Raw genomic sequence first — 56441 nt, forward strand, 5'->3', positions numbered from 1 at the left:
GACGGCACGGCAGCCGGCAGCAACCGCCCGGCGGCCGGCGCCGACGCGCCGCCCCGCGCGGTCACGGCGCGGCGCGGGACCGGGCCCGCCACCGCGGCTGGACGCGCCGCACAGGACGAGGCGCGGTTGTTCTAGGCGGCGGCCGGCTCGGCCGTCATGTCGACGACGAGCTCTTCGACGCCGGTCGAGCCGACGACGCGGACCGTCGGGGAGTCCGGGTCCTCGAGGGAGACGTGGGAGACGACACCGGCGCGGCCGTCGGGCAGGACGATCTCGTGACCGACCGGGTACGGCATGACGACGGCGCGGAAGTGGGCGACGACGCTCGGGCAGAACTGCGTCCCCGAACCCTCGCGGATCACCCGCACGCCGACGTGCGGGGGCGCGGCGGGCTTGTAGACGCGCTCGCTGGTGACGGCGTCGTAGACGTCGGCGATGGCCGCGATGCGCGGGAACTCCTGGACCTGCGCGCCGAAGATGCCGTCCGGGTAGCCGGAGCCGTCGATGCGCTCGTGGTGGTCGCGGACGACGCTCAACGACAGCGGCGACAGGTCGGCCGGGCGCAGCAGCTCGACGCCGGTCGCCGTGTGCGTCCTCATGATGTCCATCTCGGCGTCGGTCAACCGGCCGGGCTTGTTGAGGATCTCGGGCGGGACGGCGAGCTTGCCGACGTCGTGCACCAGCAGGCCGACGCCCAGCTTGCGCAGGCGTTCCTCGAGCCGGTCGTAGCGGCGGCGGCCGCGGAAGTCGGTCCAGCCGTCGGTCTGCCACGCGCGGCGCGCGATCAGCAGCCCGAGCAGCGTGACCTGGACGCTGTGCTTGTGCGTGTAGTCGTCGAAGGCGTTCAGGTCGTCCAGCGCGAGCGCGGCCTCGGGGCAGTCCAGCAGGTCGTTGACCATCGAGTCGGCGACCTCGCCGAGCGACTCGACGACCTCTCGCGGCATCCCCGAGCCGGACCGCAAGGCCGTGTTGGCGGCGCTCAACGCACCCGCGGTGGCCTTGTGGACCTTCGCGCGCGTCTCGGGCGTCAGCGGCTCGGCGATGTCGATGTCGGCGCCCAGCTCGTCCTCGATCCACACGCTCCCGACGCCGGCCTTGGGCAGCAGGTCGGCGTAGCGCGAGGACAGCGTCACCCCCGCCCGCAGCAGGGGCGCGGTGCCGGGCGGCCCGGCGATGACGTCGCGGGCGAGCTCGACACCGTCGCGGATCTTGCGTGAGGGGATCAACCGCACGACCCGGTTGATCGACCGATCAAGTCCGGTCTTGATCGCACAACTCCTCCCACGAACAGCGAGCACGGTCGACAACGCCCGCCGGTCGCGCCGGTAGCCTGGCTGGTCATGGCCGCCGAGGACACGCTGACCTACGAGACCGCGAGCACCCGCCTGGAGGCGATCATCGCCCGCTTGGACTCGGGCGAGGCGGGGCTGCGCGAGACGCTGGATCTGTGCCGCGAAGGGCGCGGGCTCGTCGAGTTCTGCGCCGCCGAGCTCGACGCCGTAGGCCAGGGCCTCGAGGAGCTGCGCCTCGACGAGCTCGTCGCCCGCCTGGAAGCCGCCTAGCCGACCTTCACGATCGTCCGGCCCTGGAGCTCGCCCTTCAGGACGGCGTCGAGGGCCGTCTCGAGCTCGTCCAAGGCGATCTCGCGGGTGATCGTGTCGTCCAGGTGCGGCGGGCGCAGGTCCGTGGCCAGCCGCGCCCACGTCTCCCGGCGCGCCTCGATCGGGGTCTGCACGGAGTCGACGCCGAGCAGCGAGACGCCGCGCAGGATGAACGGCAGCACGGTCGTGTCAAGCTTGATGCCGCCCGTGTTGCCGCACGCGGTCACGGCCGCGCCGTACTGGAGCGAGCGCACGACGCCCGCCAGGGTCGCGCCCCCGACGCAGTCCACCGCGCCCGCCCAGCGCGACTTCTCCATCGGCCGTGACGCGTCGCCGGCGGCCTCCTCGCGCGAGATCACCTCCGCGGCGCCCAGGGACCGCAGCCAGTCCGGGTCCTTGCCCGAGGACGCCACGACCTCGTAGCCGCGCGCGGCGAGGATGTCGACCGCCGTGGAGCCGACGCCGCCGCTCGCACCCGTCACGAGCACGGGGCCGTCCCCCGGCTTCAGGCCCGCAGCCTCGAGCGCGATCACGCAGCGTGCGGCGGTGTAGCCGGCCGTGCCCAGCGCCATCGCCTGGCGCGCGCTCAGACCTTCTGGCAGCGGCACGAGCCACTGCGACGGCACCCGCGCCTGCTCGGCGTACCCGCCGTGGTGGGAGACGCCGAGGTCGTAGCCGTGCGCGAGCACCGCCCGGCCGTCCGCGGTCACGCCCGCGAGATCGATCCCCGGCACCAGCGGCGAGATGCGCGCCACCTGGCCCTTGGCGATCGTCGCCAGCCCGTCCTTGTAGTTCACGCTCGAGTACTCGACGTCGACGACCACGTCGCCTTCGCCGTCGAGCTCGAAGTCCTCGCGCAGGCCGCGCGTGACTCCGTCTTCCGTCTTCTCCGCAACGAATGCCCGCATCACGCGAGCAGGTTACGCCTGTGTGCCGCCGCCCTCGTCAGCGCCCACCAGGCCGGAGCGGACGGCCAGCAGCGCGACCTCGGCCCGGCGCTCCAGGCGGGGCATGTCCTCGAGCCCGAACAGGCGCGCCAGCAGGTCGAGCTCCTGGGTGACGACCTCGACCTCGATCCCGGTCTGCTCGGCCACTTCGAGGTCCGAGTTGGGGTTGAAGCCGTCGCCGTCGGCGAACAGCGGCCGGCAGAGCGCGCGCAGGATGCGCTGCTGCTGCTCGGAGAAGCGCGGCGTGGAGGACAGCTCGGCCTCGACCATCGTCGGACCGGGGCCGCCGATGCCGGGCTGGTGGAAGCCCATGATCGTGCGCCCGATCTTCACCAGGTCGCCGTCGGCGAGCCGGCGCCGGCCCGCGAGCCGCAGGCCGTTGACCCACGTGCCGTTCTGGGACCAGCCGTCGTCGACGATCGTCCACTCGCCCGCGCGATACGCGAGCTCGGCGTGCAGACGCGACGCCTCCGGGTCCCACGGCAGCGAGATGTCGGCCTCGTAGCGGCGCCCGACCGTGATCGAGTCCGAGGAGGCCTCAAGGTTGAAGATCCGCTGCCGGCCGTCACCATCGCGGAAGACCAGGAACGGCACCCCGCGTTCCACCGCAGCCTGACGCTGCTCTCGCTCTTCAGGTGTCTTGCTTCCGAGCGTCAAGGGCTCCATCTGTGCGCCTGACCCTACGCCGTACCGCCCCGTCCGGCAAGTGCGTGCGGTCTGTCACACGACGGGACCGAGACGGAAGTTACGTTTCGCACTTACTGGCGGAGCGACCTTCCAAGGGAGTGCCATGTCGGAGCGCCTGGCCATCGCGGGAACCGGAGCCATCGCATGCGGCCTGGCGGCCGTCGCCGCCACGCGGGGCGAGGTAACCGTGCTCGCGCGCTCCGAGGCGTCCTGCGACGAGGCGAGCGCCAAGGTCGGAGCGCTGTGCGACAAGCTCGGCTTGAGCGTGAACGGCAACGTGCGCGTGAGCCGCGACCCGGACGTCCTGCGCGACGCGACGTTCGTCGTGGAGGCGATCGTCGAGGACCCCGAGACCAAGGCCGCGTTCTGGCGGGACCTCAACGGCCACGTGCCGGCCGAAGCGGTCCTGGCCACCACGACCTCGAGCCTCCCCGTGAGCGACCTCGCGCGCGCAAGCGGGCACCCGGAGCGCTTCGTCGGCCTGCACGTGTTCAATCCCGTGCCCAGGATGGACCTGGTCGAGCTCGCGTTCCCCGAGGAGGCGAGCGACGCCACCCGCCGGCGCGCCCGCGCGCTGTGCGAGGCGTTGGGCAAGACGGCGGTCGAGGTTCCGGACACGCCCGGCTTCGTGGTCAACCGCCTGCTGTTCCCACTGCTGTTCGAGGCCGTCCGCCTGATGGAGCGCACCGGCCTGCAAGCGGAGGCGATCGACACCTGCATGCGGCTCGGCGCCGGCCACCCGATGGGCCCGCTCGCCCTGCTGGACCTCGTCGGCCTCGACGTCAGCGCCGCGATCGGCCGCACCATCGACGTCGAGATCCCCGCCACCGTGGACCGCCTGATCGCCGAGGGTCGGCTCGGACGCAAAGCGGGTCACGGATTCCACACGTATTGATTTACATCGGGGGAATGTTTAGCTAGGATTGAGATCGCGTTGGGAGCATCAGCTTCGCGACGATCTTCTCATCGCACCCCTCCTCCAGAACCACTTCCCGGCCGCCTCGCTCCCCTGAGGCGGCCGGAGGTGTTTAAGGGGTGAGTTCGAAGTCGGGACATCCCTCCGCCCCACCCCGATCATCCGACCCTCCAAGAGGTGCAGGGCCCTTAAACACGTCGCGCCCGGGTCTCGCTCCCCTGAGCCCGGGCGCTGCGTGCTTACTCGGTCGATCCTCCCCAGGATCTCCCTCTCTCTCCTCCTCAACCGCCGGAGCGGCAAGTTGGCTGGCGGCAAGGTAGCGCGTTAAGCGCGAAAGTGCAATTCGTCACGCAGTTTCATTTCAGGACTGGACGTTCGGCTCGGCCTTCGGAACGGACCGATTGCGGATGCGAACGGCCTCGATCCGGTTCTCGCGGACGCTCTCCACGCGGATGGAATAGCCGTTGTGCACGACCGTGTCGCCCCGCTTGGGAAGCCGCCCCAGCTCGCCGAAGACGAAGCCGCCGACGCTGTTGTAGGCGTCGGAGTCCACCGGCAGCTCGAGGCCGTAGTCGATCAGGTCGGTGATGGCGACGTGGCCGCGCACGAACCAGTCGCCGTTCGCGAGCCTGCGAACTTCGCCGCCCTGAGGGTCGGTTTCGTCGTCGATCTCGCCGACGACCTCCTCGATGATGTCCTCGACCGTGACGATCCCCGCGGTCCGTCCGTACTCGTCGATCACGACGGCCAACGAGGACCGCGCGCGTTGCAGGTCGGCCAGCAGGTCGTCGAGCGGCTTGGTCTCCGGGACGATCGGGATCTCGCGCACGAGTCCCTCGACCTTCGCCTCCGGGCCCTCGGTGAGCAGCAGCTGCGCGAGCTGGTTGGAGTGCACGATGCCCTTGACGCGGTCGCGGTTCTCGTCCTCGGTCACGACCAGCCGCGTGTGCCCGCTCGACACGCACCGCCGCAGCGCGGTCTCGACGTCCTCGGACGTGTCCACCGTGATCACGGCCGGCGCCGGCGTCATCACCTGGCGCGCCTGCTGCTCGTGCAGGTGGAAGACGCCCGTGAGCATCCCCGCCTCGCCGGGATCGAGCTTGCCGCCCGTCACGGACTCCTGGATCAGCACCCGCAGCTCCTCCGGCGACTCGCCCTCGTCCAGCTGTCCCGCCGTCTTGACGCCGACGAGGCGCAGGATGCCGTTGGAGGTCGCGTTCAGCGCGCTGATGAAGGGCGAGAAGACCCGGGTGAAGATCAGCAGCGGCCGCGCGCACCAGCGGGCGACGACCTCGGCCTTCTGGATCGCGTAGATCTTCGGGACCTGCTCGCCGAGCGTGATGTGGAACGAGGTCGTGATCAGGTACGCGAGCCCGACCGAGATCACCGTCGAGAGCCAGTGTGGGACCTCCTCGCCCACGATGTCCTCGATCAGCTGGCCGATCGCCGGCTCGCCCAGGAAGCCGAGCCCGAGCGACGTCAGCGTGATGCCGACCTGCGCCGCGCTGAGGTAGCGCGAGAGGTCGTCCATCATGTTCACCGCGGTCGCGGCACCGCGCTTGCCCTCGTCCGCGTCGGTCTGCAGGTGGGCCTTGCGCGAGCGCACCAAGGCGAACTCGGCGGCCACGAAGAACGCGTTCAGCAGGATGAGGACGAAGACCGCCAGCAGCAGCAGGGCGATCATGCGTCCCTCCGACTTCGAGGGGTCTCGTCGTCAGGCATCAAGGGGCGACGGGGCGAATGCTACCCGAGCGCGTCGATCCGCTTCGCCATCGCGTGATCGTTGTCGGTCAGCGCGCCTTCGGAGTGGGTGGTGAGCGTCAGGCGCACCTTGTTCCATTCGTGGACGAGGATGTCGGGATGGTGGTTGGCCTCCTCGGCGGCGTCGGCGACCCGGTTGACGAACGCCATCGCGGCCTTGAAGTCCTCGAACGCATAGTCGCGGACGAGCGACTCGCCGTCCTGGCGCCATACTGCGTCTGAGGCCATGCGCATCGTCTCCCTCGTCCCCTCGGCCACCGAGACGCTCTTCGCCCTGGGACTCGGGGAGGAGGTCACCGCCGTGACGCACGAATGCGACCATCCGGCGGACGCGCTGAATCTACCCAAGGTCACGCGGGACGTAATCGGTCAGGGCCTCTCGCCCGCCGAGATCGACCGTGCCGTCCGCGAGCTCACCGAGCAGGGCCGCTCGATCTACGAGCTCGACGAGCCGACGCTCACGCGCCTGAAGCCGGACCTGATCGTCACGCAGGCCCTGTGCAGCGTCTGCGCCGTGTCCGTGGACGACGTGCGCGCGATCGCCGCCCGGATGGACCCGGTGCCGGAGATCGTCAGCCTGGACCCGCACACGCTCGGCGAGGTGCTCGGCGACGTCCGCACGCTCGCCCAGGCCACCGACCGCAAGGACGCGGGCGTGGACCTCGTCAACGACGCCGCGGCCCGCATCGACCGCGTCAAGCTGGCGGTGCGCGGTGCCGAGCCGATCCGGGTCGCGATGCTCGAGTGGCTCGATCCTGTCTTTGTGGGCGGCCACTGGGTCCCGCAGCTGATCGAGTACGCGGGCGGTGTCGACCTGCTCGGCCTCCCGGGCGAGCCGTCCGAGCAGCGCACGTGGGAGGAGGTCGCCGCGGCGGCGCCGCAGGTCGTGGTGGTGGCCCCGTGCGGCTACGACGTCGAGCGCGGCGTGCAGGAGGCGCGGCAGTACCGCGCCCAGCTCGACGCGCTCGGCGCCGACCGGATCGTGGTCGCCGACGCCTCCGCCTGGTTCTCACGCCCCGGCCCGCGGCTCGTGGACGGCCTGGAGTGGCTCGGCCACGCGCTGCACCCGGACCGGGTCCCGCCGCCCCTGGGCGGCGTCAGAGCACTGGATTAGACGCGAGCGCCACCGAGGCCGCGATCGCCACCGCGCCGGCCGCGACGCTGAACCCGACGGCGAGCGGCAGCGAGTTGCGCCGCCGCCGCGACAGCTCCTCGATCACGAACGTGGTGAGCAGGCCGCCCACGAGCCCGCCGAGGTGGCCGCCGATCGAGATGTTCGGAATCAGGAACGTGATGCCGAGGTTGAGCGCGAGGATCGGCAGCAGGCCGGAGTCCATCAGCGGGATGTTGCGGTTGCGGGCCATCACGATCGCCGCGCCGAGCAGGCCGTAGACGGCGCCGGACGCGCCGAGCGTCGAGGCATCCCAGGACAGCAGCATCACGCCCACCGACCCGGCCAGCAGGGACACGAGGTAGATCGCGACGAAGCGCGCGTGCCCGAGCGCCGGCTCGATCATCCGGCCGAGCCAGAACAACGCCAGCCCGTTCATCAACAGGTGGAAGATGCTCGTGTGCAAGAAGCCCGACGTGAGCAGCCGCCAGTAGTCGCCGTCGGCCACGCCCGGCCCCCACAGCACCATCTCGTTGACGGCGTTCTGGCTGCTGGACGCGCCGAGGAAGATGGCGACGTTGATGCCGAGCAGGATGTAGGTGGCGATCGGATCGACCGCCATCGAGCGCAGGTTGCGCACCTGCGTCTTCTGCTGCGAGCACTCGGGGCAGCGCATGCCGACCGGGGTCGGGGTCATGCAGTCGGGGCAGATCGGGCGCCCGCAGTTCGAGCACGAGACGCCCGTCTCACGGTCAGGGTGGCGGTAACAGGTGGCCATCGTTGACGGCGAAGCTAGCACCGCTTTCTTTAGATTTTCATAGCGACCGCTGGTAGACCGCGAACGCGCGCGTCGCGAACCAGGCGGAGAGGACGGTGAGTGCCGCCAGCAGGCCGATCCTGAGCGGTTCCGGGTCGCGTGCGGCGACCGCAGCCCAGTCGACCGGGTTGAACCTGGCGACGGTCTCGATCCAGCCCGGCGCGAGGCTGAGCTGCATCAGCGCGCTCGAGAGAAACGTCAGCGGGAGCAGCAGCAGCGACACCGCGCCGATCAGCGACTCCCGCTGGCGCGTGAGCACGCCCAGCCCGTTGGAGAGCGAGGCGAAGCTCGCCGCCAGCAGCGCGGCCACCAGCAGCAGCGCGCCGGCGTGCGCGACCTCGGCGCCCATCAGCAGCGCCAGGCCGATGATCAGCAGCGTCTGCAGCAGCACGGACACCACGCACTGCGCGACGCTGCCGACGTTGAACGCGCCGCGCCAGGCGGGGGTGACGAGCATCCGGTCCATCACGCCGCTGTTGATGTCCTCGATGAAGCCCATGCCGGTCCAGCCGGCGCTGGAGACCGCGAGCATGACCACGATCCCGGGCGTCAGGTAGTCGAGGTAGTCGCCGCTGCCGCCGAAGCCCGGGATCTGCGTGACGGCCTTGAACAGCGCGCCGAACAGCAGCAGCCAGATCAGCGGCTGGACGATCGTGATCAGCAGGAACGCGGGCTGCCGGGCGAGGACGCGGAAGTAGCGCAGCGAGACCTGCCAGCTCTGCCGGATCTCCGTCATGCCGCCACCGCCCGTCCGGCGTGCCGCAGATAGACGTCGTTGAGCGACGGCGGCGTGTCGCTCTCGGTGGCCGCCTGCATCTCGGCCTTGAGCTCGTCGCGCGTACCGCGCGCGACGATCCGCCCCTGATCGACGATCGCCAGCTGCGAGGCCAGCCGGTCGGCCTCCTCGAGGTAGTGCGTGGTGAGCAGGATCGTCATCCGCTCCTCCCCCGCCAGCCGCTCGATCTCGGCCCACATGGCGGTGCGGGCCTCCGGGTCCAGCCCGGTCGTCGGCTCGTCCAGGAAGAGCACGCGCGGGGTGTGGATGAGTCCGATGGCGACGTCGAGCCGGCGCATCATGCCGCCTGAGTACGTCTTGGCCTGCCGGTCGGCCGCGTCGGCGAGGCCGAAGCGCTCGAGCAGCTCCTCCACGCGCCGGCGGTCGCGCAGGCCGTAGAGCTCGGCCTGCAGGACCAGGTTCTCGCGCCCGGTGGCGTCGGGGTCGGTGCCGTGCTTCTGGCCGACGACGCCGATCGCCCGGCGCACGCCGACCGGGTCCTTCAGCGCGTCGATCCCCGCCACGCGCACCGTGCCGGCGTCGGGCCGGGTGAGCGTCGTGAGGATGCGAACCGTCGTCGACTTGCCGGCCCCGTTGGGACCCAGCAGGCCGAACACGGTCCCGGCCTCGACGTGGAGGTCGACCCCGTCGAGGGCCTGCACCTCCCCGTAGCGCTTGACGAGGCCCCCGGCCTCGATCGCGTTCTCGAACACTGTACGAGTCATCTCGAACAGTGTTCTAGCCGAGTACGCTGGCTACGTCAAATGGCCCTGACCCGGGAGAAGATCGTCGACGCCGCGCTGGTCCTGCTCGAACGCGAAGGACTGCAGGGGATCTCCATGCGCAAGCTCGCCCAGGAGCTCGACGCCGGCGCGGCGACGCTCTACTGGCACGTCGGCGACAAGGAGCGGCTGCTCGGCCTCATGCTCGACCGGATCGTCGGCGAGTCCAAGGTCGTCGACCCCGATCCCGAGAACTGGCAGGAGCAGGTCAAGCAGCTCGGCCGCAACGCCCGCGAGCTGCTAAAGAGCCGCCGCGGCGCCGCGCAGCTCTCGATGGGCCGCATTCCGACCGGCCCGAACTCGATGCCGGTCCTGGAGCGCTACCTGGCCGTGCTCCACGCCGCCGCGCTGCCGGCGCAGGTGATCGCCTACGCGGCGGACATGTTCAGCCTCTACGTGGGCGCGTTCGCCTACGAGGAGTCGCTGGAGCAGCCCGTCGACAGCGAGCAGCTGGGCGCGTACTTCAGCTCGTTGCCGCCCGACGAGTTCCCGATCACGACCAGCCTCGCCGCCGAGCTCGTGGCCGGGGACGCCGACGAGCGCTTCGAGTGGGCGCTCGAGCTGCTCGTGCGCGGGCTGGAGTCGCTACGACGCGAGGCTGGCGACGAGCACGGGCTGTGAGGTCGGCGTCGTCGAGCCGCCCAGCGGCTCCTGATTGACGAGCACCGTCGCGACGCCCTCCATGTCGCCGGTCACCGACGCCGTCGCCGAGCCGTCGCGGCGCGGCGTGAACAGCGCCGACGTCGGCTCCGGGGCCCGGCCCGGACGCTGGATCCAGACCATGTAGACCTTGCCCGCCTCGGGCATCGGCAGCTTGTTGGCGACGATGATCGCGCCGTCCTCGGTGACGTCGAGCTCGGCGGACGCCTGCGGGAGCGTCGAGTCCATGTCGTAGCGGCGGCCGTCCGAGCCGCCGCCGAACAGGACTCCGCCCGCCACCACGCCGGCCAACAGGGCCGCGCACGCGAGCGCGACGGCCGGCATCGGCACCCGCCAGCTCCAGCGCCGGCGCGGGCGCTCCCGCTCGGGGCCGGGCGTGTCGCGGGCCCCCGCCAGCAGCTCCGCCTCGCGCTCGACCTCGGCCATGATCCGCGCCTTCAGCGCGGGCGGCGGCAGCACCGGTGGCCCCGACAGCGGCAGCGCCTGCGCCGCCACGCGCAGCTCCTCGGCCTCGGCGCGACAGGCCGCGCACGTGGCCAGGTGCTCCTCGAAGGCCGCGCGCTCGTCGTCCGGCAACGCGCCGAGCACGTACGCGCCCGTGGCGTCCTCCCAGCGCTCGTGATCGCCGTTCATGTCTCCACCGCCCCGTGCGAGAGTGCCTCGCGCATCTTCTTCAGACCGAGCCGCATCCGGCCCTTGACCGTGCCGACCGGCGAGTCCAGCAGCTCGGAGATCTCGACGTGCGTGTAGCCGCCGAAGTACGCCAGCTCGATGACCTTGAGCTGGTCGGACGGCAGGACGTCCATCGCGTTGCGGACGATCGCCGCCTCGTCCCGGCGCGCCACGTCGTCCTCGACCTTGTCCGGGGCCTCCAGCCGCTCCGCCGCCGTCTCGTCGTCCGAGCGCCGCTTGGCGTGCACGGCGTTGCGGCGCAGCGCGTCGATCGCGCGGTGATGGACGATCCCGAGGATCCACGAGCGCACCGAGCCCCGCACGCGGTCGTAATGCGCGCCCGAGCGCCACAGGTTCAGGAACGCCTCCTGCGTGACGTCCTCGGCCACCGCCCGCGCGCCGACCATCCGGTAGGCGAGTGAGTAGGCGGCTCCGGAGTGGCGTTCATAGAGGGCTTCGAACGCCCGCGCGTCACCCCGCGCCATCAGCGGGATGAGGTCTTCGTCGGCGAGCGCGCGAACGTCCATCACCACCATCTGCGCGCGAGCCGCCGTTTCGGATCAGCGTCGGTCGGGCGTGAGCTCGTCGAAGACCTTCAGCGCCTCGCGACCCGCGTCGCGGAGCGTACGCGCCACGAGGTCGCGCGCGCCGCGCGCGGCGGCCCGGCGCTTGTGGCGCTTGCGCTGGGTGCGCAGCAGGACGAGCCCGACCGCCGCACCACCACCGACCACGACCGCGGCCGCCGGCCCGACCGCCGCGCGCGGCCAGTTGCGCGGGTCCTTGATCGCCTCCAGCTCCCACGCGTCCAGCTCGTCGGCGGCGAGCTCGACGATCGAGTCGAGCGTCGTCTCCAGGCGCGCCTGCAGATGGATCGGCGGGTCGACGGGCGCGAGCGCGTCGCGCAGGCGGGCTTCGATGTCGGGGAAGGGGGTGCTCACGTCAATTCGGAGTGTCGCCGTTGGCGTCGGCCTGGACGATGTCCTCGAGCTGCCGGATGGCACGATGGATCAACACCTTGGTCGCGCCGTCGGTGCGGTCGAGCGCCCGCGCGATCTCGCGGTTGTCCATCCCGAGCGCGAAGCGCATGATCAGCGCCTCGCGCCGGTCGTCCGGCAGCTGCTGGACGCCGCGCAGGATGCGCGCCAGGTCGTCGCGGTCCTGCACCAGGCCCTCGGTCGTGTGCGGGGTGCTGATCGCGCCCGCGTCGTCGATGTTGGTCTGGGGCCGCCGGGAGCGGTCCCGGTAGTAGTTGGCCGCCAGGTTGTGGGCGATGCGGATCAGCCACGGCCGCAGCGGCCGGCCCTTGGACTCCTGCTGGGCGCGCGCGAAGTGCCGGTAGGCCTGCAGGAACGTCTGCTCGGTCAGGTCCTCCGCGTCGTGGTGATTGCCCACGCGGTAGTACGCGTACGAGTACACGTCTTTCAGGTGCGCTTTGTAGAGCTCGCTGAAGTCGGCGTCGAGCTTGGCCTTGTCCGGTGCTGTGGCCATCCGGCTTGGACACTACGCCGCCTTCGCGCTCTGCGCCTTCTTCGCCTTCTTGGGAGCGGTCAGCGAGGCCTGCCAGCGGTCGGGCTCCACGTTGCCCTCGATCATGCCCGCGAGCGAGCGCAGCGCGGGCGCGTCGACGCCCGCCTCCTTGAGCCGGGCGGCGAGCAGCGGCACCGTGTTCACGGCCTCGGCGGTCTGCCCGAGCGTCGCGTCGATCTCGGCCGCCGGGACGCCCTGGGCGAGCAGCTCGCCGGCGCGGCGGTTGCGGGAGCCCTCGGCGAGCACGGTGGCGACCAGGTCGCCCGTGCCGGCGAGCCCGGCGAACGTGCTCGGGTGCGCGCCGGACGCGCGCGCGAACGCGTCGATCTCGGCGAACACCTTGCCCGCGGCGGAGCCGGCGGCGTTCGGCGTCGGCGCCGCGGCCGCGGCCAGCGCGGCGGCGTTCTTCGCGCAGCCCGCGAGCTCGACGCCGATCACGTCCGTGGTCTGCGTGACCTGCAGGCCGGCCGCGAACAGCGCGTCCGAGACCTGGCGGCTGAAGCTCGCGTCGTGCGCGGCGAGCACGAGGCTGGCGCCGCCGGCCAGCGCGTCGGCCGCGTGGCCCGGGCCGCCGAGGACGCCGACCGCCCACGAAGGCGTGCGCTCGGCGACGTAGCTGGAGGGCAGCGTGCCGAGCGGCGGGACCAGGCCCTTGCTCAGGACCAGCACGCCCGCGCGCGGCGCGAGCTTGGGCGCGTGCGCGGCGACCGCCTGCGGCAGCTCGGCGGCGGGGACGGCGAACGCGACGAGGTCATGGCGCCCCAGCTCGAGGTCGGCGGCGCGCGTGGCGGTGATGCGCGCGGCGAGCTCGACGCCCGGGAGGTAGTTGGGGTTCTCGCGCGTGGCGTTGATGAGGTCGGCCTGGGCCTGCGTGCGGCAGCCGAGGTCGACGTCGATGCCCGCGCGGGCGAGCATGACCGCCATCGCGGTGCCCCAGGCGCCGCCGCCGATGACCGCGGCGCGCCGCAGCGGCGGCAGCCCGCCGAGCCACTCCCACTGCAGCATCACGTTGGGCCAGATGCGGTCGGTGACGGCCGCCGCGAGCGGACCGGTGGCAACCTCGACCTGTGGGAAGTTCAGCGGTGCGCCGATCCGCACCCGGACCTTGTGCGGGCGTACGCGGAAGCCCTTGCGGATCGCCTCGGTGCCCTTGATCGCGACGGGGACGACGGTCGCGCCGGTCTCCAGCGCGAGCCGGCCGACGCCGCGCTTGGGCTTGCCCAGCGCGCCGGGGCGGATGCGCGTGCCCTCGGGGAAGATCAGCACCGGGTCGCCGCGGCGCAGGATCGCCTTGGCGGTCTCGATCATGTCGGCGTCGGCTTCACCGCGCTTGACGGGGAACGCACCGAGGCTGGACAGAAACCAGCCGAGCGCCTTGTTGGTGAACAGCTCCTGCTTGGCCACGTAGTAGACGGGGCGGCGGCTGCACAGGCCGACGATGAACGGGTCGATGAACGAGCGGTGGTTGGAGACGAAGATCACCGGGCCCTCGGCCGGGATGTGCTCGCGCCCGATCCGGCTCAACCGCCAGTAGATGTGCGCGAACGGCTGCAGCCAGGCGCGCATCAGCCAGTAGACGATGGGGTTGACGCCCTTGGTGCGGGCGCGGGCGTGCAAGCGTGTGTGATCCGTGGCCATGGGTTGGTTGCCGACCTCCTCGCCGCTTTCGTACACCGCGTGGCCCGCGCGCGTTACAGTCGGAGCCATGGCCGTCGACCGCACCCGCACTCTCCGAGGCGCTCTCGCCGGCGCCGCCGCCGCGGCCGTCTGGGCCGCCCAGCAGCCGCTCGACCAGCGCGTGTTCGACTGCAAGTACGACGACGTCGAGCTGCTCGGGCGCTTCGTCACCAGCGGCCGCGCGGCGTACCCGATCGGGCTCGCGATGCACCTCGCCAACGGCGCGCTGTTCGGCGCCGCCTACGCGAACGCGGCGCGCGGGCTGCCGGTGCCCGGGCCGCTCCGTGGGCCGCTGGCGGGCCTGGCCGAGCACCTGGCGACCTGGCCGGGCACGGCCGCGCTGAACCGCGTGCACCCGGCCGGCGAGGAGTTCCCGCAGCTGTGGGGCTCCGGCCGCGCCTTCGCCCAGGCCACGTGGCGGCACCTGCTGTTCGGCGCCGTGCTGGGCGAGCTCGAGCGGCGCCTGAACCCGCCCGAGGGCGAGCCGCAGCCGATCGACCCGGCCGCCGCGGCGTCCAACGGCCACGGCTCGGCCGAGTACGTCGTCTCGCTCAACTAGTGCAAGGCGAGCAGCCCTTCCGCCGCACCCCGATCGCGTCTTGACCCTCGGCGGGACCGCGTGAGCCGCGTGTTCATCACGGGCGCGTCCGGGTTCGCCGGCGCGTACCTCGTCGCCGCGTGCGAGGCCGCCGGCGACACGGTCCTCCCCGCCCCGCGCTCCGCGCAGGCGAACCTCGCCGACCCGGCGGTCGCGCGGCGGCTGGTCGCCGAGGCGCGGCCCGACGTCGTCTACCACCTCGCCGCCCGCGCCCACGTGGGCGAGTCGTGGGCGGACCCGCTCGGCACGCTGGCCGACAACGTCGCGATCACCGCCAACCTGATGGAAGCCGTCCGGCACGAGGCGCCCGAAGCGGTCGTGGTCTCGGTGGGGTCGGGCGAGGAGTACGGGCCGCCCGAGACCGTGCCGACCACCGAGGACGCGCCGCTACGGCCCCAGAACCCCTACGCCGTCTCCAAGGCGAGCTCCGGCCTGGTCGCGCGCTTCTACGCCGACGCGCACGGCCTGCGCGTGATCCACGCGCGCGCCTTCAACCACTCCGGCCCCGGCCAGAAGACGCTCTACGCGATCGCGAACTTCGCCATGCAGATCGCGAAGGGCCTGGATGCGGGCGAGCCGTCGATCACGGTCGGCACCGGCAACCTGGACACCCGCCGGGACTACACCGACGTACGCGACATCGTCCGCGCCTACCGGTTGCTGGCCGAGCGCGGTGAGCCGGGCGTGTTCAACGTCTGCTCGGGCGTCAGCCGGAGCGCACGCGAGCTGATCGCGGCGCTGAGCGAGATCGCCGGCGTGCCGGTCGCGCCCGAGGTCGACCCGGCGAAGCTGCGCGCGCACGAGGTGATGGAGATCCGCGGCTCCCACGAGCGCCTGCGCGCCGCCACCGGCTGGGCGCCCGAGATCCCGCTCGAGCAGACCCTGCGCGACACGCTCGCGTCGTTCCGGGCCTAGGAGGGCAGGCGGTCCAGTGCCGCCCCGAACTGCTGGGCGAGGACGCGGGCGCGGTCGACCTCGCGGGCCGTGAACGCCTGCCGGCGCACGCGGTAGATCTCCAGCAGCCCGACCGGCTGGTCGCTGCAGATGACGGGGACGAGCAGGACCGTGCCCAGGCCCAGCTCGGCCAGCTCGGCCAGCTCGGCCGGGTCGCCCGCCTCGTCGCCGACGACCACCTGGCCGGGGATCCGGTGCTCGAGCACGTAGCGGGTCGAGGGGAAGTCGTCGAGCGACCAGCGCTCGCCGACCTCGACGCGGTTCTTGGACACCAGCTCGATCTCGTCACCCTCGACGAGCAGCAGCGCGAGCTCGTCCGCGCCGAGCAGCGCCGCGGCGCGCACATTGGCCTCGCCGAGGTCGTGGACGGTCTCGGCCGCCGAGAGCTCGTCCGACAGCTCCGCGAGGCCGCGGGTGAAGGCGCCGGCGCCGCGTGGGTTCCCGGAGATCCGCAGCCCGCTGCGGATCTCGGACTCGGCCGCCGCCGTCGCCGCCGCGTCGGGCTGCGGCCACGCCGGCGCGGGGCGGCACAGGCCGTAGCCCTGCGCGTAGGTGACGTCCAGCGCGACCAGCGCGCGCAGGTCGTCGAGGTCCTCGACGCCCTCGGCGCAGATCGCCGCGCCCGTGGAGGACGCGAACCCGATCAGCGCCTCCAGCAGCGCCTGACGCGAGCCGTCGGCGTGCGCGCCGTGCACCAGGGTGCGGTCGAGCTTGAGGATCTCGGGCGCGATCCGGATCATCTGCTGCAGGCCCGCGTAGCCCGCACCGGCGTCGTCGAGCGCGATCCGGGCGCCGCGGGCGCGCAGGTCGGCCAGCGCCGCGTCCAACTCCCCCGCGGCCCCGAACACCTCGTGTTCGGTCAGCTCCACCACGATGCCCGTGAGGGTGGCCGGCAGGATGTCCTGGACCGGCGCGGAGAGCAGCGCGCGCGGTGACACGTTGAGCGCCAGGAACGCGCCGTCGGGGCGGTCCGGGAGCGCGAGCGCGGCGCGCATGGCCAGCGCCTCGAGCTCGTCCCCGAGGCCGACGCGGTGGGCCTGCGCGAACCACTCGTCCGGGCCGCGGCGCGGCTCGACGTTGATCCGCGTGAGCGCCTCGTAGCCGCCGGCGCGGCCCGTCGCGAGCTCGACCACCGGCTGGACCACGATCTCGATCGCCTCGACGCCCCGCTCGAGCAGCTCCGCGATCTCGTTGCGCTGCTCGGCCTCGGGCCGGATCGCGCCGCGCTTGTAGCGGACGGTCTTCCCGCGCCCCGACCGCTTCGCCCAGTACAGCGCCGCGTCCGCGTTCTCCAGCAGCACGGGGGCCTCGGCCCCGTCGGCGGGAGCGGCGGCCACACCCGCGGACGCCGCCACCGGCCGGCCACGCACGGTCAGCTCGGCGAGCGCCGCCCGCGCGCGCTCGGCGCAGTCCTCGGCGGCCTCGACGTCGGCGCCCGGCAGGATCAGCGCGAACTCCTCGCCACCCATCCGTCCGACGACGTCGTCGGTGCGCACGACCGACCGCAGCCGCTCGGCGCAGGCCTTGAGCACCCGGTCGCCCTCCGCGTGCCCGAGCGTGTCGTTGATGACCTTGAAGTGGTCGAGATCGAGCAGGACGACCGCCACGGGGTCGCCGAAGTTCAGCGCCGCCTTCAGGCGCTCATGGCAGGCCCGGTGGTTGAGCAGCCCGGTCAGCCCGTCCCGCTGCACCTGGTCGCGCAGCGTCTCGCGCTGGCGCGCCGAGTCGTAGGCGAGCGCGGCCATCGTCGCGAAGCGCTCGACCAGCTCGACCTCGGCCGCGCTGAAGGAGCCGCTGCCCAAGGCGCGGTAGACGTTCAGCGCCCCGACCACGCGCTCGCGCGCGAGCAGCGGCACGCAGACGAATGCCTCCGGCTCGTCGTCCGTGCCGCCTACCACGCTGCACAGTGGCTCGTGCCCGGAGTTCGGCACGTTGCGCGTGCGCCGGTGCTCCACCACCCAGCCGGTCACCCCGGTCCCGAGCGGGATCGGGTCCGCGAGCGCCTCGTCGACCCAGTTGCCGACCGCGAACACCGGCCGCAGCACGCCGAGCGCCTCGTCGACCTCGTAGACCGTCAGGTCGTCGTAGCGCAGCAGCGCCTGCAGATGGTGCGCGATCCGCCCCAGCGTCCCGTCCAGCGAATCCGCCGCCAGGATGCCGGAGGCCGCGTCGACCAGCGCCTCGAGCGCTGCTCCACGTTCGGTCTCGAGGGCGGCGGGCATGGTCACGAACCGTTAATCGGCCGGATCCGGGTCCGCCTTGACGGCCCTACACTGCTGTCCCCCGCCGGAGTAGCTCAGCTGGCCAGAGCAACCGCCTTGTAAGCGGTAGGTCACGGGTTCGAATCCCGTCTCCGGCTTTTGCAGATTTGGCTCTGTAGCTCGAATGTAGCGCCTTCCGTATCCAGTTCCCTGGACGGCGAGCAGGGGTAAATCGGCTCTTGGTGACAATTGGGTGACAATACGGCCCGGGAAATGGGGCCCGGTGCCACTGCGACTCGAACGTGCGCACGATCGCGTTCTCGGCGGCGTTCCCACTCGACTCGAGCAGTCAGGTACGGCTCGAACAGGTCGACCATGCCTTCGAGGTGTTCGACAACCCCGACAGCTACCGCTCGTCGTATCCCGACATCGACGGGGTCCCGCTGTTTCTGCCGCTGACGACGGCGGTGGAGCTGCATGGCTTGGCAAGTGACGACGAAGAGCGCCTGGCCACCCTCGTAGGGACGCGTAGAACCTGCAGTTGGTACTTTCACGGCGCCGCGATCGTCCACGCGCTCGATCTGGCAGTCGGAAGCGTGTGGTTCGCGGACCAGTTCGCCGACGAGATCACCGTGAGCGACTTCGGCGATTTCGACACCGTCGTGCGTCGGGAAGGTCTTTGGCAAGCGGCGTCTGGTCGGAGCGTGGACGCGGTCAAGGCGTGGCTCGATCAGCTTCCATGATCCACGACCGGGCAGCCTCTGCAGCCTCCCGTGCGCCGCGCGTCGCGGTCCGCCGACCGTGGCATTGGCGTGCGCAGGGCAATCGGCGCGATCTGGCCAGGAACTTGTCACAGCGCCGGTGCGCGGCCAGAACCGCCAGCGACGTCGGCGAGTAGGAGCAGCCCGACGATGCCCCGCAAGGTCGCCTCGCAGGCCGAGCTCACGGCGTTGATTGCTGCTGGCGAAGGGCTGATCTACAACGCCGACGGCAAGAAGCTGCACGCCATCACCTGCGAGTGGGTGCGCGGCATGAGCCTGGGGACCACGAAGTACTACCTCGACACCGCCGAGGCACCCGCGTTCACCGCCGCCCGCGGCGCGCGGCCCTGCCCCGCGTGCCTTCCGCGCGGAACGTCTGCGGCGTCAACGCTCGTGACGCCGACGACGCCACCCAGCGCCACGGCGACCCCTGGCCCCGAGACGATCGCGGACGCGACAGGCGAGGACGAGCACTGCGAGTTCGTCATCCGCGACCGTCAGATGACGGCGTGGACCGCTGAGCATGTACCGCTGTCGCCGAGGACGCCCACTGCCCGGCGAGTCCGCGCCGCGGTGGATCGAGCGCTGCCCGGTCTGGCCGCGGCCGACGGCGAGGTCCTGCACGCGACCTTCGCCGGCGCGAAGCCGATCCAGCCCGGCCGACGCGTCAGCGACGCCGACGTCGAGAACCTTTTGCTCTACAACTTCGCCGCCCGCAGCTTCGACAACGCCACCGCGCACGGACTGCGTATCGAGCACGATCCCGCCCCTCCACCGCCGACGCCCTCCGGACACCGCTACCCGATCGCGCTGCGCTACCGGCTCGCCCCCGCCACCGAGCCCTGGACCTACTGGACGCCCGTGCGCGAACTCGCCGGCTGGGAACCGGTCAGCCTCGGTGCGTTCGCGGGCGAGAAGCGCCTGGTCCAGGTGTGGTGGGCGCTGCGGCGCCAGGCCCGCCTCATACAGATCGGAAGCCCGCGCACAAAGGGAGAGACCTACGCAGTCATCGCTCGGATCCACCCGCCCACACACCACGGCGGGCGATGGGTCGCCAACCGCGTGAAGAGCGTCCTCGACGGAATCGTCTGTGGCTTCCAAGCCCAGCGCGACCGCACCACGGTGGCGCAATACGCCCGGAGGATCAACGCTGACCTGCAGGTCGGCGTCGACGCCATCACGACCGCGCTGCTCGACGACGAGCATGCCGTCATCGGCGCCGTCGACCGACTGCTCTGCCTGCACGGTCCGCGAGGCGTCAGGTGGCTACCGGCCGACCATGAACTCGTCGTCGCCGACGTGCGGCCGGCGCCATCGCTCGGCGACCACTGGGCACTATCGGGGGAGATCCACACCGTCACTCCCCGCCCGCAGGCATGAGCGAACGCGCGGCCGCGATCGGCGTGGACGGCTGCCGCGCCGGCTGGGTCGCCGCCATCGCCTACACCGACGGCCACGACCCGGCGCCGTCCGCCCCCGTCGCCCGCACCGAACTCCGCCTGTACACGAACGCCGAGGGCGGGCTTCGGCATCTCGTCGAAGAATGCGAAGCCGCCGGCGCGGGTGCCGGCACCCCGAAGGCCGCGCCGGTGATCCTGGCGGTCGATGTGCCCATGGGTCTCCCACGACGAGCGGGGTTACGAACCTGCGATCACGCGGCGCGCGCGACCCTCGGGCAGCGCTGGCCGTGCGTGTTCCCCGCGCCCGACCGTGAGCTGCTCGGCCTCAGCTTCGAGCAGGCCCGCGACGTGGTGACCGCTCGGCGTGCCGCGGAGCCAACCGCCGGCGCGCATCCGATCATGACCCGTCAGGCGATGGCGATCGCGCCCAAGATCGCCGAGGCCGACGCGCTGCTGACCGCGGCGCCGGACCGACAGCGCTGGCTTGTCGAAGTCCATCCGGAGCTGTCGTTTCGAGCGCTGGCGCTCGAACTCGGTCACCCGAGCGCAACCAGCGGTCTGCCGCGCAAGAAGCGCAGCGCAGGCCGGGCACTGCGGCGCGAGCTCATCGCCGCCGTGTTCGACGACGCCCTCACCCAGGCCGACGCCGCACCATGGACCGGAACGGTCGTCGGACGCGACGACATCCTCGACGCCTACGCCGGGCTGTGGTCAGCGTTGCGCTACCGGCACGCCAACGGTGTGGCGGGGGAGAAGCTGGTAATCCTCGGCGATGGCACCCCCGCCGCGCACAAACTGCTCGCACAGATGATCGTCTGACCCCCTCTCCGTTGTGCCCACCAACGGGGCCTGACGTGCGCGCAGCGGCCGGCGGAGCCCTGAGGCAGCCCAGCGAGCCCGCCGCTCGCGGCTGCCCAATGGACCACAGGTGAGCTGCCGACCACACGGGGCGAGTCGGGCCCTAGGCTCATGCCGTGCAAACGCCCCACCGCCTGCCCGATCTATCGGATCTTCCGCAGACCAACCTCATGGCCTTGGCCTTGGCGCAGAAGTGGGAGGCCGATCGGTACGCCGACCCAACGAACCTGCAGCTCGTCACCGTGGCGCGACAGCTCGACAAGGCCGTCCGCGACTACGAGTGGGCGCGCACGTCCTTCGACCAGCACGACGCGATGTGGGACGGGGTCGGGCCCGCCATCCGCCCGCGCAACCGCGGCATCACGGTGCCCCTGTTCCAGGCCATCGGACACTGCGAAGACCTCGTGGCCGCGCTCGACAGAATCCTTCGCATCCTCCGCGGTCTGCGCGCGTCCCCGGAGCTTGCGGCAATCGCCGATCTCCCGCTGCCATCAGCCGAGGCAGCGGCGACCGTTCGCCAGGTACGAAACCGGATCGCGCATGGCGACGAAGACATCGCCGACGGCAAGGCCGGCGTGGTCGCCACGCTCCGCCCCGACCCGGACGGCATGCAGATCGGGGATCACCGACTCAGCTTCGATGAGCTGGCGCAGTGGCTCCGGATGCTCTCGGCCTACGTGAATGCCGCGATCCCGTGACGCCCGCCGGCGAGCCGCCGGCGGGGTTGCCGGAATCTGCTGTTATCGCGCGCGCCGGCCGGCGGTCGCGCCGCGACCGACGTCGGGGCGGGCGCTGCCGTTCCTGCCTCGACCGAACCGTGCCTGGGCCGTCGGACCGGTCGCGAGCATCACTCCTCGTCGGGCTCATCTCGCAGATCCTCCAGAGCGTCGCCTGGTCCGGTGCGGGCGGCGGGACGGACACGCGAGCACCTACTCGGCCGGGAAGCGGGCGCTGACCCCGAGCACGTCCGCGACTGCGCGCGTGGCCGACTGCTCGGTCTGGTCGCCGTCAGCCGACACCGAGATGCGGCGCCACGGGAAGAAGTCCTCGGGAACCGGGTGATCCGCGTTCGGGTTCGTCCACAGCGTCGGCTCGACGTCCGCGACGGCAGTCGGGCTCAGGTTCGTCGCCGTGATGATCCCCGACAGGCGGCGGGACCGGTCAGGGGCGCCGTGTCCCCACACGCCTCCCGGCCCCACAAGCGCGTCCATGATGTCGGTGTCGGTGACGAAGTCTCCCGCGCAGAGGACGGCGATGACGTACGGCAGGTCGTCGAGCTCGTAGCGGTGCTTGAGCTTGCGGTGCAGCGCGGCGGCGAGGAGGACATCGTCGTTGAGCGTCCGCGGGCCGTCGAACTCGATGCGACGCTCGCCTTCGATCACGTGGCGGTAGTTGTCGGGCCCTTCGACAATGGACCCGATCACACCGAGGTCGGGGCGTCCGCGAAGATCAGGCTGCCATCCGGTGGCGACGAGGTCGACCGTCCAGCCATCGACCTCGATGCGACGGGCGGCCGCCTCCCCGTCTGCCGCGACACGCGCGATCTCCTCATCTGGGTCCATGGTCCGCAGCCACCCGTCGATCCGGCGGATCAGCCGCTTCCCGGGCGTGTCAGGTCCGACGGCGCGCACGTTGACGTGGAGGAGGAAGTCGCGCACGGTGATGCGCTCGATCGCGTCGTAGAGCTGTTGGAGCCGTGGTCGAGCGGTCGGGTCCACCACGTCGTCGCCGAGCGCGACGGTGACCTCCACGAAGCAGCGGGCGTCGGCGCGTCGCAGGAGAAGATCGGGCCGCATGTGGCCTGGGTCCTCGCGGCCGATGTCGCAGTCGACCTCGTCATAGCCGCCGCGGAGCGCCAGCTCGTGCTGGTAGAGCTCGTGGAAGGCGCCGAGGTGGTCGTCGCACCGCTCGCTCGTGAAGCGTGGCCGGATCGACTTCTGAGCGTCGGCGTGCAGCCCGTCGAACCACCGATCCATCAGTGCCCGGACGGGCACCACCCACGGCTCCGGCCGACGGTCCAGGCGGGCGTAATCCGACATCTTCGCCGGCAAGCCCGCGCCCCGGACTCGAACCCCGGATTGGAAGAGCGACGCGGTGGGTGTAGCGGCCGACGACGGCATGTCCCAAGGGTAGGCCGCGGTCCGGTCGGCGCGGTGGCGCCTTAGCGCGTTCGCCCGAATAGCGGTACACCGCGGCATCGCGCGTCGCCCCGTGCGTCCCCAGGCGATCAGGCGTGACGGGCTGCCCGCCTAGTCCGGAGGGGTCAGCCAGTGCTTGGTCCAGATCGAGTAGTTCCACTCGTCGAGGACCTTCAGGAGCGTGTGCCCGAAGGTGTCCTCGTGGACCGACGTCGTGCACTGCTCGATCGCGTACTGCATGAAGAGCAGGTAGTACTCCGGCGGCGCCCCGTCGTCGCGCCACTTCCACCCGATGTACGCGATTGCGATTCTGCGGTCCCACATCGGGAAGAACCGCGGATGCAGCACGGACAGCGCCTTGGCGGCGCCGACCTGCCCGACGACCGCCTTGAACGCCGCGTAAATCTCCTTGACCGTGTCGTGCTCGTCGTCTGCCAGTGTCGCGATGTGCCGGTTGGTGAACCCCGTGCGCGCGGCGGCGGTGTCTTCGAGGACGCACATGATGTCCGTCGGCGTGGTCTTCGGGCCCTTCGGCGACCAGATGCGCAGCAGGGCGTGGATCGCTTCGCCGGCTGTGAACGTGTCGCCCGCCAGCAGTTCGCGGGTCAGCCGGTGCGCGTACTCGGTCGGCTCCTTCTCCGTGTAGACCCCGTGCGCGTGATGCAGCTCGTCGGCGGTCGGGTGGTGAAGGGGGAGCGCTTTGGGCAACCGGGGCAACGTCGTCGGCTACGCGGGCCGCGGGCCGGAGTAGTGGACCTTCGGGGCGACCGGCGCGGGGACCGATTCAGAGTCGGCCTGCACCTTCGCGTGGAGGCCGGCGACGACGCTGGTGGTCGTCCCGAAGATCTTCTGGGCGGCCCAACCGTACGTGCGCAGGTTGATCGCGTCGACCGTCGCGGTGTCGGCGGATGCGACGGCGTAGCGGCTGCCGCCTGGGGTCAGTTTGAGGCAGGCGCCGGGCGCGAGCGGGACCGTCGTCTCCGCGGTCGCCGAGCTCGCCCACATGTTGCCGCGCGTCGCCGGAAGGTTGGGGTCCCACATCGCCATGCCCCGGTCGTTCTCGATGAACTCCTCGTCGGTCGTCAGCACCGTCCAGTCGAGCGCCGCGACGGTCAGTGCGATCTGGCTGACGTTGAGCGACAGGGATTGGAACGCCGCCTCGGGCGTCGTCTGCACCGGTCCGTCGGGGTCGGGCATCTTCTTCTTCTGCGCCTCGGCGAACGAGCGGATCTCCTTGTCGCCGGCGGTGGGGTTGATCGTCCGCCGGTACGCAGCGGCGACCGCCTCGAAGTCGTCGAGCTTCGCGCGGCGCGAGCGCAGGAACTCCCGAGCGGCGAACTCGGCCAGGCGGCGATGGTCGGCGAGGCCGGGAGGCGTGCGCCCCTGCTGGAGAGCAAGGAAGAACGCGATCGTCCACCGGTCCTCGTCGGCGATCGACTGGGGCGCCGTCCCGAGGCGCTTGATCGGGTCCGCGGCATGCCCCTCGATGATGGACATGAACGTCTCGATCTTGCGGTCGAGCACGCCGTCGTCGTCGTGCAACGAGTAGAGCTCGCCCACGAACGCGACGTTGTCCGGCTTCGTCGTCTCCGTGCGGCCGGTGGCGACGGTCAGGACGGCGAGCCTGCCCTCCCGCTTCTGCGGCGTCGCCCACCGGGCGAGCAGGAAGCTCGGGACGTAGTGGTGGCGTTGCGCCTTGGTCTGGGACAGCGGCGTGCCCGACTCGACGAGTTTGCGGAGGTGACGGACGAAGGCGGGCTCGGGGGACTGGTTGGCCACGTCGCAGAGCGTAGGACGGACGCGACCGAGCTGGGCGGTTCAGGCGGCGGCGGTCGCCACGACGGGCTCGGGCGCGTGCCCGGTCACCGCCTCGAAGATGGCCATGTCGCGAAGATCGCGCACGAGCTTGCGCACCCATGCATCGGTGTAGAGGTAGTCGCGGTGCGGCTCGTCGTAGACGCAGTAGCGCGTCTCGGTCACCGCTGGCCGGGCGGTGCCGGATGGCGGCCGTACCCTAAAGTGCCGCCATGCCGGCGTGTGGTGGCGGTGGGTCGTGAAGACCATCCCGAGCTCGGCCTGTACAAGAGCTGCGACGTCACTGGCCTTGTGCTTTCCCTTGTTCTGGACGGCACCTCCTTATTGCGCACGATCGTCTGCACCGTGTCGCGCGCCCCGCGCTGCGCATCGGTCATCTCGTCCTCGCGCAGGAAGCGCATGACGACGTCGCTCTCCGCCTTCGGGCCAGTCTGCGGGAGCAGGTAGACGCGGAAGTCGTAGCGCCAGTCGCCCTGCACGGCCTCCGGTAGCGCCGCGTCGTGCTCGCGGATGAACGACGTCACCCGCTTTGGCAACTTGCGGTGCGTCGCCTTGAGCGTCGCGACGGCGTCGGGGGTCAGGCTCGACATGAACACCGGGAAGCGCAGGCTGTCGGCCAGCCCCTCCTCGCCTCCGAACCAGTCCACGAGCGACTCCTCGAAGTTCAGGACGAGCGCCTGGCTCTTGCCCGCGATCGCCGTCGCGAGTTGCTCCTCGTAGCGGTGCTCGATCTTGTTGCGCAGCTTGATGAAGAACTGGACGTTGCAGCGGACGGGGTTGGCCGGGTCCGGGAACGCCTCGCGGATGCACCGCGCGAGCTCCCACACCTTGATCTCGCTGTCGACGCGCTCGAAGTGGCCGTTGGGCTTGCGATAGCGGATGTCGACGCCGTCGCGCGCGAAGCGCGCGTGGAGCATGTGCAGCCACGACAGGTGCATGTGGACCACGAAGCCCTCCAGGCTCCGTTCTGCTGCCGTCCGGTTGTAGAGGTCGACGGCCAAGAGGGCCTCCCGGCGACCGGCCTGCTGAGTGTGCCACCACTTCGAGCGAGCAGGCATGTGCGGAGAGTAGATATCGCTCCGGCGGCCTACGCCCGCGTAGATAGCTGAGAACGCCGCGCTGCAGGGGGGTGAACCGGTTGCGGGTGCCACCGTACGCCGAGAGTCGCCGGGCGCAGTCAGGCCGTCGACGGTGCATCGCCACGCCTTCCGGAACGTTGGACGACGAGTGATCACGACATGGCGCTCGGCGGCCTGATCGCCGCGGCCGCCGTGCTCGTCGCACGTGCCGTCGCCAACTCGTCGGTGGTCCCGCGTGTTGCTCGGGGGTCACCGACGTCCAACTGGGGCGTGGAGAACCCCACAAGTTGCAAGCCCGTCGCGCCTGGCGCGACGTTGGGTGCAGTTCGCCGCCCGGTTGAACCCCACGTGGGTCTTCCGGATAAGGACCGCCCGGAACGGCCGGTATCGCCGGAATATCCCGGATAGGCAGATCCCGCTGTTGTAGATTCGCTGCTAGGGCGTCGATTACGAACCTGGAACCGAGCCCCAAAGGCTGATCGCGGCGGTCGACCGCGCCGGGACCTCAGGTCAGTAGGCAGATCACCGGCGTGCGCCGTTCATCGCTCGCCGTCCATAAGGTCACGGAGGGCGCCGTCGACCGCGTCAGGCTGCTCCGTCGTCCGCCGCCGCCGGCGAGTGCGGCCGTTCAGCAGTTCGCCGATGTCGTCGAGATCGCCGCCGAGTACCTGCTCGAGGGTCTCGACGGCGTCACCGCTCATGTCCAGGACCTGCTGGTAGACGCTGAGCGTGAGCTTGGCGTCGGTGTGGCCGAGCAGGTACATCGCGCGACGCGGGGCGACGCCGCACTCGGCGAGGATCGACGCGAACGTGCGCCGCAGCGTATGCGGCGTGACCTTGGGCATCGGCGTCTGCCGGCGCGCGCGCAGCAACTCTGTAGCCAGCGCGACCGTCGGCGCGAGCACGTGATGGGCGACATTGCCCGGTGTCTGCGGCGTGCCCTTGCGGGTCGAGAACGCGGCGGTGCGCAGCCCGGACGATCTCGTCTCGCGCGCGCCCGCGCTCGCGCGAGAGTCGAGGAGGATGTCGCGCAGCGCGGGGACCATCGGGATGATCCGCTCGCCCGCGAACGTCTTCGTCTGTGGGCCGGTCTCATCCTCGTCTCGCGGCGGGATCAGGATCCGGCCGCCGGCGAGATCGAGGCGGTCCTCGGGCAGCCCGCACAGCTCGGAGATGCGCGGGCCGGCGAGCACGAGCGCGCCGACGATCGCGCGCCGCTGGCGACGGTGACCGGTGCGCGGGTCGTTCCACACCTGTCCGCGACGGACTTTGCCGATCAGGACATCAGAGACGCCGAGCTCGCGTGCGAGCTTGACGGCGCTCTTGTCGGACTGGCGGATGTAGTCGACCTTGTCCCAGTCGAGCACGCCGCCTCGGCCGTCGAGCTGGTGGGCCGCTTCGAGCAGCGCGGCGATGTGGTGCGGCTCGAGGAACGACCTCGCGGCCGGCGGGGCCTTCAAGTAGACGTCGCGTTCGGCGGCGGGGTTGCGAAGGACGTGCTTGGGATAGCGCCGACGGGCGTCCTTAAGCACCATGCGCACGGCCGCGATCGCCTTGTTGATCGACCCGTTCGACAGCGGCCGCCGGCGGCGCTCGTAGGTTCGCCCGTCGGGCATCGTGACCGTCTGCATCAGCGGGTGCCCCGCGGCCGCCGCATCGCGGATCGCGTCACGTTCGGCGAGCATGGCCTGCACGAAGTCCTCGATCACGACCTCGTCGATGCGGTCGACGCTGCGCGGGCCGAAGTGGTCCATGCCCGTGCTCAGCCGCCACAACAGATCGCTGTGGGTCTTGGCCCCGACGCGGCGGCGCTTGCGCTCCAGCCACTCAGACGCGAACACCTGGAAGTTCGGCGGCTCGCCAGGCGTGGCGGCGGTCGGCTCGTGGTCGGGCGGTGCCCACTCGCCGCGCTCGATCATCCGCGCGATGTGCTCACGCTCCGCCTGGACACGATCCTCCGTCCAGCCCTCCCACGACCCGCCAAGCGGGACGAACACGCGCTCGCCCTGGAAGGTCACGCGCAGCGCGAAGCTCGTTCCGCGGCCCGTGGGCTTGCGGATGACGGTGCCGACGGCGGGCCTGGCCACGTTATGGAGACTAGCTCCGGGCGCGATCGCGGTCACCGGGGAACCAACCCGTTGGTGGAGCGGCTCGCGGAAACAGCGGGAGTCTCTCGGTGAGCCATTGTCTGGAGCCGCCCTCACCGACCTGACCTCCCCCGGATCAGCGGCACGTTCGTCGGACCGGAAGCGCTGCGCGGGCGTGCAGGTCGAACGTGAGCCGGCGGAACCCTTTCGGCCTCCGCGGCCGACCCGGCGTCCGCAAGCGTCGCGCGGACCTGCTCAAGATCGAAGCGGAGCCGCGCCCTCGGGCCGTCGCCGAGCCGGACGGCGCCGAGCTGGGCGGCGCGCGCGTAGACCCAGTCACGTTCGACGCCGAGCGTGCATGCCAGCGTGGCGGCGTCGACGTAGCGCCCGGGAGCGACGCCTTGCCGGAGCAGCAGTTCGACCACACGCGCAGCGACCGCTTCGATGTCGTCGGCGTCGAGACTCATGACGGTCAGCGGCTTCGGCGCTTCACCTCTCCGGCGGCCGGCGAGCGGCGATCGAGTCCGGAGTCCGCGTGCCTCGGAAGCCGCGTGTGGAGCTGAGATCGTGCGCGCGCTCTGAGCCCCTCCGGCGCAGCCGAAGCGGCCCCCCGCGACAAGCGAAACGGTTCGTCGTCACGGCCGGGGCAAGGAGTTCGGTGCTCGCTTCAACGGTCTTGCGCATCTCGTTCCGCGGCGCCGCCGTACCTAGTGCTAACGGTCCGCATGCCCGCAAATTCCGGATGCGACCGGACGTGCCTGCCCTACCAAACCTCAGTCTTGCCGGTGCGTCGCCGCAGTCGGCTTGCCCCGGCGCTGCAGATGCCGCTCGCCGATGCGACCACTGGCCGGGCTCGATGTTGAGTCCCCCAAATGCCCGGAAGCGGTGACCGTGTGACCGTTGTTGTCGACGATCGCACATCCCATGGGAATGACGCCCCGGGGCCAGCGCAAGCCGTCGCTTATCATCCCAGCCTTACCGTGCCGGTGTTGCGACGCTCACTGGTCGACCTCGTCACTCCCAACCGAGGGCCCGCGGCGCGCGTAGACTCGCAATCGTGCATGAGCCGGTCATAAGTGAGGTAGTGGAATCCGCACGCTCGCCCTCGGCGAGCACGGCTCGCGTGGGGTCGTGGTCCGATGGTCGGACGGGAACGTCACGGAAGCTCTGCGCTACTACGAGGACGAGATGCTCGTCAGCGAGGGCGATCTCGTCGGACTAACTCAAGAGCAGGTCCGCAGTCTGCGGCATCGCCGCGACGTCGGGTACCTGCAGCGCGACGACAGCGCGCCGGACGACGTAGGACCGTTCTGGGACGCGTAGCCGGTCACTGCAGCAGGTCGAGAGGCAGATCCGCGATATCACGTAGGCGGTCGGCGCGGATGAGCAACTCGAGCTGACGCTGGACTTCGGGCGGAGATACCCGGCGGACCGCACGCTCGAGCAGCGGAAGGCTGAGGTGGTATACGCAGTCGATCTCTCCGGTGCCCTTGCCGAGGCTTTCCAGCCGCCCGGGCCAAACCTCGGCGGTTGCGACAACCATTCGCGGCATCGGCCCACGCCGTTGCCGAGCCAGCTGCAGCGCCTCGGTGCGGACGTTCTGCCCCCGATCGTTGCGTAGCGTGAACTTGCAGCTGACGTTGGCATGGCACAACGGGACCTCGCCCGGCGCCGCGGTGAGCGGCGAGCGCAACGACTTGAGCTCATCCGCGGTGACCAGGCGATCTCCACCTCTGCGCTTGGCCGTGAGCTGGCCGTGGTCCTTGGGCGGTATGAGGACGAGCAGATCGGCGTCAACGAGGTACTCGCCGTGCAGGAGAACCTCAAGTTGCTCACGTTCCTCCGCTGCCAGCGCCTCGCGTTCGGCGACCTTTGACTTAGGCGATCGAGGCTTCGACGGCACCGGGTCGACCTTCATGCGCGTTGCATCGCGGTCGAGCCGTTCCAGCAGTCTGAGATGCGCATACTGCCGGCCCGCATAGATCTTGCCGCGCTGGAACTCCCAGTTCTCGCGGCGGATGGCGAGAGCCTCGGGCGAGCACAAGCACGAGCGCAGGAACGTCTCGATCGCCTCGGCGAACCCAGCACCGATCGCATTCGCCTCCCCCGTCGTGGGGTTGGCGAGCGAGCGAGCCGGAGATCGGGACGCCGAGAGCAGATTGAGGAACTCCTCGCCGATTGCGTGCGACGTGCCGTCGGAGACTGATGGCAACCCGGTACTTCGGTAGCCCAGTAGCTCCCGCGCGACGAGATCCGTGATCAGCTGTTCTTTGGCATCGAAGATCACGGACATCGCTATCGCTGTTCCACGACGCCGGGTGAGATCCTGCGGGCGTCAGGACTGAGAAAGTCCGCGGATGTCACGCTACGCCGTCGCGATCATCGCGGCATCGCGATAGCCGGCGAGCTGATCGCGGAATGACGCGACGGCCTCCGCCCGGAGTGCCGGCAGCCCCTCCGTGTACCGGGTGCAGATCAGCTTCTTGCTGAGGCCACCACCGGCCAGCACCGCATCACATCCATCTACGAACTTCGACAGGTACGTAATACGCCGCTTGAAGAAGTCAGCGTGCGGCTCGAAGAAGACAAGCTGGTCGAGCGGCAGAACCGGGCCGGCGCCCGGTACGTCAAGTTCATCCCATGCGCGCCGGGCGAACGAGGCCACCTCGGGGCGGACCGGCTGATGGCGGAAGAGTTCAAGGCTGGTTCGCTGGAGTAGCGCCTGTACGGGCGAGGCTTGGCGATCTGTGAGCGGGGCAAGCCATGTCGGCAGCCATACGAGGTTCGGCATGAACGAGTACAGCCACGGGTCCTCGCCTGCGACGCGGCCACCAGGCAGATCCCGCCAGATATGGCATGCGGTGAACCCGCGCCACGGCTTCTGGCCGGTAAAAGGATGCCCCGCCGGCCCTCGCATGACGACGGGAAGCGGGAGCTTCTTGATGATCGAGTTGTCGTCGCGGAGGAAGCCGTCATCGCGCGGCGCTCCCCACGCCTCAGGCCCTTGGTCATACCGGCATGACCGGTCTCGGACGCACCACGGCGTCATCACGGGCAGCTGGGCGTAGGCGGCCGGAGACCACCACACTCCGAGCCGCAGGATCAGGTGCGTGGCCAACTCGATCCCGGTACCGGTCTGAGCGCCCGCCAGATACCGGTACAGCTGCGCTGTGCGGGGCGCTTGTAGCGCCGTGCGGTCGCCGCTCAGGCGATCGAGCTCGGCGATCAGCTCAACCTTCGCATCGACGCCCTTCATGCCATCCACCCGCAGGACGGGAAGAAGCCAAGGTCAGGGTTGCTGGGAGTCCCGACGACGAGCCCGCGGTCAAGGAAGCGGTTGAATTCCTCGCACGCCGTCTCGGGCACGAGCGCGCAACTGTGACACGCGGCGAGGTTGCAGGAGTCGGGGCCTTGCCCGGCTGAGGTCCCGATCTCCATACAGACCGGGTCCGATGCACACCAAGTGGCTCCGCGGAGAGCGGCGTCAAGGACGTTCTCGAGGTACCCCGGCTTGCCCATACGCACGAGACCGCCCATCGTCCCTTCAGCATCGCCCGCGGCGGTGTAGATCAGGACGGCGGCGTCAGGGCGATCGGCGGCAGACGATACGTAGAGACGCTCCTTCAATGCGGCTGAGCTGTATCCGCACTCGAACGTCAGCTGGTTCATGAGAAGGTGCGCCAGCGTGTGGACGAGTACGAAGCGCGGAGTCAGGTCGCGGTCGCGGAGATTGCGCTTCGCCTGGGCCGTGGCGTAGAACTTGACGAGTTTGCCGACGTGGTCGCGCACGTCTGGTTGCGCTTCCCATTTCTTAAGCCTCGTCTCGCTGAGGCGTAGGAACAGGCCTTCGCCGAACACGCAGTAGCCGGGAAGCCAGCGCTCCTGGTAGACAGGCGGGGCCTTCCAAAGCTGCGCGAGCCGGTGTTCCCTGTCAGGCGGCTGCTCGGGGAAGATCCGGCTGAACCCGGCCAGCACACGGGTTTCGCGTAGCCGCTCGACGAGGTTGAGCGAGCTGAACGCATCGGGTATCACGTCGGCGTACTCGTCGGCCTCTCCGCGCCGGACTGTCAGTTCCGGCGTGTCGATTGAGTCACTGAGCACGGCTGCCTCAGCTCTACGGAACTGCTCCTCGCTTTCTTCGTCGTCGCCGTCGTCTTGGGGCACGTCGCGGGCTCCAAGCTCAACGTCGAGAGCCGCTCGAGCGGCCGCCTCGACTTCGGCGTCCGAGTACTTCCGGAGCATCCGCTCATAGCCGCCCGCCCGGTACCGCTTGGCGTCCGGGGCTCGGTCGCTGTCGTGATCTGTGACGATCCTCGTGATCAGGTCCGGTGTCTCGAGGATGAGCGCGACGAGTTCCTCAGCGGCGCTCGACGCAGAGGTCGCAGGCAGGTAGATGGCACTCCGTATGACGCCGAAGTAGACGTTCGAGGCCGACCGGAGGCTGCCGCGCAGCGGCCGGTTGCATGAGTGAGGCTTAGAGCTTCCATGCTGTGGCGTTACGCCGTTGCAGTTGTAGACGGTTCCCGGCTCGAGGTTGCGGGCCAGGAACGACGAGTTCCCTTCGGCTTGGGTGATGCTGCCGAGGTTGCGCTTCTCGCCGCACGAGCACGTGACGCGCTGGTTGGCCAGCGTGGCGCCGCCCGTCGAGAACAACTTCATGGTCCCGCTGCAGCGTGGCGCCGCGCTCCGGTGAACCCACTCGCGCCACGGGAAGTCCTGCAGGTGGCCCGCGTCGCACATGGCGACGAATGGGACCTGGGCGAGGAACCGTTTGCGGCCCTCGGCCTCGCACGCCGTGCACTTCTGCCGCCCAGTCGCTTCGAGGCGAACCTCGCGAAGCGTCTTACACCATGGGCAGAAGTGCCACTGCGGGAAACGCAGGAACGGGACCGTTAGCTCGACGTTGGGTACGACCTGGCCGCGCCGGCGGCGGCGATAGTCCGGCGGCAGGCGGAAATGGCCGACGCCGAGCCGCCGCTGCAGGCGCCACTCCTCGATCCGGAACTCGGCGTCGTCTGCTGCGGTGCCGTTTTCGTCTTGCCCGAACCAGTGATCCAAGCCCGCGGCGATCATGGAGGTGCCGTCAGGCGCGACGAGCATGGCGCCAGGGCCGAACGGGCTGATCATGTGTGCGCGGCGTACGGGTGCGCGTGACATCAGGCCCGGTCCCTCTCGTATTCCGCGGCCAGCAGGTAGGCCTGCGTGACCTCCGCTCGGCATTCGGCATCTACGTTGCGAAGCGACGTCGGGACAGCCCACGACAGCAGTTGCTCCTCACGGCTGGCGTAGCTGCCCGCGTACCGCAGTAGCGCGTAGTCCTCTGAGTCGTTGTCGGCAAGCCAGTCCGAGTAGCCCCACTTGCGCCACTGCTCAGCGCGCTTGGCGAAAACAGCCGCAAGCTGCTCCGATTCGTCCGGGTCTACGTGGTCGACGCGGTCCTGCAGGAGTTGCCGCGCGGCTTCGAGCAGGTCGTCGGGAACTGGCCGGGGGCCCGTGCCGTCGTGCGCGAGCTGCCGGACATAAGCAACGATCACGGCGTGCAGCGCCCGGTCGAGCACCGGTGGCGCGAACGGCGTCACACTGGTTGGCTCGACTTGGGCATACAGCCGCTCGTGGTACGAGCGGAACTTCTCGAAATGAGACCTGTCGCGGGGTTTGGAAGCGCTGTAAATCGTCGCGACAAGCCCAGGGCGCTCCCACCAGCTGCGACCCACGCGGCCGGTGGCCTGGATGTATTGCGCGGTTGTTTTCGGCTGGCCCACGACCGACATCAGCGACAGGCGGTCGATGTCGACGCCAACCTCCACGATGTTGGAGGCGAGGCAGACATCCACGGCGCGGTTCGCTTCCTCCGTGTAGCGCACCTCGAGCTCTTCAATCGCGGCAGGCACCTCGTCGTTGCGGAGGCGGCCGGTCAGCTCCGTGTCGCGCCAGATGCGCCGGACCTCCGCGGAGTCGAGGCCGAGCCGTTTGGCAACAACGCGGAAATAGTCCGGTATGTCCGACTGCAGCAGCGAGACCGACGTCCCGAGCTCACGTAGCGAGTTGAAGAACACGAGCAGGGTCCACCAGGGATCCCGGACGTCAGCCTCGAGCATGTAGGCAGCCTGCAGCAGGGTGGTGAATGTGCGGACCTGCGCAGTCTGCACGGAGCCAAGGCCAGCCCCGTGGATGCCCACGTATACGCGGCCACGTTCTAGCTTCCCCTCCTCGTCGCGCGCGTAGCTCGCGAAGTACGAGTCGCCGGCATCCAGACCACGAGGCGGAAACAGGGCGACTTCGTCTCGCGCGTACAGGTCGCAGACCTGCTTCTCATACCGGCGGATCGTGGCAGTTGAGCCGACGATCTTCGGCGCTACCGGCTCATCGCTCCGGCGGTCTGTTGCGAGCTCCTGGATCACCGTTTCGTACAAGCCGACCATCGAGCCAAGCGGGCCGGAGATCAGGTGCAGCTCGTCTTGGACGATCAGGTTCGGTGGGCTTACTTCGCGGTCGCCGCCGGCGATCAATCCGAACAGGCGCCGTGCCTCCGGACGGAACGCCAGCATGGCGAACTTATCGACCGTGCCGATGACGAGCGAGGGTCTACGCTCGTACACGTCTTCGTCGATGACATAGACGGGCAGGCCCTTGTGGAACTCGCACGTCCCGTCCGGGCATCTCAGGCCGACGGACTCCTCGCGTTCAACGTATCCGGCGATTTTCGGCTCCGTCCTAACCGGGCGACCTTCCTTCGACGCCTTGATCGGGCCCATCTGCGCGGCGCACCAGGGGCAGCGGAGCAGGATGAATGGGTTCTCCCCAGTGCCGTCGCGATTGAGCTTGCGTAGCGCGGCAACTGCGTCGCGGCGCGAATTGGGTGTGACGGACGCGCCGAGCCATACTCCGATCGAGATCTCGTGGCTGCCCAGCGACTCGGCGCGCTGCTTGCGGACGTGCTCCATCGCGCAAATCAGGGCCGAAGCTCGTTGGAACTGCTGCGCCGTGAGCAGGCGCAGCGTGTAACGCATCAGGACGTCCACGCCCGTGTCGTTTCCGTCCCGGAGCCGGCGGTAGAAAATCGAGAATGCGGTGAGCGCGAGGTACGCCTCGGTCTTGCCTCCACCCGTCGGGAAGAAGATGAGCTCGACGACCCCTCGGTCTGGGGCCGTTCCCTGCGCGGTCGAGCGGAGGCAAGCGAGGACGAACGCGATCTGGAAAGGACGCCAGGTTCCGCGCCCTTCGGTCCGCGGCGTGAAGCCGCCTTCGATCCGTATCCGCTTGGCCTTGCGGTCGTAGATCGTCTCCCGTAGTGCATGACCGCTGCGCTGTTGTTGCAGCAGCATGGCCCAGTTCGCGAGGCGAAACGCTTCTGCCGCCAGCGGGTCCGTGCCCGAGACGAGGAAGTCGATGCCGTCCTTCATCCGGTCGCACGCCTCACGGCACAGTCGCATGTGCTCCACGGCTGCGTCCCGGTGCTCAGAGACGTCGTCGATGCGAGCCTCTTGCGTCTCGATCCAAGCCGTGTAGCCGGCCACGATGTCCCGGAGGGATTTCACCCCGTCGTCGTCAGCGACGATCCCCGCGAGCGGCGCCATAGGAACCGCGATTGTGTTTCCCTCGTCGTCTCTGATCTCCGGCGTCGTGCTCGGGAGTTCCACCTCGGGCAGCGCGGCCGTCAGCACTTCCGTGGCCCGGTGGCTTCCCTCCGGCGCCGTCCAATCAGCAGAGCAGCCATGCCCGATGGCGAAGGCCGGCACATCCCGGTACAGCAGAGCGAGGGAGGCCAGCTCAGGGTCGTCACCGACTCGCTGGCGCTCTTCGTACGGGCAGAAGATGGCCGCGCCGCCGGCCTTGCAGGCGAGCTGGACCTGGAAGATCGACGCACTGTCGGGCGCTTTCGCGCTTGAGCGGTTGACGGCGCTGACCGTAAGCAGGTACCGGTCATCACCGAGCGGCCTGGTGAAAGCCGCGAGGTCAAGAGCGATCCCCTCAGGGAGGTCATCGTTCTGCACGTCAGCCGGGACCATCCCGCGGCCTGCGGCGAGCGACGCGCGCGGAAAGCGCGCCGAGATCGTGAAGGGCTCGCGCAGCCACCAGGTCCAGCGAGCGCCTGTCGAGCGGATGGCGATGTCCTTGCTGCGATAGCGAGCACCGGACAACACGACCTCGAGGTGATCCGCGTCCGAGAGATCGCATACGAAACTCAGCCCAAGGCTGCTCGGGCGGAAGCCGTTGGCGGTCGTCAACGGCAGATCGTCGTCGGCGGCTTCCCGGGCGATCGCCCGCCGAGCTGTGAGCCGATCCGTGTCGTCGTCCCGGTCTTTATCGGCGATCGCCTCGGTTTCGGCGACATCGAGCGCGTCCTCTTCGGCGCCGCTGGCCGCGGTGGCGTCGAGCGTGTCGTCCTCAGCGGGGCTCTTGCCGGGATCGGCTTCGAGTTCCAATCCGATCGGGTACAGGACGCCCACCCCGTAGCGCTTGCCGGGCCGATCCCCGGTCAGGATCTCTTCCCCTGTTCCGGCCTGCCGGTATGGACCTGACGCGGCCTGCGGCGTGTCGAACACGAGCTCACCCGCGCAGTTGATCTCCTTACCGGCCGGTGAGGGCCCTACGAGCTCGGCACGCAAAGCGGCGAGCAGGCGTTCCCTCGCCCCGATGAAGTCAGGCATGAGGCTCCTCCGCATTGAAGCGGTCCATGAGGTCTAGGATCTCGTCGCGGAGTACGGCGTCCGCGAAGACGTGAAGCTGCTCGGTCGGCCTCGTCGTCGCGGTGTAGAACAGCGACCGCGCACGGTCGCCGTGGACTTCAGTGATGTCCGTGACGAGGACAATCGGCGCTTCAAGCCCTTTGAAGGCTTGAACCGTCGCGTAGCCGATGAGATTACGGCCCCGATCCTGCCCGTAGGGCTGAAGGCGGTCCTTCCAAGGGGAGGGCAGGCGTTTCGCGACGCAGTCGCGGACAGGAGAGAGAAGCACGATGTCGCGGCCCTCGGCGCCCGCAGCGTAGAGCTCTGCCAGGACCGCCTGCACTTCCTGCGCCTCGTCGTCGGCGCCGGTGAAGTAGCGAACCCGGGGCGCGGGCCCACCATCAGGACGGCGAACTGCCGCATAGGCGGGAGTCAGCTCGGACAGCATCGTCACCCAGCGAGCGATGCGCGGCGTATTCCGGCAGTTTGCTCGCAGCGCGTAGACGGGGATGGAACTCCGTGCAGCAAGGAACTCGTCGAGACTCACATTCGCCGCGTCGAAGAGCGCCTGCCGCTCGAAGTCGCCGAAGAATGTCCAGCGCCCCGACGACAATCCGCCGGCGAGTCGCAAGTCCAGGAAGTCGAGGTACGTATCACGCAACAAGTCCTGGGCTTCATCGACCACCAGCCGGTCGTATGTCCCGCCGCCGTCTTGCTCGAGGAGCGCAGACACCGCGAGGTCGGGGAGCTCATCCCGGAACCACGCCTCGGTGGCCGCCTGAGGTTGGACGGCTCCGGCCGCGCGAAGCATGTGGGTGTGCAACGTTCCTGCAGTGACTCCGGTCAGCTCCTTCGCCTGCTCGGAGATCCAAGCCCCGAGAAGGCGGTTGAAGCAAACCAGCAAGACGCGTTCGCCCTCCGCGGAGGCGCGGCGCGCGGCTTCAAGCGCGAGTAGCGTCTTGCCAGTCCCCGCAGGCCCTTCGAACACGACGCGGGGGTTGCGGCTCATTCCGTCGAGGGCGGCGTATTGCTCCTCCGTGTAGGAGAGGAGCTCCGCCGCGGCTTCGTCCCGGCGACGAGCGGCCGGCTGGGCCACTTCGAACGCGGGGCGCAGTGCCGCCACGATAACGTCACACTCGCGCCGGCTCGGGACGCCTTCGATGGCCTTGTGCGGCAGACAGGCGCGCGCTTTAGCGAGCACCCGCGTCACAAGCTCCCCAATGGACGCACGCCGCAAGTCGCGGTTGTCGATGACCTCCCATTCGTTCCACTCGACAGCGGGTTCGCGGAAATCGACGTGCGTGAACGCGACCGCTGCCCAGGCGATGACCGCATCGGCTTCAGCGCGGCGCCGCTCTCTGAGCACGCGGAGCAGCGAGTACATGTTGTCCTCGGCCTGCTTGAAGGGACTCCGCGTCGTGAGGGGGTCGTTCCCTAGGCGCCAACGGCCGTCCGCTTCCCTTGACACTCGCCGGTGAGCTTTTACCTCGAGGCACAGCATCCCGAGGCCCGGCGCGATCACCACGAAGTCCGCTTCTCCACGCATCTGGCTGATGTGCCGCGGCAGATTGAACGAGTGCAGGACGGTCCATCCTTCCGTGGCTGGGTCGTCACGGAAGCGCCGGAAGAGCTCTTGCTCGCCCGGGCTCGCGGTATCCGGGCCGATAGCAGCAGGGATCATCCGAGCCACAGGTCACCTTCGATCTCGAAGACCCTGCGGAGCCGGCTTCGTGGGACGGCGGCGAGGTCCGGAGCGCGACCGGTGATGCGGGCCACGCGAAGAGTTCCTTCCCCGTCAATCTCCTCAACCTCATAGTCGTCCCAGCCGTTTTGCAAGAGAGTGGTGAGGTTTGCCTCTTGTAGTTCTGCGAGGAGCAGCCGCCGGATTTCGTTCCCGGCCTTGGTATGGGCCTTCGCGATCTTGCCCATGGCGTCCCACAACGCCTCCGCGTTCGCCTCTCCGACAAGAGAGCAGATCGCGGCGAAGTCGCTGTAATCCCGCGTCTTGATGCTCGTCGGGTCAGCCCACCGCCGGACGTTGGCCTCAGAGGCGATAGTGCTGCCGAGGCGCCGGAGCTTCCTCGCGACCAGCGCAACGCCAGCCTCATTAAGCTCAGCGTTGAGGGCACCCTTGAGCCGCTGCTGAAGCCGCCGGAGATGCGCGGCTTCTGTCCCGAGGAGCCTGTCCGCATAGTTGCGGACGTAGTTCTCATCACCCTCTGTCCGCACTACCAAGAAGTCGCCGGGAACGAGCTCTGACACCAGGGACTGGTGGACGAGGAGCTCCTCGTCGACCTCCGCTACGTTCGCTCGCGCGCCGTCCCGGCTTTCGAAATAGACGCCCTGCCCGGACGCCAGCACGAACAAGGCTGCTTCGACTGGTTCCCCCCAGCCTTCAACATCGCTGTGCCGGGCCGCTCGGGTCACCGCACTCCACTCGATGCGAGGAACGACATCAGCGGCGTCGACCAACGACCGCCCGGGTCGAGGCTCCCGCGCCGGAGCCTCCTCTAGTGCCTGGCGGACTCGCTTCTCGCTGCCGTCCACAAGATCAAGCTCGGGACCGCGGTCGCGAAGCCACCCGAAACGCACGAAGACAAACCGCTCCGCGCGCGGAGCTCGTAGTACCCGGCTGGGGAACCACGCTGAGGGTCCGACGGCCACAACGTCGCTCGCAGTCGTGCGGCTCAGCTCCGCCGCGGTCAACACGGGCGTTCCCGGAAAAGCTTCACCGACGGCGCCGGCGTGACGGCCATCGACGAGCAAGATCGCGGCACCCTCCCGGCGCCAGATCTGGCCGGAAACGGCGTCGCCGAGCGGGTCGTCCCCGCAGGCCCACAGGTGCTCAAGCGTGTCGGCGACGGTAAGCGCGAGCTGCGAGTGATCGGGCGCGACCTCGGGTGCACGGCGCAGGCGCGGCAGGACGGCGTCCGCCACGGCCTGGACGTCAATCGCGCGGGAGTTCACCGGCAGCGGAACCGTAGCCAATCGCCAGCGCAGCGCGCGCAGCGGACGGGCGATGCTCGCCCAGTATCCCTCAGACGCTTCGTCTCCGACGGAGCGGAGCAGCAACTGGATCTGAGACGAGAACTCTTCGATGGTCGGGTTCTCGATGATCGCCTGGCGCCCTGTCCATGTCCTTGCGAGCTTGTGCAACCCGTCTGCGGTGAAGAGAGTCACGCCACCTCCGCAAATGCCACGAACTCGATGCCGTCCGGGACCACGAGACGCCAAGCGAGTTCTGTGTCCGGCTGGGCGTAGGCCATGTCCTGTGCGAGTTCGGCGCAAGCGTCTTCCGCGCTAATCGTCGAGCGGTCGAGCACGACGAGCTTGTGAGCTGTAGGCCAGAGGTGCCTGTAGCGGAGGAAAGCGCGACCGCCGTCCAGAACGGCGAGTTTCGGGGCGAGCTCTCGGTGAGCCGGCGTCGGCTCCACCGACGACGGGACCGCGACGGCGCGATAGAAGCGGTGGGCGTCCCGGAACTGCTGGACGCGTGCGATGTTCTGCAAGACCCCTGATCGAGCCTCTTCAGGTCCGCCACTTGGCAGCAACGGCTCATCGCAGAACTCTGTCTCCACAGCGGCCAGCGTGCTGACAAGCACGACATCGCAGCGCTTGGTGGTCGCGAACGTGAGCGCTGCGGAGTCGCCGACCAGAGCCCGGAGCAGCGGCGACGTCCGCACCGTTCGTGCCTGAAGCGTCTCGCCGGCTTCATCTTCACCGGCTAGGCGGACCTTCAGAGCATGTGAAACATGGAGCTTCCGGGTCTCGTTCCTCCGCAACTGGAAGGAGATGAGTTCCTGCCCGTCGATAGGCGACGGTTCGAAGCCGCACCAACGCCCGTCATACACCTTGTCCTTCGGGCCGAAGTACTTGATTGGCGTCTTGGGCGGCGTGTTGCGCAGCACCTCAACGTGGGCCGCGAGATCGTCAGGCGCCATCGGACTGAGCTCATCGCAGCGCTGTACAGCCGCTGCAACCGCGAACACCGCGGCAAAGTCCCGGGTCGGCACTGACACGACCGCCGTCGTCGGTCGACCCGCCGGCACCCCGGCCAGGCCCCGGCCCAGGTGCGCCATGAAGGCGGCCCAGTCTGGGATCCGAGTGCGGCGTGCGTGACCGTCGCCGTCCTTGGCGCCCAGGAACCACAGATCTGAGACTTTCGGTGAAGACCGGCCAACCACTTGCACGAAGTCGAGGAAGGTATGCCGGACCTGACAGCTACGTCAACCTCCTACGGCGATACGGACGAACGTTCGACATCGACGGCGATCCGCTCGAGGCAGCAGCGCGTGGAGCACCGCTCGACAAAGGTGGAGGTCGACCAGTGCCCCGACGCTGTGGGGCTACGCAGCGCGGCGACCTGGACGCTCATCGGCGTCTCTCAGGACTGCCGCGATCTCCCGTGCAACTGCCTCAGCGACAGGGGGCGGGAACGCGTTGCCGATCTGTCGATACTGAGCGGTCTTGCGGCCGGCGAACGCCCAGTCGTCGTCGAACCCCTGAATTCGGGCCGCCATGCGGACGGTGAGGCGAGGCATTTCACTGAACCCAGGCATTGGAGCGGAGTCCGCGATTCCTCGGCCGTCGACGCCCATCGCTGCCCACTCACGCCTCGCTCTCGTCGGTCCGAGGTCCGGGCCGCCATGTTTCTTCGACCCGCCAACGAGCGTCGGCGCGATGCGGCTTGCGTTGGTGCGCCAGGCATCGGCCCCTTCCCAGCCGTTCGCCGCCATCAGGTCGTGCAAGCAGTCGCCGACAGTCGGGGGCCTGACGACCGACGGCGCTGGCCACTGAAAGTTCCAGGCAAGATCAGGCGGGAGCGCTACCAGGATCGTCCTCGGACGCAGCTGGGGGACACCATAGTCAGCAGCCTGCAACAGCCGCCATGCGGGTTCGTAACCCATGCGCCGCAGCTGGTCGTCGATAGCCGCGCGGTAGGCGGTGAACTTCGGATCGAGGAGCCCCCGGACGTTCTCGAGCAGCACCGCCCGCGGCCAGCACTCGCCGACAAGCCGCAGAGCTTCGGGAAACAGGTTGCGTTCGTCGTCGGCTCCGAGTTGCTTTCCGGCCGCACTGAACGGCGGGCACGGAACACCGCCGGCCAAGAGATCGACCTTCCCTTCCCACTCCAACGCCGAGAAGCCGCGCACATCGCCCGGCGTGCCGCCGACCGGTACCGCCTCGCCTACCCGAGGCCCGATGACCTTCCACCTCGGCCGGTTGATGCGCAGAGTCTCGGCGGCGTGTGCGTCGATCTCCACAAGCACTTGATGCTCGAATCCAGCCCGCTCGACCCCGAGCGCCTGGCCTCCGGCCCCAGCGCAGATCTCGATCGAAGTTAGTTGAGTCATGGCCTTCATAGGGCTCCGCGGCGCGAATTCGCCCCCTACACCGGACGACCGCTCCCCGTTCGCGCGGCAATGCCCGCGTGGCTCTTGGGGCGCGCGAGGAATCGAGACGCCGGGAGCCGGCTCAGCCACGGGTAGGCTCGAGAAGTGCCAGTTCCTGTCCCCCCGCCCCCTGGACCGTCCGCGCGAAGCGCGAACATGCGGGCCAACAGGCGCCGCGACACGAGCCCCGAGCTCGCTGTCCGCCGGATGTTGCATCGCCAGGGATTTCGCTACCGCGTCGACTATCCGATCAAGGTCCCCGCACGAAGGTCAATCCGCTCAGACATCGTCTTTACAGGCGCCCGAATCTGTATTCGGATCCAGGGATGCTGGTGGCACGGATGCCCTGACTGCTCCAAGAAGCGCAAGCCACCCTCGGCGGGATACTGGAGTGCGAAGATTGCCCGCAACGCGGAACGTGACGCGGAGCAGCTCGCGGCCCTTAGAGCCGCCGGGTGGACCGTCCTGACCTACTGGGAGCATGAGGATCCGGCGGCCGTAGTCGCTGACATCCAGGTTCATTTGGCCGAAGCGCGTCAACGAGTCGTGTGAACAAGCCGATGACCACTCCCGCCCCATTCATCCTCACGCCGCGATGACGGGATGGTCGAGCTGCGTGCGTTCAGCGACGATTCGGACGATCCGATCGTTCTGCCCTTGGACGCGGTTGACGGCCACGCCTTCGGCGTCGCCGTAGCCGATGTCCTATCCGCGCTCGACGCGGGGACCATCCGTTGCCTCGCACGCAACTCGTGATCTCTGGCCGAACCGTCGTGATCAGCGGCACTGAGGACGGGGGACTGAGCTCGAGATCGAGCGCCCGCGGGCGTGAGAACACACGGTCGCGTCCGAGGCGCGTCCTATCTTCTCGGCGTGGATTCGCCAGCTCAACTGACCTCGGTGGAGATCTGCGCTGGAGCCGGTGGCCAAGCGCACGGACTCGAGAACGCGGGGTTCAAGCATCTCGCGCTCGTCGAGAACGACCGCTGGTGCTGCGAGACGCTTCGCGCCCGCCGGCCGTGGCGCGACCAGGTCCGGGAACTCAGCGTCAAGGAGTGGAAAGCCACGACGTTCAAGGGCCAGGTCGATCTGTTCGCTGGCGGTGTCCCTTGTCCCCCGTTCTCACGTGCCGGACGCCGGCTCGGGGCAGACGATGAGCGTGACCTGTTCCCCACCGCGATCGAGCTCATCAGCGAGTGCGAGCCGCGAGCTGTGATGCTGGAGAATGTGCGCGGGCTTCTCGCGACCGACTTCGACGACTACCGTCGTGACGTCATCGAAGGCCCTCTCAAGGAGATGGGCTACGTCCCGCGATGGAAGCTGCTCGAAGCGCGGGACTACGGAGTGCCGCAGTTGCGCCCCCGGGTTCTCCTCGTGGCCCTAAAGGAAGACGCCGATGAGCACTTCGCGTGGCCCGATCAGGATCCGGACGCGACGAGTTCCGTGGGTGAGGTCCTCCGCCGCGAGATGGGCCGCGGCGGTTGGAAGGGCGCAACGGAGTGGGCGCAACGAGCCAAGGGCATCGCTCCCACGCTCGTAGGCGGCTCCAAGAAGCACGGCGGGCCGGATCTCGGCCCCACACAGGCAAAGAAACAGTGGGCGGCGATGGGAGTCAACGGGCATCTGGTGGCTACCGAGCCGCCCGGGCCGGACTTCCCTCTCGACGGGAATCCCGTGCTCACCGTGCGCATGACGGCGATGCTGCAAGGGTTCCCGCGCGACTGGCCGTTTCAGGGAAGCAAGACCGCGGCGTACCGCCAGGTCGGCAACGCGTTCCCGCCCCCCGTCGCCGAAGCTGTCGGCAGGAAGATCCGCGCCGCGCTGATCGCCTCAGCACCAGCGGCTCTCCCGGCGGTTCTGCCGACGCGCGTCGAGCGCGGGCACGGGCGCGCAGCGGCGTAGGTTCCTGGCTTCGGCCGGGACATAGGACATAGGCATCGCGCGGCGAAGCCCGCGTGATGCCTCGTACTCCCGCTAGCGGGAAGCTCATTCCGCGCACGAAGCGACTGCGCGCCGAACCCCGGCGCGTTCCCGGGTCTGATCCGCCCGCACGCGGCGATGATTCAGAGCTCGACCGCGTGGCGGACTACATCCGTTCCGCCGACCCTGATGGCGAGAGGGTCGGCGAGGTTCTTCGCGACACCTACGACCAGCTTCTTGACGGTCAGAACACGGGTCGCTGGGATTGGCTCACGCTGCGGAAGACCGAGAAGACCCACATGGGGACTTTGGTCGAGATCAACCTGCACCGCGAGTTCGACTTCGACGACGGCGACAAGATGGACTACCGGATCGCCGGCATCGACGTCGACTGCAAGTTTTCCCAGGCCATCGGGGGCTGGGAGATGCCGCCGGAGTCTCTTGGGCACCTGTGTCTCGTCGTCTGGGCCAGCGACGATCTCGCCCGCTGGGAGGCAGGACTGATCCGGGTACGCGAACACCTCCTTCGGCCAGGCGGCAATCGCGACGCCAAGCGCCGGCTCACCGACGAGGGTGAGAGCCGCATCCTATGGCTCTACGACAAGCCTGCCCTCCCCGAGAACCTGCTCCTACACCTCGGCGAGGAAGCCCGTGAGCGGATCTTCACCGCAAGTAGTGGCCAGCGGCGCATCAACGAGCTCTTCAGGTCCGTTACCGGCAGGATCATCCGCCGGGCAGTCATCCTGACCGTCGCGATGCAAGACGACAGCTTGAAGCGTGCGCGGGACGCCCGGCTACCGAAGCATCTCGGCAGCGAGGGATACCTGGTTCTCGGTCATCAAGAACAGGACCCGCTCGTGGCCGCAGCCCTAGACCTTCCAGTACCTCGAAAGGGCGAGTTCATCAGCATCCGGGTCACTCCGCATCACGGAGAACCGTGTGCCGGCGTCGCCGAGATCAATGGAACCTTGTGGCGGGTCGCTGATCCGCACGATCCCCCCGGCGTTGCCCCGCAGCTCAGCCGTGTCTCTCGCCGGACCGCTGGCTAGAGTGCGGCAAAGTCGTGACTCCGCGCGTGCGTCCCGGATGCACGGCTTGCGTGACCCGCCGCGCCGCGATGACGGTCTTGGAGCAGGTTGGCGCCGCTGAAGTCGTCAAGCGACGAGTGGTTCCCTGAGCTTGGCACGCGCTCGCTGAAGCGCGTTGTTGACGGCGCGTACCCCGACGTGGAGCTCGTCCGCGATCTCGCGATAGGAGCAGTCCTCGGCAGCAAGCGCGAGTGACCGGCGCTCGAGTGGGGATAGCGCTGCTCCACGTCGAACAACGAGATGGAGTTGCTCCCGTGCCAGCGTCTTGGCGACCGGATCGTGATCAGGCGCCCCCGCCCACGACGTGACGCGACCACTCCGACGGTTCTTTCCGACGACCAAGCTCAGACCGCCGTGGTCCTCCAAGAACCCACCGGACCCGGCGTCCATCGACGTCGCCGAGGTCAAGATCCGATGCTTGTTGGCGCGCGCCGCGTCCACCACCATCCGCGCCTCGCGGGTCGCGCACAGCCAGGCGAAGCTGCTGAACGGCACACGACGGTTGGAATCCCATCGGCGTGTCGCGTCGATGATCGCCATACGCGCCTCTTGGGCCAGGTCCTCAGACTCGGCTCCAGGGACGAAGTACCGATGCGCGATCCTGCGCACCATGGGTTCGTACAGCTTGAGCAGCTGGTGCTGCGCGTGCGTGTCACCAGCCCCAGCGGCGGCGATGAGGCGTCGCTCGAACCCCGAGGTCGGGAGCGGTTGGGTGCGGACATCATGGGCCATGCCTTCCGACCGTAAGCTCGGGTTTTGACGATCTCGGGGGTCACCGGACGGCGGCGGCCGAGCGACGCCGAGACCTCGTGCCGGGCACGATCCGGGAGTTCGCAGCTCTCGTCTGTAGCCAGCTGCCGACCCGCCGGGTTCCCCGGTCCGAGGGCTGAACTGCAACGAGATTGCACATTCTTTGCGACGCCTCTGCACCTTCAGCACGTTTGCTGCGGCTGAGCACCGCTGGGACGCCCACAACGGAGCTACGGTCGCCTCACCCCCTCGCTACACCGATGAACGCCGACCAACATCTCGAGCTCCTGATCCTGGGGATCGCCGTCGCGACCCTCGCGCTGATCGTGCTCGCGGCAGCGGTCGCCGCGCACCGTCGCTCCGGCCGTCCCCGACCGACGATTGCCGCGGCACCCGTGTCCCGGTCTGCACCGGGGCGCGGCCGTGAACTCGGCTCCATCGAGCACTTTGCGAGGATGCTCGATCGAAGCCGGCGACTCGTCGCCGCGGAGCAACGAGTCGGACAGGAACTGGGCACGCTCCGCGGTGCCGGTTGGATGGTGGAGCGCAACGTCATCACCGGCGCGCATCGAGTGCCCTTCATCCTCCTTGGACCTGGCGGGCTGTTCGTCGTCTGCGCGACCGACGGCGCGTGGACCATGCATGACCTCGAGGCGCTCACCGCCGCCGGTGACGAGCTGCGCGCCGTCTGGCCTCACTACCACGGCCCCGTCGTCGCGACGATCTGCCTTGCGTTCGACGACGCCGAGCCGCGTTCATGGCACTCGCCGGCCGTTGCCGGCGGCTGGGTGGTCGGCATCGGGCAGCTCGCGACGTGGCTCCACGCGCGCGCCACCGACACCGGGATCTCGCCTGCGGACATCGCGACCCTGCACGCTGCTTCGGGCCCACACTGGCAGCGGAAGTCGGTGCCTCGTCTCCCTCTCGTCCGGAACATCGGCTGAGCGCCGCGATGTCAGCGCGCAAACGTCGTCGGCAGCCTCGATCACGCGGTCTATCAACGGCAATGGTGCAGCGTTCAGTGATTCCTCGCGTCCTGCCCGGATCAGTGGCAAGATGCCGAGGCGGGAGGACGATGGTGGTCTTGACGTATCGCAGGCGATGCAATTCGGCGCGGAGGTCGTTCGCGACTGCCGCCTAGGGTGTAGATGGCCGCGATCACACCGCCCACCGAGCTGGAGCGCCTCGCGCACGAGCGAGACGCACTCGTGTCGTGGCTCGCGCGCGAGTTCCCCCGCACCCTCTCCATAGAGGACGTCGAGGACATCGTGTCCGAGGCTCTCCCCACACTGGCTAGCGATCCGTCGCTGCCTCCTGGCGGGCGCCGACGGCGCGTCTACGTTCGCCGTGCGCTCGAGCGGGACGCCATTGACGAACTCCGTCGCCGGCACGGACGGGCGCTTCGTGACGGCCCTCGGCTGCAAGTCCCGCTCGAGCGCGCGGCCGCAGTCGCCGACCCCACCGCGGCGCCGGAGCACGACCTGGAGAATCAACAGGCCGCCGACGAGGGACGCGCGGTCGTCGGACGCACCATGGCCCGGCTCCGGCCCGACGACGCGGAGGTGCTCCGCCTCAAGTATCTGGAAGGGCGGACCCCTGACGAGATCGCCGCCGAGCTCCGGATCACGCGAACGCAGTACGAGCGACGACTCGCGCGCGCTGGCGCGAACGGCGTCGATGCGCTCTCCAGCGCTGAGGGCAGCTCCGTGTGCAAGCCGGTGCGACAGTTGCTCCGCGCCGATCGGCACCCCTCGCACGACGAGATCGAGCGGCTCGACGTGCATCTACTGGACTGCCTCCATTGCCGAGCGTTCGCGTTGCGCGCCAAGGGCCTCCTCGAAGCCGCGACCCTTCCCCTGATAGGCGTGCTGGAGCGAACGGCCGCGCGCGTGGGCTCGATCTTCGGCCGTGGTGGCGAGCCAGCCATGCAGGACGCGCGCGACGTGGCGATTGCAGGAGGCTCGGCCGTCGGCGCTGGCACCGCGGTCACCGTCGGCCTCGGAACGAAGATCGCGGTCAGCTGCGCGGGTGTCGCGATCGCCGCGGTCTGCGCCGGGCCGCTCGTCAGCGAGTTCGCTCCGAAGCCCGCGCCGGCGGAGCAGCGAGCGAGCGAGCAGCGCGCGTCCAAGGAGAAAACGCCTCAAGCGACGCCAGCGGCGTCTCGCGCCACACCGGTACCGACCGTGACGGTGAGTGGGCCGGCATCGACTCCCACGCCGTCGCCGACGGCCAAGCCCAAGCAGCGTGCGAAGAAGGCCAAGCCCACGGCGAAGGAGCGACGCCGCCGCGCGAGGATCGCCGCCGCGAAGGAGTTCGGCCCCGAGTCGGCGACGCCGGACGTCTCAACCAGTGCCAAGGCGTCCGCGGCGAGCGTGACCACGACATCAAGCGCGCCGCCGCCTCCACCGCCCCCGAAGCCCACAGCCGCCCCGAAGGGCCCAGCGAGTTCTTCCTTCGGCGGAGAGTTCCGCCCATGAGATCCGCGGCGCGTGGCGGATGTCGTTCGCCGCGCTCGACGGTGAGTTGCTCGCCGCTGCCGCGGACGGGCAGACGCGTCGCCGGCTGTACCTGACGTGCCGCCTGCACGTGACGCTGCCCGAGCAGGTGAACGGGCCGCCGGTCGAGGCCGTCTACGAGGACGTCGGCGAGTGCGAGGCCGGGTCGCTCGCCGGGCTGAAGGCGCTGTACTCGGACGCGCGCAAGCGGGCCGCCGTGGCCGCCGGCATCGGCGCCTACCTGTACACGGCGCTGGCCGCCGTCGTGCTGCCGCTCGGGCCCGGGCCGCGCCAGGTCGAGTGCGTGCGCCGCAGCGGCAAGAGCGACCTGCTGCTGCTCTCGGCCGAGACCGAGCGCTGGCTGCGCAACGGCTACCGCACGCGCATGGCCTCCGAGACCGTGATGGCGGACCTGGGGCGGGTCCTCTCGCACGGCGAGCCCGACGACGAGATGGGCCAGGGCGAGAGCACCGACGCCGCCGCGCACGGCACGGTTGAGGGGACCCCGACCCCGGCCGCGAGCAACGGGCACGGCGACCTCGTGACCGTCGACTTCGGCGGCCTCGGCCCGACGCCGCCGCCCGCAGCATGAGCACCGCGCGGGCGCACCTGCGTGCGCTCGCCGCGGCCGCCGGCTACGACCGCGAGACGCTGGAGCTGATCGTCGACGCCGCGTTGCCCAAGTACATCCCGGGCGAGCGGCTCGACGACACGCTGATCGGACACGTCGCCACCGCGGTCGAGGTGCTCGCGCAATGCGGCTACACCGCCGACGAGCTCGCGGAGATCATCGTCTCCTACCGGCTGCGCTTCCGCGACGGCCGCTGGCGCGGGCGGTTCTGGCACTACCAGCTGCGCGCGGCCACGTTGCGCTTCAACCAGCCGCGCGTCTACGGCCTCTCGCCGTGCGAGTCCGACCCCGCACGGCTCGCCGACTTCTCCTGACCTCTCGAAAGGAGCCACGCCCGTGTCCGCTCTCGCGGCACCGACACCGGCTGCCCGGCCGCCGACCGGCGCCGAGCTCGCCGCGCGCATCCAGATCCCGCGCCGGCTTCCCGTCCGCTACGACGGCCAGCGCCTGCAGCACCTGTCGCACTCGTCCTACACCAAGTTCCTGCTGTGCCCGGACGACTGGCGACGCCAGTACCTCAAAGGCGACCGGCCACCGCCGAGCGGGCACATGTTCCTCGGCGCCCGCGTCGACGACGCCCTCTCCACCTACTACCGCCACCAGCTCGAGCACGGCGAGCGGCTCACGCTCGACCAAGTCCACGACGCCTACCGCGATCACTGGACCCGCGAGCTCGCCGAGGAAGCCGCCAAGCAGGGCGTGCGGTTCGACCTCGAGCTCGACGAAGCCCGCGCGTTCACGCTCGGGCTCGAAGCGATCGCGCTCACCATGCGCGAACTCGTCCCGCGCCTCGGCCGGCCGGTCGCCATCCAGCGCGAACTCTCCTACACGCTCGCGCCCGGGCTCGAGTGGACCATCCAAGGCTTCCTGGACCTGGAGACGCTGCGCGCCGACGACGACAGGCCCGACGTCGTGCCGGCGATCGTCGACTACAAGGTCAAGAACACGCTGCACTCGCAGGCCAAGGCCGACCAGGACCCGCAGGCCGGCCTGTACCTCGCCGGGCGCTGGCTGAGCGGGCAGCCTGCCGAGCACTTCTGCTTCGCGCAGATCGGCAAGCCCGGCAAGCGCCGCAAGACGATGAACACCAGCCTCGTCGTCACCCGCCGCACGCCCGCGCAGCTGCGGACGACGCTGGTGCGGATCGCGCAGGCCGCGAGCCAGATCAGCGCGCTCTACGAGCGCTACGGACCCGACGATCCGTGGGGCTTCGCCGACCCCAGCGGCTGGAAGTGCTCCGCCCGCTACTGCGGCCACTACACCCGCTGCCCCGGAGGCGGCGGCATCTGAACCAACCCCAGGCGGTGTGGCCCCTCAGCCACACCGCCTGCACCCACAGAAAGGAGTGGCACCGTGTCCACCCTCACCAACCCCTGGGCGCACGCCAGCCCAACCGAACGCGACGGCCTCACCGAACGCGCGCTCGAGACCGACGCCGGCCGCCAGCTCGCTCACCGGCTCGGCGACAGCCTCGCCGGGCTCCGCGCGGACGCCCTGCTCGAGCTCGCCGCCAACCGACCGATCGATCCCAACGACGGGCGGGCCTGGATCGATCGCGACGCCCACGCGGCCGCCGTCCTGCGCCGGCACGGCCACGCCGATGTCAGCACGGCCCGACTGCAACTGCACGCGATCCGGCAGCTCATCGACGGCCAAGCCGTGCAGGACCGAGCCGCCGACACGCCCGGCGAGCACCCGCAGGTGCTGCTGATCGACCTCGACGACCCGGACGTGTGGGTCTCGCTCGCCGATCAGCGGCGCGCAGTCGCCCGACGACTCGGGCTGAACGGCGCCGTCGCCGATCAGCTCTCGCGCTGGGCGCTGGCCCACCTCGAGCAGTTCGACGCGCGAGACCTGCGCAGCTGGCGCATCGCCTCACCGACCTGGCTCGATCTCGCCGACCAGCACCTTCCCGCGGTCGCCGGCGTCGACCGGCCCGTGGGCGTGTTCCTCGCCCCCGCGCCCAGCGGCAGCTGGGAACTGACCCCAACCTTCTCACTGGACGCGCTCCGCTCGCTCGCCGCGTTCGGCGCCAGCATCGACCGCGACCTGCGCGCCGCCGCGCTGGGCACCGACGCGATCCCCGCGCTGCTCGAGGATTGGAACGGGCGCACGCTGCACGCTGGACCGCGCGAGAACGCCGACTCGGCCAAGACGCTCGTGGACGCCCTCGCACGTGAGCTCGACGAGCGCGTCGGCGCGTGCGTGCCGGAGGAGCCGCTCGATCGCTGGGGGCGCGTGCTCGTTCGCCGCGCAAGCCACACCAGCGCCGACGGCGGGGAACGCAGCGAGCTGCGACTGCGCGTGGTCACGTTCCCGAGCCGCCGGCTCCCACGCCGGCGAGTCGGGTCGGCGCCGTTGGAGGAGTACAAGGCCACGCACAGCGCGGCGATGGAGCTCGGCGAAGCCGTCCAGACGGCGATCGAACACGGGCTCCCGCTACTGCTGTCCTCCGAGGCGTCCGGCGAGCTCAAGGACAGCGTCCGGGTCGGGCGCATGAAGGGCCGCCCCGGGCTGCTGGCCATCACCACCGCCGACGGCCCGACCGCCACTACCCGACGCGTCGTGGCCGGGCAGGTGTTGCCCGAACTGCGTGCGCTCAAGTGCTCTGGCGCGGCGGTCACGCTCGACGCCGGCGCCCGCCAGCTCGCGCGCATGGTCAGCGCCCGGCCCCTGGCCGACGATCCGGTGCTGCTCGGCCGCCAACGCGAGCTGGCTGCCTTGAAGGTCGTCGGGTCCGGCGTCGACGCTTCCCAGACCGGTACCGGTAAGACCATCACCAGCGGCCGCGCGCTCGCCCATCGCGCCGCCACCACGCCTCGTTTCCGCGGCATGATCGTCGCCGAAGGCCGCCTGCTCGCCCAGTGGCGAGACGAGCTGCTCGCGGGCGCGCCGGCCCGCGGGCTCGCGCCGCTCTCACCGAACCTCGACGTGCTGATCGTCGCCGACCACGGACCAATCTCCGGACGGCTGCGACGCTTCGACCGCGACCTCGGCGACCACCCCGGCGTCGTGCTGGTGGCCAACGGCGTGCTCGACCGCCACCCCAGCGAGCTCGCCACGCTCGAATGGCACCTGCTGATCGCCGACGAGGCACTGCGCTACGCCAATCCCGCCACCGACGCCCACCAGGCCCTCGCGCAGCTGCGGATGACCTCGGTCGCCGACTGCTGGCTGCTCACCGCCACCCCGCGCGGCAAAGACGCAGAGCAGCTCGACGTGCTCGTCGGGCTCGCGCTCGGCGACGAGGCGATGATCCGCGAGCGCCTGAACACCCGCGAAGCCGGCGACCTGCTCGACGAGCTCAACGCCCACCGCCTGCGCGTGAACTACGGCCCGCACCTCGTGCGCGTCACCCGCCAGGACATGCAGGCCTGGATGCCCGACGTCCGCCCCGCGCAGCCGCTGGCTCTGGAAGCCGACGCCGCGCTTGTCGAGCTGCTGGAAGCGATCCGCCACGGCGGACGCGAGGCCTACCGCCGCCTGCTCGATCTGCTGCGAGAGCTACGGGAGCTCGAGCCGGGCAGCCCGATCTACAAGCAGGCGCTCGCGGAGATCGCCCGCGTCCAAGGTGTCGTGCTCGGCAACGTCGGCGTCTACGTCGACGCCTCCGTCGACCCCGAGACGCTGACGCACTCCAAGGCCGCGCTCGCCCAAGCGCTCTGCCGCCAAGGGCTCGTGGCCGAGGCCATGCGCGGCGGCGGCGATGGACTGCCGCTACTGCGCGGCGTGACCGCCCAGACCCTCGCCGGGATCGCCGGCGAAGAGCAAGTGCTCGTGTTCGCCGAACGCGTCCGCTGCCTGCGCCAACTCGCCGCGACACTGCGCGACCGGCATGGTGTCGAGGCGCACGTCGCCGACGGCTCACTCACCGGCCGCGACTTCGAGACGCTCAAGCACCGCTTCACCGCGGGCGAGTTCCCGATCCTGTGCCTCTCCCGCGTCGGCCAGGAAGGCCACAACCTCCAGAACGCCTCCGTGCTCTGCCACCTCGACCTGCCCTGGCTCCCATCCGGCCTCGAGCAACGCGTCGGCCGCGCCGCCCGCCCCGGCGCCGTCCGCGGCTGGGTCCAGACATACATCCCCTACATCCGCGACGCCGGCATCGCCCACATCGTCTCGATCCTCTCCCCACGCGGCGGCGAACACCACCAAGTCTGGACTCCTACGAAGGCGTCGCCGCCGTGGACTCCACGATCGCCACCCAACTTGGCCAGATCACCGGTCAAATCGCCGAGCGCAAGGACGCCACTGGCTACGCCGGCACGGCGGCGAAGCTTCGCGTGGCCGCCAGTGTCTTCGGCATCGAACCGGTCGATTCGTCCCGCAGTTAGCTGCGCGCGCACTCCGCTTCGTTGCTTCTCCGCTTCGCGGCCGCGCGACGCACATCGAACGTCGCGTCGAACGTATCGACATTGACCACATCAATCGTGTAGCGAGTCTGCGCTGCTCGAACGACGAAGACATCGCCAGCGGCTACGACCGTCCACTCAGTGCAGTCGACGCCGGAGGCTCGCACCACGAGCCGAGTGATGAAGTCCTGCAGACCGCCGTCCAGCTCATCGTATTCGGTGGCGCGCACAGTTATCCGCAGGCGTCCACCGAACACGGACGCGCGTGTTCCCTGCGGGACCTTGACCCGGACGTTGGCGTTCATCGTCGGCGTCGGGGAGACCGCTGGAGTTGACGAGGACATTGGAGTTGCGGTTAGTGCGGGTTCGTCCGTCGAGCTCGGCGTCTGCGTGACGGACGGTGACGCGGTCGCGTTCCGCCTCGCGGCGTTCGTGGCGTTTGGCTCTGATCCGGCACCGGTCGCCAGTGCGACGAGGAACACGAGCCCGGCAGATACGGCGACGACAGCACTGACAACGAGGCGCCGGTCGCGATGCGCCACTTCGACTTGGCGATAGCGCGTGTACGCGTACGCGGCTGAAAGCACCAGCACGGCAGCAGGAGCGCCCTTGGCAACTGGAGCGCTGACGAGGATCGCAACCGCGCCAGCAAGCGAACCCAAGGCGGTCAAGAACTCGGCGTTCGTATTGGACTGAGTGTTCAACACGAACAAGCGTATGAGCCCGCGAGCCGCACTGCACCCGGTTCGTGAAGCCGCGAACTATCGGGGCTGACGTTCCCAAACGACCCAGCTGCCCGTCGCGCCATCGAGAACCTCACCTTCCTTCGAAAGGAGCTCGCGCATGAGCGCGATCACCGCTGCCCTGCGGCAGCTCGACGACGTCGCCGCCGAAGGCGACCTCGTTCCCAACCCCCTCGTGTCCCACACGCTCGAGCTGGAGACGCCGAGCGATCCGATCGTCCTTCCCGGCGGCAAGCGCATCTACCCGCCGACGCTGCACGGCGAGCGCGTCGACGCGCTCGCCCTGGCGCTGCTCGACATGGACGACCCATCCGCATCGAACTTCCTGCGGTTGATCGGACCGCCCGGGGCCGGCAAGAGCCAGATCGCCCGGGCGATCGCCTACCGCCTCTGGGCCGAGCGCGGCCGAGCGGTCGAGGACCGCCGCGGCGCGCCGTTCTACGGCTTCGTGGAGATGCAGCCCGGGCCGTCCTCGGACGAGTTCTTCTTTCGTCACGAGTGGGTGCCTGTCGCCGGCTCGGGCGGCCAGGTCTCGCTGGTGGACTCGGCATTCGTGCAGGCAATGCGCGAGGGCTGGGTGGTGATGATCGACGAGGTCAACACCGCCCGCGACGTCTGCCTGCTCTCGATCAACGCGACGCTCGACGGACGCCTTGCCCTCTACCTGTCGGCCACAGGAGAGACCGTCATCGCGCAGCCCGGGTTCGCCGTCATCCTGGCTTACAACCCCGGGCTGGTCGGCGCGACGGACATCCCGGATGCGTGGCACTCGCGCTTCCCAGCGACGCTCGAAGTGACCAGCCACTGGGCGGCACTGGCTGAGCTCGGCGCGCCCGCGGCGCTGGTTCGCGAGGCGGCCACGCTCGATCGCCAGCGGATCGCCGGCGAGGACGGGCTGACGTGGACGCCGCAGTTCCGCGACATCGAATCGCTGTGGCGGATGAGCGAACGCGTCGGCGAGCGCGCCGCGCTGGCGTTCTTCGCCTCGAACCTGCATGAGCAGGTCCAGGCGGGCAAGCTGCAGGACGTCGAGGCGGCGGCCACGTGCCGGATGCTCGACCAAGCCGGCTACGGCAAGTACCGGGTGCGGCCCAGCGGCGGAGTGCCGAACCTGCACGGGTACGCGCGGGCGGTGACCGGCTGATGGCCTCCACCACCCGCACCGGGCCGGCGCCGTTCGCGCAACAGCTGCACCGCGCCGCCGCCCAACGCGGCCGGCTCGACCCGCTCTATCAGGACCTGTCCGAGCAGCTGACCCGGATCCTGCAGCGCCTGTACCCGGTGTGGGCACTGATCGGCCCGGGGCTCTCCGACCCCGGGCACATCGAGCTGCACTCGCGCTGGATCTATCTCGACGCCGACGAGCTGCTCGGCACCCGCGAGCAGCTGATGGCCGGGACGATCCCGCGCCGCCGCGTGCTCGGCACGTTCGGCGTCGCGTTGCACGAGACGTTCCACGGCAAGCACACCAAGCGCTGGGCGATGGAGTACGACCTCCAGCTCGCACGCTCCGACGACCCCGCCGAGCGACAGCTCGCCGAGGATCGCCGGCTGCTGGAGGAGCCACGGATGGAGGCCCACGGCTGCCGCGACTTCCCGCCAGACTCGATCCGGGGACGTTTCACTCGCCATGCCCTGCAGACGGCGGTCACCGACACGCTCGTGCCGCGCTTCGCCGCCGAGTTGCTCGACCGGGGCGACGAGCCGGTCACGCGCGAGCTCGCCGGCCGCGCCGCCGTCTACCTGCGCGCCCGCACGCTGTACGGCGCCGCCGCCCCGGCCGCCCTGGGCTGGCTGGAGCCGATCTGGGCGAGCGTGCTCGGTCCGGACGACGTGGCGGCGCTGGACGCGTCGTTCGCGGGGCTGATCTGGATCGCCGACGGCGACTTGGACGGCCTTGACGACGCCGCCCGCGCCTACCGGGAGATCATCGGCTCACCCGACGAGGTCCATGCCGATGCAGGGACCGCGGGTGCGCCCACCGTCGGCACGCTGGCCGAGGCGCTCGAGCAGGCCGAGGCGGTCGCGCGGTCCGGGCAGCTCGTGCAGCTCGAGCACGACGTCGACCTGCAGGCGCTGCTCGAGGACGTCGCGCGCGCCGGCGAGAGCGACGCGCCCGGGCCCGGCGCCGGCACGGGCGCGCCGAGCGGGCGGATGCCGGACCGCAGGGTCGATCGGCCGCCGTTCGGCGACGAGATCGCCCAGGCCCGCCGCTACGCGACGCGGATGCGGCAGGCGATGACGCTCGGCACGCGCACGATCGACAAGCGCACGCCCGGCGGGCGCTTCGACGGCCGCGCCTACGCGCGCGGCCAGGCCCAGCGCACGCACGGACGACCGGTCAGCACGCACCCGTGGCAGATCACCCGCCAGATCACAGCGCCGATCCAGGAGCCCCACGTCGCGCTGGTGATAGACACCTCCGGCTCGATGGCCGGCTACGAGTACGCGCTCGGCCCGATCGCCTGGATCCTCACCGACGGGCTGCGCCAGATCGGCGGACGCTGCGCGATCGCCCTCTTCGGCTCGGGCGCCGAGCTGCTCAGCGACGGCAGCGAACGGCTGCGGCTGGTGCC

The 56441-nt window shown here is 69.9% G+C and carries 53 protein-coding genes, 1 tRNA gene and 1 pseudogene (1 of these 55 running past the window's edge); 24 read left to right on the plus strand and 31 right to left on the minus strand.

Features of this window, described 5'->3' with window-relative positions; translation table 11 throughout:
- Positions 1 to 131 precede the first annotated feature (131 nt).
- Complete coding sequence (locus tag OJ962_RS21270) at positions 132 to 1232, minus strand: HD-GYP domain-containing protein (protein ID WP_270006579.1); 1101 nt, start codon at positions 1230 to 1232, stop codon at positions 132 to 134.
- A gap of 108 nt (positions 1233 to 1340) precedes the next feature.
- On the opposite strand from OJ962_RS21270, the gene xseB reads away from it, so the two are divergent.
- Complete coding sequence (xseB, locus tag OJ962_RS21275; protein ID WP_202956026.1) at positions 1341 to 1562, plus strand: exodeoxyribonuclease VII small subunit; 222 nt, start codon at positions 1341 to 1343, stop codon at positions 1560 to 1562.
- Here the strand turns inward: xseB and OJ962_RS21280 are convergent.
- Positions 1559 to 2509 carry an acrylyl-CoA reductase family protein gene (locus OJ962_RS21280; RefSeq protein ID WP_202956025.1) on the minus strand — a complete coding sequence of 317 codons (951 nt, stop codon included), beginning with the start codon at positions 2507 to 2509 and terminating at the stop codon, positions 1559 to 1561. The genes xseB and OJ962_RS21280 overlap by 4 nt on opposite strands.
- Before the next feature lie 12 nt (positions 2510 to 2521).
- Entirely contained in the window at positions 2522 to 3154 is a 633-nt protein-coding gene (locus OJ962_RS21285; protein WP_202956024.1) for an FHA domain-containing protein, read from the minus strand.
- A gap of 184 nt (positions 3155 to 3338) precedes the next feature.
- On the opposite strand from OJ962_RS21285, the gene OJ962_RS21290 reads away from it, so the two are divergent.
- Positions 3339 to 4130, plus strand: coding sequence for a 3-hydroxyacyl-CoA dehydrogenase family protein (locus OJ962_RS21290; protein WP_202956023.1), 792 nt, complete (start codon positions 3339 to 3341; stop codon positions 4128 to 4130).
- Positions 4131 to 4512: 382 nt separating this feature from the next.
- Here OJ962_RS21290 and OJ962_RS21295 read toward each other — a convergent pair whose 3' ends face one another.
- Together OJ962_RS21295 and OJ962_RS21300 are read right to left on the minus strand one after the other, a co-directional pair.
- Positions 4513 to 5835 (minus strand): hemolysin family protein, encoded by a 1323-nt coding sequence (locus OJ962_RS21295; protein ID WP_202956022.1) that lies wholly within the window; start codon positions 5833 to 5835, stop codon positions 4513 to 4515.
- Positions 5836 to 5894: 59 nt separating this feature from the next.
- Entirely contained in the window at positions 5895 to 6140 is a 246-nt protein-coding gene (locus OJ962_RS21300; RefSeq protein ID WP_238931846.1) for a 4a-hydroxytetrahydrobiopterin dehydratase, read from the minus strand.
- Between OJ962_RS21300 and OJ962_RS21305 the strand changes: the two genes are divergently transcribed.
- Positions 6139 to 7026, plus strand: a complete 888-nt coding sequence (locus OJ962_RS21305) for an ABC transporter substrate-binding protein (RefSeq protein ID WP_202956020.1) — start codon at positions 6139 to 6141, stop codon at positions 7024 to 7026. The two genes, OJ962_RS21300 and OJ962_RS21305, sit on opposite strands and share 2 nt — an antisense overlap.
- On the opposite strand, the gene OJ962_RS21310 is transcribed toward OJ962_RS21305, so the two are convergent.
- The 3 genes and pseudogenes from OJ962_RS21310 to OJ962_RS21320 form a co-directional block, all read right to left on the minus strand.
- Positions 7010 to 7801: a rhomboid family intramembrane serine protease gene (locus OJ962_RS21310; protein WP_202956019.1), complete on the minus strand. Its 792-nt coding sequence runs from the start codon at positions 7799 to 7801 to the stop codon at positions 7010 to 7012. The two genes, OJ962_RS21305 and OJ962_RS21310, sit on opposite strands and share 17 nt — an antisense overlap.
- A gap of 37 nt (positions 7802 to 7838) precedes the next feature.
- Complete coding sequence (locus OJ962_RS21315) at positions 7839 to 8576, minus strand: ABC transporter permease (RefSeq protein ID WP_202956018.1); 738 nt, start codon at positions 8574 to 8576, stop codon at positions 7839 to 7841.
- A 74-nt stretch (positions 8577 to 8650) separates the two neighbouring features.
- Positions 8651 to 9340: pseudogene (locus tag OJ962_RS21320) on the minus strand (ABC transporter ATP-binding protein); the annotation flags it as partial.
- Between the two features lie 39 nt (positions 9341 to 9379).
- Between OJ962_RS21320 and OJ962_RS21325 the strand changes: the two are divergent.
- Complete coding sequence (locus OJ962_RS21325) at positions 9380 to 10018, plus strand: TetR/AcrR family transcriptional regulator (RefSeq protein ID WP_202956016.1); 639 nt, start codon at positions 9380 to 9382, stop codon at positions 10016 to 10018.
- On the opposite strand, the gene OJ962_RS21330 is transcribed toward OJ962_RS21325, so the two are convergent.
- The 5 genes from OJ962_RS21330 to OJ962_RS21350 are packed head-to-tail and all read right to left on the minus strand — an operon-like array spanning position 9983 to position 13873.
- A complete protein-coding gene (locus tag OJ962_RS21330) occupies positions 9983 to 10690 on the minus strand; it encodes an anti-sigma factor (protein WP_202956015.1) in 708 nt (235 codons plus the stop codon). The two genes, OJ962_RS21325 and OJ962_RS21330, sit on opposite strands and share 36 nt — an antisense overlap.
- Positions 10687 to 11256, minus strand: a complete 570-nt coding sequence (locus tag OJ962_RS21335) for an RNA polymerase sigma factor (RefSeq protein WP_238931845.1) — start codon at positions 11254 to 11256, stop codon at positions 10687 to 10689. Before OJ962_RS21335 ends, OJ962_RS21330 begins: the two co-directional genes overlap by 4 nt.
- A gap of 33 nt (positions 11257 to 11289) precedes the next feature.
- Positions 11290 to 11667, minus strand: a complete 378-nt coding sequence (locus OJ962_RS21340) for a hypothetical protein (RefSeq protein ID WP_202956013.1) — start codon at positions 11665 to 11667, stop codon at positions 11290 to 11292.
- A 1-nt stretch (position 11668) separates the two neighbouring features.
- Positions 11669 to 12217, minus strand: a complete 549-nt coding sequence (locus OJ962_RS21345; protein ID WP_202956012.1) for an RNA polymerase sigma factor — start codon at positions 12215 to 12217, stop codon at positions 11669 to 11671.
- Positions 12218 to 12229: 12 nt separating this feature from the next.
- Positions 12230 to 13873, minus strand: a complete 1644-nt coding sequence (locus OJ962_RS21350) for a 1-acyl-sn-glycerol-3-phosphate acyltransferase (protein WP_270006580.1) — start codon at positions 13871 to 13873, stop codon at positions 12230 to 12232.
- Between the two features lie 88 nt (positions 13874 to 13961).
- Between OJ962_RS21350 and OJ962_RS21355 the strand changes: the two genes are divergently transcribed.
- Both OJ962_RS21355 and OJ962_RS21360 read left to right on the plus strand, forming a co-directional pair.
- Entirely contained in the window at positions 13962 to 14492 is a 531-nt protein-coding gene (locus OJ962_RS21355; RefSeq protein ID WP_202956010.1) for a hypothetical protein, read from the plus strand.
- Positions 14493 to 14552: 60 nt separating this feature from the next.
- On the plus strand, positions 14553 to 15446 hold the full coding sequence (locus OJ962_RS21360) for a GDP-mannose 4,6-dehydratase (protein ID WP_202956009.1): 894 nt from the start codon (positions 14553 to 14555) through the stop codon (positions 15444 to 15446).
- On the opposite strand, the gene OJ962_RS21365 is transcribed toward OJ962_RS21360, so the two are convergent.
- The gene (locus tag OJ962_RS21365; RefSeq protein ID WP_202956008.1) at positions 15443 to 17707 is read right to left on the minus strand and encodes a diguanylate cyclase; all 2265 of its coding nucleotides are present in this window, start codon (positions 17705 to 17707) and stop codon (positions 15443 to 15445) included. The two genes, OJ962_RS21360 and OJ962_RS21365, sit on opposite strands and share 4 nt — an antisense overlap.
- A gap of 63 nt (positions 17708 to 17770) precedes the next feature.
- Here OJ962_RS21365 and OJ962_RS21370 point away from each other — a divergent pair.
- From OJ962_RS21370 to OJ962_RS21390, 5 genes are all read left to right on the plus strand, one after another.
- Positions 17771 to 17844, plus strand: a tRNA-Thr gene (locus tag OJ962_RS21370).
- 144 nt (positions 17845 to 17988) lie between these two features.
- Positions 17989 to 18429, plus strand: a complete 441-nt coding sequence (locus OJ962_RS21375) for a hypothetical protein (protein WP_202956007.1) — start codon at positions 17989 to 17991, stop codon at positions 18427 to 18429.
- A gap of 168 nt (positions 18430 to 18597) precedes the next feature.
- Positions 18598 to 19827, plus strand: a complete 1230-nt coding sequence (locus OJ962_RS21380; protein ID WP_270006581.1) for a hypothetical protein — start codon at positions 18598 to 18600, stop codon at positions 19825 to 19827.
- On the plus strand, positions 19824 to 20666 hold the full coding sequence (locus OJ962_RS21385; protein WP_202956005.1) for a DUF429 domain-containing protein: 843 nt from the start codon (positions 19824 to 19826) through the stop codon (positions 20664 to 20666). The genes OJ962_RS21380 and OJ962_RS21385 overlap by 4 nt, the downstream gene beginning before the upstream one ends.
- A 155-nt stretch (positions 20667 to 20821) precedes the next feature.
- Entirely contained in the window at positions 20822 to 21403 is a 582-nt protein-coding gene (locus OJ962_RS21390) for a hypothetical protein (protein WP_202956004.1), read from the plus strand.
- Between the two features lie 231 nt (positions 21404 to 21634).
- Here the strand turns inward: OJ962_RS21390 and OJ962_RS21395 are convergent, their stop codons facing one another.
- From OJ962_RS21395 to OJ962_RS21425, 7 genes are all read right to left on the minus strand, one after another.
- Positions 21635 to 22681 carry a hypothetical protein gene (locus OJ962_RS21395; RefSeq protein ID WP_270006582.1) on the minus strand — a complete coding sequence of 349 codons (1047 nt, stop codon included), beginning with the start codon at positions 22679 to 22681 and terminating at the stop codon, positions 21635 to 21637.
- 273 nt (positions 22682 to 22954) lie between these two features.
- Complete coding sequence (locus tag OJ962_RS21400; protein ID WP_202956002.1) at positions 22955 to 23551, minus strand: hypothetical protein; 597 nt, start codon at positions 23549 to 23551, stop codon at positions 22955 to 22957.
- An 18-nt stretch (positions 23552 to 23569) separates the two neighbouring features.
- Positions 23570 to 24622 carry a DUF4238 domain-containing protein gene (locus OJ962_RS21405; protein WP_202956001.1) on the minus strand — a complete coding sequence of 351 codons (1053 nt, stop codon included), beginning with the start codon at positions 24620 to 24622 and terminating at the stop codon, positions 23570 to 23572.
- A 39-nt stretch (positions 24623 to 24661) separates the two neighbouring features.
- Positions 24662 to 24823 (minus strand): hypothetical protein, encoded by a 162-nt coding sequence (locus tag OJ962_RS21410; protein ID WP_202956000.1) that lies wholly within the window; start codon positions 24821 to 24823, stop codon positions 24662 to 24664.
- Complete coding sequence (locus tag OJ962_RS21415) at positions 24820 to 25716, minus strand: DUF3644 domain-containing protein (RefSeq protein WP_202955999.1); 897 nt, start codon at positions 25714 to 25716, stop codon at positions 24820 to 24822. Before OJ962_RS21415 ends, OJ962_RS21410 begins: the two co-directional genes overlap by 4 nt.
- 560 nt (positions 25717 to 26276) lie before the next feature.
- Positions 26277 to 27824, minus strand: coding sequence for a tyrosine-type recombinase/integrase (locus OJ962_RS21420; protein WP_202955998.1), 1548 nt, complete (start codon positions 27822 to 27824; stop codon positions 26277 to 26279).
- Positions 27825 to 27937: 113 nt separating this feature from the next.
- Positions 27938 to 28249: a hypothetical protein gene (locus tag OJ962_RS21425; RefSeq protein WP_270006583.1), complete on the minus strand. Its 312-nt coding sequence runs from the start codon at positions 28247 to 28249 to the stop codon at positions 27938 to 27940.
- A gap of 763 nt (positions 28250 to 29012) precedes the next feature.
- On the opposite strand from OJ962_RS21425, the gene OJ962_RS21430 reads away from it, so the two are divergent.
- On the plus strand, positions 29013 to 29147 hold the full coding sequence (locus tag OJ962_RS21430) for a hypothetical protein (protein WP_270006584.1): 135 nt from the start codon (positions 29013 to 29015) through the stop codon (positions 29145 to 29147).
- A gap of 4 nt (positions 29148 to 29151) precedes the next feature.
- Here the strand turns inward: OJ962_RS21430 and OJ962_RS21435 are convergent, their stop codons facing one another.
- The 8 genes from OJ962_RS21435 to OJ962_RS21470 all read right to left on the minus strand — a co-directional run bounded on the left by OJ962_RS21435 (position 29152) and on the right by OJ962_RS21470 (position 41847).
- Positions 29152 to 30117 carry an NgoMIV family type II restriction endonuclease gene (locus tag OJ962_RS21435; RefSeq protein WP_270006585.1) on the minus strand — a complete coding sequence of 322 codons (966 nt, stop codon included), beginning with the start codon at positions 30115 to 30117 and terminating at the stop codon, positions 29152 to 29154.
- 72 nt (positions 30118 to 30189) lie between these two features.
- Complete coding sequence (locus OJ962_RS21440) at positions 30190 to 31080, minus strand: hypothetical protein (RefSeq protein ID WP_202955994.1); 891 nt, start codon at positions 31078 to 31080, stop codon at positions 30190 to 30192.
- The gene (locus OJ962_RS21445; protein ID WP_322101339.1) at positions 31077 to 33044 is read right to left on the minus strand and encodes a DUF1998 domain-containing protein; all 1968 of its coding nucleotides are present in this window, start codon (positions 33042 to 33044) and stop codon (positions 31077 to 31079) included. The genes OJ962_RS21440 and OJ962_RS21445 overlap by 4 nt, the downstream gene beginning before the upstream one ends.
- Positions 32981 to 36475, minus strand: a complete 3495-nt coding sequence (locus OJ962_RS21450; protein WP_202955992.1) for a helicase-related protein — start codon at positions 36473 to 36475, stop codon at positions 32981 to 32983. The genes OJ962_RS21445 and OJ962_RS21450 overlap by 64 nt, the downstream gene beginning before the upstream one ends.
- Positions 36468 to 38174 (minus strand): nuclease-related domain-containing DEAD/DEAH box helicase, encoded by a 1707-nt coding sequence (locus OJ962_RS21455; protein ID WP_238932020.1) that lies wholly within the window; start codon positions 38172 to 38174, stop codon positions 36468 to 36470. The genes OJ962_RS21450 and OJ962_RS21455 overlap by 8 nt, the downstream gene beginning before the upstream one ends.
- Positions 38171 to 39673 carry a hypothetical protein gene (locus OJ962_RS21460; RefSeq protein WP_202955990.1) on the minus strand — a complete coding sequence of 501 codons (1503 nt, stop codon included), beginning with the start codon at positions 39671 to 39673 and terminating at the stop codon, positions 38171 to 38173. Before OJ962_RS21460 ends, OJ962_RS21455 begins: the two co-directional genes overlap by 4 nt.
- Positions 39670 to 40683 (minus strand): hypothetical protein, encoded by a 1014-nt coding sequence (locus tag OJ962_RS21465; RefSeq protein ID WP_202955989.1) that lies wholly within the window; start codon positions 40681 to 40683, stop codon positions 39670 to 39672. The genes OJ962_RS21460 and OJ962_RS21465 overlap by 4 nt, the downstream gene beginning before the upstream one ends.
- A gap of 156 nt (positions 40684 to 40839) precedes the next feature.
- Positions 40840 to 41847 (minus strand): DNA cytosine methyltransferase, encoded by a 1008-nt coding sequence (locus OJ962_RS21470; RefSeq protein ID WP_407697532.1) that lies wholly within the window; start codon positions 41845 to 41847, stop codon positions 40840 to 40842.
- Positions 41848 to 41991: 144 nt separating this feature from the next.
- Here OJ962_RS21470 and OJ962_RS34505 point away from each other — a divergent pair, with 144 nt between their 5' ends.
- The 4 genes from OJ962_RS34505 to OJ962_RS21485 all read left to right on the plus strand — a co-directional run bounded on the left by OJ962_RS34505 (position 41992) and on the right by OJ962_RS21485 (position 44855).
- Entirely contained in the window at positions 41992 to 42438 is a 447-nt protein-coding gene (locus tag OJ962_RS34505; RefSeq protein WP_407697531.1) for a very short patch repair endonuclease, read from the plus strand.
- Between the two features lie 51 nt (positions 42439 to 42489).
- The gene (locus OJ962_RS21475) at positions 42490 to 42642 is read left to right on the plus strand and encodes a hypothetical protein (protein WP_202955986.1); all 153 of its coding nucleotides are present in this window, start codon (positions 42490 to 42492) and stop codon (positions 42640 to 42642) included.
- Between the two features lie 117 nt (positions 42643 to 42759).
- A complete protein-coding gene (locus tag OJ962_RS21480; RefSeq protein ID WP_202955985.1) occupies positions 42760 to 43788 on the plus strand; it encodes a DNA cytosine methyltransferase in 1029 nt (342 codons plus the stop codon).
- Positions 43789 to 43964: 176 nt separating this feature from the next.
- Entirely contained in the window at positions 43965 to 44855 is an 891-nt protein-coding gene (locus OJ962_RS21485; protein WP_202955984.1) for a NaeI family type II restriction endonuclease, read from the plus strand.
- Between the two features lie 105 nt (positions 44856 to 44960).
- Here the strand turns inward: OJ962_RS21485 and OJ962_RS21490 are convergent, their stop codons facing one another.
- Positions 44961 to 45626: a sigma-70 family RNA polymerase sigma factor gene (locus tag OJ962_RS21490; RefSeq protein WP_202955983.1), complete on the minus strand. Its 666-nt coding sequence runs from the start codon at positions 45624 to 45626 to the stop codon at positions 44961 to 44963.
- 278 nt (positions 45627 to 45904) lie between these two features.
- Here OJ962_RS21490 and OJ962_RS21495 point away from each other — a divergent pair, with 278 nt between their 5' ends.
- The 6 genes from OJ962_RS21495 (at position 45905) to OJ962_RS21520 (ending at position 53189) form a co-directional block, all read left to right on the plus strand.
- Entirely contained in the window at positions 45905 to 46588 is a 684-nt protein-coding gene (locus OJ962_RS21495) for a hypothetical protein (RefSeq protein WP_202955982.1), read from the plus strand.
- A 204-nt stretch (positions 46589 to 46792) separates the two neighbouring features.
- The gene (locus tag OJ962_RS21500; protein WP_202955981.1) at positions 46793 to 48121 is read left to right on the plus strand and encodes a sigma-70 family RNA polymerase sigma factor; all 1329 of its coding nucleotides are present in this window, start codon (positions 46793 to 46795) and stop codon (positions 48119 to 48121) included.
- Positions 48122 to 48140: 19 nt separating this feature from the next.
- On the plus strand, positions 48141 to 48731 hold the full coding sequence (locus OJ962_RS21505) for a hypothetical protein (RefSeq protein ID WP_202955980.1): 591 nt from the start codon (positions 48141 to 48143) through the stop codon (positions 48729 to 48731).
- On the plus strand, positions 48728 to 49084 hold the full coding sequence (locus OJ962_RS21510; RefSeq protein WP_202955979.1) for a hypothetical protein: 357 nt from the start codon (positions 48728 to 48730) through the stop codon (positions 49082 to 49084). Before OJ962_RS21505 ends, OJ962_RS21510 begins: the two co-directional genes overlap by 4 nt.
- Positions 49085 to 49106: 22 nt before the next feature.
- Entirely contained in the window at positions 49107 to 50060 is a 954-nt protein-coding gene (locus tag OJ962_RS21515; protein WP_202955978.1) for a PD-(D/E)XK nuclease family protein, read from the plus strand.
- 63 nt (positions 50061 to 50123) lie between these two features.
- A complete protein-coding gene (locus OJ962_RS21520) occupies positions 50124 to 53189 on the plus strand; it encodes a helicase-related protein (RefSeq protein ID WP_202955977.1) in 3066 nt (1021 codons plus the stop codon).
- Here the strand turns inward: OJ962_RS21520 and OJ962_RS21525 are convergent.
- Complete coding sequence (locus OJ962_RS21525; protein ID WP_202955976.1) at positions 53101 to 53826, minus strand: hypothetical protein; 726 nt, start codon at positions 53824 to 53826, stop codon at positions 53101 to 53103. The genes OJ962_RS21520 and OJ962_RS21525 overlap by 89 nt on opposite strands.
- A 139-nt stretch (positions 53827 to 53965) precedes the next feature.
- Between OJ962_RS21525 and OJ962_RS21530 the strand changes: the two genes are divergently transcribed.
- A complete protein-coding gene (locus OJ962_RS21530) occupies positions 53966 to 55009 on the plus strand; it encodes an AAA family ATPase (RefSeq protein ID WP_202955975.1) in 1044 nt (347 codons plus the stop codon).
- Positions 55009 to 56441 carry the 5' portion of a vWA domain-containing protein gene (locus OJ962_RS21535; RefSeq protein WP_202955974.1) on the plus strand. The gene runs 328 nt beyond the window's last position, so 1433 of the gene's 1761 nt are visible here — the first part of the coding sequence; the start codon lies at positions 55009 to 55011; the stop codon falls past the right edge of the window. Before OJ962_RS21530 ends, OJ962_RS21535 begins: the two co-directional genes overlap by 1 nt.

This window comes from Solirubrobacter deserti, from assembly GCF_027587175.1.
Lineage (GTDB): Bacteria > Actinomycetota > Thermoleophilia > Solirubrobacterales > Solirubrobacteraceae > Solirubrobacter > Solirubrobacter deserti.

What these genes read in the sequence shown, in the direction of transcription:
- xseB (WP_202956026.1), top strand. Translation starts at nt 1,341, where the DNA reads ATGGCCGCCGAGGACACGCTGACCTACGAGACCGCGAGCACCCGCCTG.
- OJ962_RS21280 (WP_202956025.1), bottom strand. Translation starts at nt 2,509, where the DNA reads ATGCGGGCATTCGTTGCGGAGAAGACGGAAGACGGAGTCACGCGCGGC.
- OJ962_RS21290 (WP_202956023.1), top strand. Translation starts at nt 3,339, where the DNA reads ATGTCGGAGCGCCTGGCCATCGCGGGAACCGGAGCCATCGCATGCGGC.
- OJ962_RS21295 (WP_202956022.1), bottom strand. Translation starts at nt 5,835, where the DNA reads ATGATCGCCCTGCTGCTGCTGGCGGTCTTCGTCCTCATCCTGCTGAAC.
- OJ962_RS21305 (WP_202956020.1), top strand. Translation starts at nt 6,139, where the DNA reads ATGCGCATCGTCTCCCTCGTCCCCTCGGCCACCGAGACGCTCTTCGCC.
- OJ962_RS21300 (WP_238931846.1), bottom strand. Translation starts at nt 6,140, where the DNA reads ATGGCCTCAGACGCAGTATGGCGCCAGGACGGCGAGTCGCTCGTCCGC.
- OJ962_RS21310 (WP_202956019.1), bottom strand. Translation starts at nt 7,801, where the DNA reads ATGGCCACCTGTTACCGCCACCCTGACCGTGAGACGGGCGTCTCGTGC.
- OJ962_RS21315 (WP_202956018.1), bottom strand. Translation starts at nt 8,576, where the DNA reads ATGACGGAGATCCGGCAGAGCTGGCAGGTCTCGCTGCGCTACTTCCGC.
- OJ962_RS21325 (WP_202956016.1), top strand. Translation starts at nt 9,380, where the DNA reads ATGGCCCTGACCCGGGAGAAGATCGTCGACGCCGCGCTGGTCCTGCTC.
- OJ962_RS21330 (WP_202956015.1), bottom strand. Translation starts at nt 10,690, where the DNA reads ATGAACGGCGATCACGAGCGCTGGGAGGACGCCACGGGCGCGTACGTG.
- OJ962_RS21335 (WP_238931845.1), bottom strand. Translation starts at nt 11,256, where the DNA reads ATGGACGTTCGCGCGCTCGCCGACGAAGACCTCATCCCGCTGATGGCG.
- OJ962_RS21345 (WP_202956012.1), bottom strand. Translation starts at nt 12,217, where the DNA reads ATGGCCACAGCACCGGACAAGGCCAAGCTCGACGCCGACTTCAGCGAG.
- OJ962_RS21355 (WP_202956010.1), top strand. Translation starts at nt 13,962, where the DNA reads ATGGCCGTCGACCGCACCCGCACTCTCCGAGGCGCTCTCGCCGGCGCC.
- OJ962_RS21365 (WP_202956008.1), bottom strand. Translation starts at nt 17,707, where the DNA reads ATGCCCGCCGCCCTCGAGACCGAACGTGGAGCAGCGCTCGAGGCGCTG.
- OJ962_RS21380 (WP_270006581.1), top strand. Translation starts at nt 18,598, where the DNA reads ATGCCCCGCAAGGTCGCCTCGCAGGCCGAGCTCACGGCGTTGATTGCT.
- OJ962_RS21385 (WP_202956005.1), top strand. Translation starts at nt 19,824, where the DNA reads ATGAGCGAACGCGCGGCCGCGATCGGCGTGGACGGCTGCCGCGCCGGC.
- OJ962_RS21395 (WP_270006582.1), bottom strand. Translation starts at nt 22,681, where the DNA reads ATGGATCGGTGGTTCGACGGGCTGCACGCCGACGCTCAGAAGTCGATC.
- OJ962_RS21415 (WP_202955999.1), bottom strand. Translation starts at nt 25,716, where the DNA reads ATGCCTGCTCGCTCGAAGTGGTGGCACACTCAGCAGGCCGGTCGCCGG.
- OJ962_RS21430 (WP_270006584.1), top strand. Translation starts at nt 29,013, where the DNA reads ATGCTCGTCAGCGAGGGCGATCTCGTCGGACTAACTCAAGAGCAGGTC.
- OJ962_RS21435 (WP_270006585.1), bottom strand. Translation starts at nt 30,117, where the DNA reads ATGTCCGTGATCTTCGATGCCAAAGAACAGCTGATCACGGATCTCGTC.
- OJ962_RS21440 (WP_202955994.1), bottom strand. Translation starts at nt 31,080, where the DNA reads ATGAAGGGCGTCGATGCGAAGGTTGAGCTGATCGCCGAGCTCGATCGC.
- OJ962_RS21445 (WP_322101339.1), bottom strand. Translation starts at nt 33,044, where the DNA reads ATGCCGAGCGGAGGTCACGCAGGCCTACCTGCTGGCCGCGGAATACGA.
- OJ962_RS21450 (WP_202955992.1), bottom strand. Translation starts at nt 36,475, where the DNA reads ATGCCTGACTTCATCGGGGCGAGGGAACGCCTGCTCGCCGCTTTGCGT.
- OJ962_RS21455 (WP_238932020.1), bottom strand. Translation starts at nt 38,174, where the DNA reads ATGATCCCTGCTGCTATCGGCCCGGATACCGCGAGCCCGGGCGAGCAA.
- OJ962_RS21470 (WP_407697532.1), bottom strand. Translation starts at nt 41,847, where the DNA reads ATGACTCAACTAACTTCGATCGAGATCTGCGCTGGGGCCGGAGGCCAG.
- OJ962_RS21475 (WP_202955986.1), top strand. Translation starts at nt 42,490, where the DNA reads ATGGTCGAGCTGCGTGCGTTCAGCGACGATTCGGACGATCCGATCGTT.
- OJ962_RS21490 (WP_202955983.1), bottom strand. Translation starts at nt 45,626, where the DNA reads ATGGCCCATGATGTCCGCACCCAACCGCTCCCGACCTCGGGGTTCGAG.
- OJ962_RS21495 (WP_202955982.1), top strand. Translation starts at nt 45,905, where the DNA reads ATGAACGCCGACCAACATCTCGAGCTCCTGATCCTGGGGATCGCCGTC.
- OJ962_RS21500 (WP_202955981.1), top strand. Translation starts at nt 46,793, where the DNA reads ATGGCCGCGATCACACCGCCCACCGAGCTGGAGCGCCTCGCGCACGAG.
- OJ962_RS21505 (WP_202955980.1), top strand. Translation starts at nt 48,141, where the DNA reads ATGTCGTTCGCCGCGCTCGACGGTGAGTTGCTCGCCGCTGCCGCGGAC.
- OJ962_RS21510 (WP_202955979.1), top strand. Translation starts at nt 48,728, where the DNA reads ATGAGCACCGCGCGGGCGCACCTGCGTGCGCTCGCCGCGGCCGCCGGC.
- OJ962_RS21530 (WP_202955975.1), top strand. Translation starts at nt 53,966, where the DNA reads ATGAGCGCGATCACCGCTGCCCTGCGGCAGCTCGACGACGTCGCCGCC.